Raw genomic sequence first — 54,154 nt, 5'->3', positions numbered from 1 at the left:
CCGACTTCACGGAGCGCGAACAGACCCGGTGCCCCGATCGGGTGTCGGAGCCTTCTGCCAACATGCCACTGGAGGTGCCTAAGCGTGGGGGCGGTTCAACTGATCAGGTCCGGGTTCGAGCGGTTCTTCGTCGACGGGCCCGTCGGCAAGCCGACCGGCGGCGGCGAACAGCAGGTCGTGGCCGTGCAGCAGGTGGGAGAACTGGCTCTGCCGACCGGCAGGCTCGTCGCGGCAGACCCGTTCGTGGTGTGGCCGGAGGACGCCGAGGCGTTCACCACCACCGTCGAGCCGGGTACGTACCCGGTGTCGGTCTCGCTGGTCTCGTGGGTCGACGGGGACGGCTTCCCGGACCTCCGCCAGGGCTACCGCGTCGCCGCCGCCAAGCTGACCGTGCGCGACGAACCCGCGTACTCGTGGACACCGGCCGTGCTGCCGGGCGAGCTCGTGCCGATGCACGAGGAGTTCGGCTACGACGTGAAGTCGAGCACCGGCGCGTTCTTCGACCTGTCCGCCGCTCCCGCCGTCGACCGGCTGGCGAGCGACGACGAGGTCGGCAACTGCGACCTCATCGACGCGCTCGGCAAGGTGGGCGGCGGCCGCGGCCCGGCCAACGTCACCGATCCGCAGTCGGGCCTGAACGTCGTGGCGTTCTCGACCGGCTGGGGCGACGGCGTCTACCCGACCTGGGTCGGCCGCAACACCGCGGGCGACCCGGTCGCGTTCGTCACTGATTTTTTTGTGATCAACCGCTAGAACGGCACGTTCACGCACGCGAGCCGCGGCCCGGCGGTGCCGGCCTCACCGGGCTTGGTGTGCGTGTGTTCGTTGTGCAGCACGACGGACTGCGCGTGCCGCTCGGTGAACTGCCAGTCCACAGTGGACGTGGTGTAGGCGAACCCGCGGTCGTCCGTGTGCACGTCGAGCCAGATCTCGTTGCGGGGGTTGGCGTACGCCGGGTCGACCGACGGCTGCACCGGGTCCGCCACGTTCTGGTAGTGCGGTCCCGCCTCGGCTGGCGTCGCACCGCACTTCTTCACGTGCACGTGCGCCCCGTACGCCCGGTTCGGCAGCAATCCCTTGAGCTTCAACAACACCGTCGTACCGCCACTCACCGTCGGCACGCCCAGCACCATCACCTTGGCGCCGTTCGGCACCTTGGCGTCGTAGGTGACAGCCGTGGCCGTGGCGCTGAAGCTCTCGAACCTGCCCGACGCGAAGGCCACCTTCGCGGGTGCGGCCTGCGCGGTTCCGGTCCCCGCGAACAGGAGCGTGGCGGCGACCGCGGCTGCAAACGTCCTCATGGGTCACTTGCATAGCGGTACCAGCCGTTCTCCGCCATTCTTGCGACCGGATCGGCGTTTCATCTGGCCCCGTTCGGGTAGGTTGCTGACGTGAGCGAAGCCGAGGAGTCCGACCAACGCCGACTCGCCCGCAACGTGAACGAGCTGCTCCAGGAGCTGCGCGTGGCCCAGGCGGGCGTGCAGATCCTGTTCGGTTTCCTGCTCTCCATCGCCTTCACCGACAAGTACACCTCCACCGGCACCTACATCCGGGTGACGCACCTGACCACGGTCCTCTGCGCCGCGATCGCCGTCGCGTTCCTGACGGCCCCGGCCGCCTGGCACCGCGTGCTGTTCCGCCAGGGCCGCCGCGAGGACGTGGTCGCCGCGGGCAACACGTTCGCCCTGATCGGCCTCGCCTTCCTCGCCCTCGCCATGACCGGCACCGTCCTGCTGCTGGCCGAGGTCATCCTCGGCAAGTGGCCCTCGGTGGTCGTCGGCGTGCTGGCGTTCGTCATCTTCTCGGGCCTCTGGTTCGCCCTGCCGTTCGCGTCATCCCAACGTGCTCGCGAACGCAAGCGCCCCTAGCCCGACCGCGACCGGCACCGCGATCAACACCTGCCGCCTCGTGGGCCGGGTCTGCCGCGCGAGCACTTGAACTCCCAACGGCACCAGCGCAACGCACAGCCCGACGGTCCCCACGATCGACAGCACCTCGGTGCCCTTCAGCACCCCGAGTGGCAACAGCCCCGTGGTGGCGAGTGCTGCGGAACGGACCGCGCCGAGCACGCCGCTCCGACAGGCCGCGAACGCCAGCACGAACCACCCGAACATGATCGTGAACGACAGGAAGCTGAACAGGTGCAGGTCGCCGTACCCCTTCGCCACCAGCTCCGTCGCTCCGTCGACGCCCAGCTGCCTGGTGGCGCTGAACGCCGCGTGGTCCACCCCGGCGTGAAAGGTCCGCTCGAACAGCCCGATCGTCACGAGCACCCCGCCCCACGCCGCCCACCCCGGCCGGTGCTCCGAGATCCGCTGCGCGAGAAGGGCCACCGCCGCCCACATCAGCACGTTCCCGGCCAGGAACGCCGTGTAGGCGGCGGTCATCAGCGCCGGATGCTCCGCCACGGCCCGGAGCTGGTCCGGGAAGAAGAAGTTGAACGGCGCCCGCAACAACGTCCCAGCCAGCATCAACACCGGCCCCAGCACCAGCGCCACGCCGGCGACCCACGCCCCGGGAAATCTCATACCTGAACGCTGTCACCGCCACCGCTGCGCCGGATCGGCCCGAGGTCCGGTCCGCCGACTCGGACCACGGTCCGAGTCAGCTCGTGGCCGCGGCGGCGATCCTCCGGACGATCAACGGCTGGCCGTCCGACGACTTCGTGGTCGGATTGACCGAGTACACCAGCTTCCGCTGCAGGTCACGGGTCGCGAAGACGCCACTCGAATAGCCGTGCCGGCTGCCGGTCTTGCCCCACATCTCCACGTCGTTCACCACGATCCTCATCAGACCCTGGCTGTAGAGGGCGGGTCCGCTGCCGTCGGACATCGGCACGTCCGGGACGGTGAAGAGCCTCGTCATCATCTCGTGGCCCAGCAGCCGGCCGTGGAACAAGCCGGTGACGAACCCGTCCAGGTCCTCCGCGGTGGAGATGATCCCGCCCGCCGCGCCGGGGATCGACTGGTTCATCTCGGTGGCGTCGACGAGCTCGCCGTCCACGTCCAGATATCCGCGCGCCGCCGCGTCGGGCAGGCCGGGGTCGTCCTCCGGGTAGTAGGTGTGGCACAGCCCGAGCGGTCCGGTGATCCGCTCGCGCAGGTTGCGGGTGTAGGAACGGCCGGTCACCTTCTCGACGATCAGGCCGGCCGTGACGTAGGACGTGTTCGTGTACTTCTGGGCGGTGCCGGGCGGGAAGTCGATCGGATGCCGCAGGGCGGTGTCCAGCACCTGCCGCGGGCTCCAGTGGTCGAAGCGGTGCTCGAGCACCCAGCGCGGGTCGGTCAGCCCCGGGATGTCCACCGACGGCAGCCCTGACGTGTGATCCAGCAGCGTGTGCACCGGCACCGGCGGATAGTCGGCGGGCAGAACGCCCGGCAGGTACCGCTGCACGGACTCGTTGAGGTCGATGCGCCGCTCCTGCGCCAGCTGCAGCACCAGCACCGCGGTGAAGACCTTCGTGGTGCTCCCGATCCGAAAGCGTCCATCGGCCCGCACCGGCGCGCCGGTACCGACGTCGAACACCCCGGAAACCCCTGACCAGGCACCCGCGGACCCGGTGATCCGCACCAGCGCCCCGGTCGTCTCCCGGCTGGGCAACCCGCTGATCGCGCTGCGCAGTGCGGCCTCGTCGGGCGGCGGCATCCTGGTGGCCGCACCCGCCGGCACCGTGCTGACGGCAGCCGCGAGGGCCGCGATGATCGTGACAACTGCGGTTCTCATGCCGACGAGCCTGTCGGCTTGCGACGGCTCGAACCATGGAGCTCGCCGGAGCTTCGACGGTGGGGCCTGCCGGAATTCCCGCGGGCCGGGTGTCGATTCACGCTCCTGCCGTTCGACGAAGGTGTGGACGGACGAGCGCCCGGTCCGCCGACGGCGGAATTCGGGTGAGACCGAGCCGGAGATGAGGAAGACTCGGCGAGACCGATGAGTTTCCACAGATCCGCCGGTCTCTACCGGTGTCGTGAACGTTGACGCCGGCGGCCTTGGCCGTGACGCGACTGCCAGCAACCTAGTGAGGGCCTGACATGCCTGCAGCGACCCAAGACCGCCCGACCGCGCAAGCGGCCCGAACACCCCTGGTGGTGCGCCTGCTGGTGCTGGCCACCTTCGTGGTGATCCTCAACGAGACCCTCATGATCAACGCGATCCCGCGCCTCATGGAGTCGATGCACGTCACCGAGCAGGCGGCGCAGTGGGTGTCCACCGCGTTCATGCTCACCATGGCCGCCGTGATCCCGGTCACGGGCTGGTTCCTGCAGCGCGTCACCACCCGCCAGGGCTACGCGATCGCCATGGGCGTCTTCCTCACCGGAACGGCCCTGTCCGCGGCCGCGCCGTCGTTCGCGATCCTGCTGCTGGGCCGCATCGTGCAGGCCGCGGGCACGGCCGTGATGATGCCGCTGCTGATGACCACGTTGATGACCGTCGTGCCCGAACAGGACCGCGGCCGCGTGATGGGCAACGTGACGCTGGCCATCTCCGTGGCCCCCGCGCTCGGCCCGGCCGTCTCCGGCCTGATCCTGCAACTGGGCTCCTGGCGCCTGCTGTTCGTGACCGTGCTGCCGATCGCGGGCGCGGTGACCTACTTCGGCCTCCGCCAGATGACCAACATCGGCGAGCCCCAGACCGGTTCCATCGACTGGCTGAGCGCGGCACTGGCCACCCTCGGCTTCGGCGGCCTCGTCTACGGCCTGAGCCTCTTCGGCGACGGCAACGCCCAACTGGGCCCGAGCATCGGCATCGTCCTCGCCGGCGCCGCGACCATCGCGATCTTCGTGCTCCGCCAGCTGAAGCTCCAGCGCACCGGCGCACCCCTGATGGACCTGCGCACCCTCACCCACCGCACGTTCGCGCTGTCGTTGACCCTCATGTGCATCGCGTTCCTGGCGATGATGGGTTCGATGATCCTGCTGCCCCTCTACCTGCAGAACCTGCGCGGCCTGAGCCCGCTGGAAACGGGCCTGCTGGTGATGCCCGGCGGCCTCGCCATGGGCCTGCTGGGCCCGACCGTCGGCAAGCTGTACGACCGCCTGGGCAGCCGCCCGCTGGTCCTGCCCGGCTCGATCGGCATGGTGGTCGCCCTGGCCGGCTTCACCCAGGTCTCCGCGACGATGCCGTTCTGGCAGATCCTGGGCCTGCACACGGTGCTGATGCTGAGCCTGGCCGCGATGTTCACCCCGATCTTCACCCTCGGCATGGGTGCACTCCCGCCGAACATGTACCCGCACGGCAGCTCGATCCTCGGCACGCTGCAGCAGGTCGCAGCAGCCCTCGGCACCGCCCTGGTGGTGACCGTGATGTCGGCCCGCACCGGCCACCTGGTGGCCGACGGCGCCACCGCCGCCACCGCCCAGCTGAGCGGCATGAAGCTGGCCTTCCTGGTCGCGACCGCACTGGCCGTGATCACGATCGTGGTGGCGGCCGTCCTGCCGAGCCGCACCACCGAATCCGCGCACTGATCCGCCAGGCCTGCCGTCCCCGCCCGGACGGCAGGCCTCGCGTACGTTCCGGACATGATCAAGGCCGCCCCGGACCTGCTCGCCATCGCCTCGGCCCTGCTTCCCGGCACCCGCCTGGACCACGCGTTCACCGCAACCGAGGGCAACATCCACGACGTGCTGCTGATCCCAGGCGTGGCAGCCGTCCGAGTGAGCAAACGCCCCTTGGGCGCCGCCTCGATGCCCCGCCGCATCGAGGTGCTGCGCCACCTGGCGTCCGCCGATCTGCCGTTCCAGGTGCCAACCCCGCTGACCCCGGTGACCACGTTCGACGACCGTGCCGCCGTAGCCGTGTCGTGGATCGACGGCGCCCCGCTGCCCAAGGGGGTCGGCGACCCGTCGCAGATAGCCGAAGTGCTGACCGCCGTGAGCTCCGTACCCCTGACCGCCGAACTGCTGTCCGTCCTGGACGACCGAGCCCAGGGGCCGTCATGGTCGACGATCATCGCCGAGGAGATCCTCCCGCGCCTACCCGCCCGCTGGCAGCCCGAAGCCCAACGCCGCCTGGACGCCGCCCTGGCCCTCGACCCGGTCCCCGACACCCTGGTCCACGGCGACCTGAGCGGCTCCAACGTGCACTGGTCCACCAACGGCGAACTGCTGGGCATCCTCGACTGGGACATGGCCATGCCCGCCGACCCCGCAATCGACGCCGCCCAAATGGCCTGGCACGGCTGGGACAACGTCCGCCGCGCCGTTCCCGCGGCCACCTACCGGCGCGCCCGCACCTGGGACGCCCTGTTCGGCATCGGCCACCTGGTCGCCACGATGAACGGCCGTCCCATGACCAACCCCGACGGCTTCGTCGCCGCGATCGTTCCGTGGCTGGAGGAGGCTGTTGAGCAGGCCTGAGAAGCGCAAACCCGTCGCCGATCGCGTCTGATGTGGAGATCAACAGGTTCAAGACGATTGCGTACGCCTGACGACTGCAGCGGCTATGAGCGCCACGAGGTGGTCGGTCCAGCAGTCGGACTCTTTGGTGGCGACCTCGGCACCACAACCCGCACAGACGAGGTTGGGACCGTCCTGGCCGTCAAGTCCGCAGCAACCGTTGCGCCGTCGGCGGTCGGGATGCAGAGCAGTGCCTGGAACGTCGTCAGGATGCAGGATGAACAGCGTGGCGTCGTAGTTGATCGCATAGGTGCCCTGCGCCACCAGCGGGTCCGCAATGCCACGGCCGGACAGGTGATCGTCGGCCGGGAGTGCCTCTGACTCCAGGAGATCGCCGGTGAGAGGGTGCTCGCAGCTCGCGCAGACGTAGAGGGTCACCAGGGCATTGTGGTGCGGAATCACGACCATCCCTTGGGCGAGATCGCTCACGTGGTCGAACAAGCCTGCGAAGTTGGGAAGGACTGCCGGATGCTGCTTCAGGAGTCAGGGCGCAAAGCGCGCCCAGGCCGTTGAACTGGGCTTTCAGTGGGCCTCACAGGTCGGCATAAGAACCCGTTCGGGGCGCGTAGCGCCCCCAAACGGTCGGGGGTCTGGGGGCGGCCCCCAGAAGAAATGACGGGCTCCGGCGAAGTCGACCGAAGGTCGACGAGCGCCAAAGCCCGCCTCGTGGGCCGCCAGGGACTCGAACCCTGAACCCGAAGAGTAAGAGCCTTCACTTGGCGTTGTTCGCCGATCTTCCACGACAGTGCTCACTACCTGCACGGATGCGGCCTTGATCTGAGCACTGTGGACAGTCGCTTCGCGACGTTTATCGACGTTTTACGAGACTAAAGCACATCATGATCTTGGTCCTTCTGGACCGTCCACACCCTGCCATCATCCCGACACTGAGCCTCGAACGCGGCCGGTGGTGCTGGGTCAAGGTACTCGTTCCAGCCTTGACGCGGTGCCGCCGGCCGTTGTCATGCTCGCGGCGTCGGGGTGGCTCGGCCTGGGGCTCGTCAGGGCGGTCCCGCGGCTTCGTCTGGTGCCTGATCGGTGGCAAGGCGGCGAAGCCGGCGCGGCAGTCGAGCGCCGTGCACAGCCGGCCTGCGGTGACCTGTTGGCGCTCGTCGGGAGTGGGGGACGAATCAGCCTCGGATCGATGAGCCGTCAGCTGGTGCTTGAGGTCCGGCGCGCAGCGCCGCCCGGCCGACCGGCGCAGCGAAGCGGATGCCGGGAGTGCCGGGATGGATGTTGGTGCAGCGCCAGACCGCGCGCGCCGCCAGCGGCGGCGTCTTGATCCCATAGAGCTGGATTCGGCAACGTATGGCACTCTCTTCGCGGCATCGCTAAAGCTCTTCCTCTGCGGTATCTCGTCCGCCGTCGCCATGATTTTGATATGTGTCGATCACTTGAAATAGCTCTGGAGCACTCATGAAACGGATCCTGCGTGTCTGGGCTGCCTCAGCCAATGAGGCGCTCACTGGAGAAAGTGTCACAATGATGCCGTGATTGAGTCCGAGCAGGTCCATCGAATCGGAGAGCCTTGCCACAAGCCTGCCTGGCGCGATTCCGCGCAGTGACCGCTTCACTTCTATGCCAAAAAGCGTTGTCTCACCGCGAGTATTGGTATGGCTCATTACGAAATCCAGCCCGCGATCTCTGCCCTCGGCTGGCCAGTCGCTGATTGACTCGAAACCCATACGCAAAAGTAGTTCATATACAATCTTCTGAAACTCAATGGCTGGTATCCGGTAGAGCCATCGGAAGCGGGATTCAGATTCTTCGGTCTCGGCGATAGGTTCTGCATTCCTTAGCTGGTTGACAGTATCGGTTGATACGCTTAGGTATAGGTGATCTCGAGCGTTGGCCATGAAGTTGGCAAGGGTTAGAACCAGAAGACTTGATCTTCCTTGTTCCTGCATCTCCTGTACGAGTTCAGGGCGGGGGTAGATGGGGCGTCCGTTGTCATCGATTTGCCACCAGTCGGCTTTAATGTCGTTAGTGACAAGGATGACCTTGGTGATCGTTCGTTCGTTACCTACTTTGTCAAGCAGCTGTCGCCATAGGATGAAGTCGCCTGCCCTACCTAGCATGGTCGGCTTGTCTTTATCTTTGTAGCCGGGCGGGATTTCATTGGGAAATCGAAACTCTTCGGCTTCCGTCACGACTTTCCAAAGCTCTGTAGAGCTGTAGGCGTTCCCGACTCGTCCTGTAAGGATCGGGTCGAGCTTGTCTAGTACAGGATCGTGATCTTGGATTCGCTTTATTGAGCTATCTTGTTCGCTTTTCATGGCGTCTAGCTCTGCTATCACGGGACTTAGGATTCCGTCGAATTTCTGGTCGAGGTCTTCCTTTGCGAGACCGAAGGAAGTTCTGTCCCATTCCCGCTGACTCAGGCTTCGTGTGCGTACATCGATGAGTGTCTCAATCGCTTCCTCAATGGAGGCAATCACCTTCTTTTCGGTTCTTTTTGCTAGATCCCTTGCGGACGTAATCTCCGCGTATCGACCTTTTACCGTTTTGTCACGATTTCGCGCGAACTCCAACCCGACCTGATGTGGGATCCAAAATCGATCTTTGACCGTTTTTAGTACGTCGACTACCTGATCTCGCGCGGTGGGGTCGATTTTGTAGAGTGTCAAAAGTGCATTTGTATCAAATACGACTAGTCCTGTTGCAAAGAACGATTTCTTTTCTGCCCCGCTCCAGTCTGACTCGTTCAGCCAGGATGCGAACCTTCTTCTGAAACTCTCCGCCATGCCGTCACGCCGATCTATGATTTTTTGGATAGACTGAAGAAGACGTAATCTAGGTGAAGTATGGTTCGGCTCGATTTTCTAGAGCATGGTGTATCCGAAGCATCACGGACGGATGTATGGCTATCTTGCCAAGTTCGCACGGGTCAACCCATAGGACTTCTTTTGACTCGGAGCTAGTTCGGGCCTCTCCTCCGATTGGTTGAGCGCGAAAGCAGATTGAAAACTCCTGACGGACTTCGCCGTCGTCATAGGCGATTACGTGGGAGGGGTTAGAGTACAGGCCAATCAGTCCTATTATCTCAACATCAATTCCGGTTTCTTCTTTGGTCTCCCGGATAGCTGCTTGAGTGAGGGTCTCGCCAACTTCTTGTTGTCCGCCTGGTATTGCATACTTGTCGTTGTCGGTGCGGCGTATCATGAGAATTCTTCCGTGCTCGTCCTTGACAAAGGCGCTCACGGCAGGGCGGAGGCTGTTTGCTTTGGGGGCGTTCGGGTCGTGGAAGTAGTCCACGCGGGCCATGTGGCTCCCTCAGAACGTTGCGGGCTTGGACAGGTTCCAGACGTGCTCGAAGCTTTCAGAGTAGGTCTCGAAGAGATCGCCCGCAGCGAGCCGCCGCAGGTGTAGCGCCGGAGCGTGAGCGGCCTGGAAGCCGTAGACGTGCGTGTTGACGACCATCTCGTCGTCGAACCGGAAGATCGAGTTGTAGAGCGTCGTCTTGTGGAAGCGCATCTCCACGCCGTCCACGCCTATCAGCGGCCGGTAGAACGCAAGCGCGTTGCGGATGCGGGACCCGAGCGTGCCCTTGCCCAGTTGCTCCTCGTCGCTGCGCTTGGCTACCTCGCGGCTGGCTGGATCGCCGAAGATCAGCCGGATGCGCGCGCCCTTCGCGGCCTTGTCGGCGAGATCACGCATGAACGTTGGCCGCTCCACCAAGAAGATGCCGGCGTGCACCAACACCTCCACGTGCTGAGTGGCGTTCGTGATCAGGTGGTCCCACAGGTCCGCGGGAATCGAGTTCCGGTGCGGGTAGAGCTTGACCACCTCGGACTCGGTGATCTCGGCTTTGCGCTCCGGGGCTACCGCGTCCGGCCACAGGTACGTCTCGGTCTCCTTGACCATCGACGCGATGGTGTTGCGGTGGCGCGGGTACGGCGCCCGGCCCTTCGTGATCCAGCGTTCGACGGTCTTCTGGTCGACGCCCGTGGCCTTGGCTACCTGCTCGTATGTGAGTCCGTTGCGTAGCAACGCATCTCGTAGTCGCTCGTTCGCCATGATCGCTTCCTGTTGGACGTCCTTAGGGACGCTAGGGACGTCTTACGTTAGTAGGGACGTCTATAGATGTCCCGCCATGCGGTGCTCCCGTCCCGGTTTTCAGTCGAAAGTCGTAGTCGTCGAGAACTCCAGACAACCGGTCCGGACGACACCTACGACAGGAGAGCCACGATGGCGATCACAGGTGGGAGCAGGCTCCCTGCGGGTCACGACTTCGTGTTTCCCAGGGGCGCGCTCGTGATGGGCGTTGAGCCCGTGCTCAAGTTCCAGTCTGCCGAAGAGCGGGCGAAGGGTCTGCCGCCCGAGCAGGAGAAGGACAAGGAGACCGGTCTCCTCGTGTGGTCCGTACTGGTCATCGACCAGGCGGCGGAGCGCAAGACGGACGCCGTGGTCACGGTGAAGATCTCCGCGCCTCACCAGCCGGTGCCGCCGGAGGCAATCCCCGGCACGGATGTCCGCCCGGTCGTGTTCGAGGGGCTGACGGTCACGCCGTGGATCGATGACAAGGCGTGCCGTGGCGTACACGCGGGCGAGCGTCACCGCTGCCGCGCGAAGCTCGGCTACAGCTTGCGGGCTTCCGGCATGAAGCCGGTCGTCAGCAAGCCCGCCGCTAAGGCGGCGTGATGCCGGACATGGTGCGCGTCCACGTGACGGCTGACGTCCCGATGCGCCCGCTTGCGATGCCGTTCGCCGATCGGATCGAGATCCGCCTCGGCAACGCCTTCCCCGCCGTGCTCGTCATCGATCGGGACGTTGTGCCGCAGCTGCGCGACGTGCTCGACCAGGCGTGGCGTGCTCTCCAGGCATCTGCTGCTCGCCAGCAAGGTCGGCACACGTTGGCGGAGGAGGCGGGCGATGTCCGCAGTTGAGGCCATGCACTGGGGACTGGCGGAGAAGGCAACGACGCTGAGCGAGGCACACGACGTGCTGAGCAAGCTCATGCCCAACCCCAAGGCCGCCCCGGCGGTGTTGAAGGACTACTACCTCCGCTCCGCTGCCGTGTACGCGCGGATCGCTGAGACCGACCGCAGTCACCACCACGAGGCCATGTACTGGGCCAACCGTGAACGCGAGAAGGGGGAGGCGATCACGGTAACCAAGAAGAAGTAGTTCAGTCCTTAGTGGACAGAGCGCATGACTCCGCTGGGTCATGTGGCGATGCCGCACACCTTGTTGCGGCGCAAAGAGAACGTGAGACGCAGGAGCGGAACCCGGCTACCAACCTCGCCGCTCCTGCGTTGTCCACCCAACGTGGGAGTGAACAAAGATGAGCGTAGAGCCTGGGCGCATTCCTGCGCCAGACAGGGCCACGAAACAACTGCTGTGGGATCGGATGATCGCCAGCAAGCAGACAGTCTCCAGCTACGTCGTGATGCTCGACGGTGGGTCCTTGGAGACCTTGGAACTCACGGCCGCACAAGCTGAGGGCCTTGAGTGCCTGACCTGCAAGGCGCAGTGCACCACGGGAACGGGTGCGTTCGAGCCCGTTGGGCGGATTCCGAGCGTCGGCAGCGTCTTCCAGTGCGTCAAGTGCGCAGGCGGTGTGCGATGAAGGGTAACCGCTGGATTGACCCCGCACCGTTCGAGGGTGCACGTCCGCAGTTTCCTTGGTGGGTATGGCTTCCCGGCTGGGTCAAGCTCGTCCTCGCGCCGTTCGCCCTGCTGTGGTTCACCGGCCGGCTGGCCGTGAAGCTGGTCGTGCTGGCTGTCAGGTACCCGATCGCTGTCACGGCCGGCCTCGGTGGCTACGTCGCCTATCGCCAGTTCGGGCTGTCGCCGTTGGTGCTCGCGCTTCTGTCGCTCGTGTGCGCCCTGACCGTCTGGTACGGGCTCGATCGGGACTCGTTGCTGCGGCATGGCTGGTACCGCCTCCTCACAGAGTGGCGGCGGCTCACGGTCTACGTGCCGCAGTGGCGCACGGTGATGCGTCTCGCTGAGCTGACCAGGGAAGTCCGCGGGAAGGAATACCTCCCGAAGCTGCGCCGTGTCCGTTCTGAGGGTTGGCGGGACAAGGTCCGGGTTCGGATGATCCCGGCGCAGTCTCCAGAGCAGTGGGAAGCGCGACGCGACAACCTGGCGCACTCGTTCAACGCTCGGTCCTGCCGGGTGCGGGTGCTGAAGCCTCGGTCACTTGAGCTCGACTTCATCCACGCTGACCCACTGGCCCGACCGGTTGCGGTGCCGCAGCTCGCCCACGCCGGAGAGATTGACCTCAAGCGCGTGGTCGTGGGCCGGACCGAGACCGGTAAGCCCTGGCGGCTGAAGCTGCTCGGTTCGCAGGTGCTCGTGGTCGGGGTGCCTGGTGCGGGCAAGGGTTCGGTGTTGTGGTCGATCGTGTGGCAGCTGGCTCCGGTCATCAAAGCCGGCATGGTCCGTCTCGTCGGGATCGACCCCAAGGGCGGTATGGAGCTGGGGCAGTGTCCGGACGCGTTCGAGAAGGTCATCTACGACAATGGGCCGGAAGCTGTTGCCCTGCTTGAAGAAATCGCCGCTGAGGTCAAGGAGCGTGCATCTCGGTACCGGGGCATTCGGCGGCTCTGGGCTCGCAACACTGGTGAGCCGTTCACGGTCCTGATCGTGGATGAGCTGGCAGACCTGATCGCCTACCAGTCGGACCGGAACCTTCGGGAGCGCGCCACGCGCGCCGTCCAGACGATCACCTCGCAAGGCCGTGCGCCTGGCTACGCCGTTGTTGGCCTGGTCCAGGACCCGCGTAAGGAAGTGGTCGCCTTCCGGCACCTGTTCACGACCCGTGTGGCGCTGCGTCTCGACGAACCGGTGCAGGTCGACATGGTCCTGGGCGATGGCGTTCGGCAACGCGGTGCAGCGGCTCATGAGATCAGTGAGAACACGCCTGGAGTCGCCTGGCTCAAGGAGGACGGGCAGCGCGAACCGGAAAGGGCTCGGGCCTTCCACGTCACGGACGCGGACCTGGTCGAGCTGGCTGTTTACCTCGCACCCGCGACCGTCCACGAGTTCCCGGCTGGTGCTGAGGGGCGTGAGGCGGCATGACCGAGTACCTGAACCGCTCGGAGCGGATGAAACAGCCGGCCGCGCTCGACGTCGCTCGGGCCGTCGCTGAAGAACACGGCGTGTGCGTCCGGCCGCTGGCCAAGGAACGGATCGACCTCGACACCGGACGTGTGGACATCGTGCCCGTGCCGTGTGGCTCGACGGTGGCGAGCGTGTGCCCGACCTGCGCCGAGAAGAACCGGCGTCTGCGGATGGCCCAGTGCCGCGAGGGGTGGCACCTCACCGAAGAACCTGACTTCACGCCCAATGCACAGACGAACGATCAGCAGGAACTAACCGCCTACCGAGCTGACCTGGTGAAGGCCTTCCGCCTGGCCCTCGATGAGGGTGACGAGGTCGGCGCAGAGGAGGTGAGGGAAGAGGTCGCGGAGGTCGACGCAGAACTTCGGCAACTCGGAGTCCGCGGTTCGCTCCCCTCTTTGGAAGTGCCGCTCAAGGCGGCTCGGAAGCGGTCGACCAGGCGGCGACAGGATGCGCCCAACCTGCCTCGGCGGCCCGTCAGCAAGCGCACGGTTGGCAAGGTGTTCGGAGGGAAGTACCAGCCCTCGACGTTCCTCACGCTGACGCTCGACACCTACGGCAAGGTTCGCAGTGACGGCACGCCCGTTGATCCGGCGACGTACAACTACCGGCGGGCTGCTCGGGATGCGGTGCACTTCGCGGCACTGCTCGATCGGTTCGTGCAGAACCTCCGGCGCTGTGTCGGCTGGGAGGTTCAGTACTTCTCGGCTGTCGAGCCGCAACGGCGGCTGGCTCCGCACTGGCACGCGGCGGTTCGGGGCAGCATCTCTCGCGCTGAGCTGAGGGCTGTCGCTGAGGCCACGTACCACCAGGTGTGGTGGCCCGAGCACGACGAGATCAAGTACGGCGGCGACAACCTGCCGGTCTGGGATGTCCGGGCCAAGGGTTTCGTTGATCCGCAGACCCGTAGGGCCTTGCCTACCTGGGAAGAAGCGCTTGACCAGGTCGAGCGCCCGGCGCACGTCGCGCGGTTCGGGGTGCAGGTCCACTCCAAGGGCATCCTCGGCGGCACCGAAGAAGCCGGCCGTCACATCGGTTACCTGACCAAGTACCTCACGAAGAGCATCGACGAGTGTTTCCAGGCGCAGACCGCCCGGCAGGAAGACCACGCCGAACGACTGTGCGCTGAGCTCGCGGTTACGCCCTGCTCGCCGCAGTGTCCGATCTGGCTGCTGTACGGCGTCCAGCCTCGTGGGGCTCGGCTGTCGACGGTGCCGGGGAAGTGCAAAGGCAAGGCGCACAAGCGGACCACGCTCGGTGTTGCTGGGCGGCGGGTGCTCGTGTCGCGGAAGTGGTCGGGGAAGTCGCTCGCGGACCACAAGCACGACCGGAAGGCATTCGTTCGGCAACTGCTTGCGGACGTCGGCATCAAGCCTGAGGACCAGGCGCAGCGCGTCGTCTGGAACAACATCCAGCCCGGCGACCCCAACGTGCCGCCACGGGCGCACCTGCTCTTGAGTGCTGTCGCTGAGCGGCGGAGGTGGAAGGCCGAATACACGGCGGCGCTGCTCGCATCTGTCGGACCTCCGGGGAGTTCGGCAACTCCGCACGCTGCTTGATTCAAAGGGGGAACATCATGGAGACACACCAGTTCGAGCCACTGTGGACAGTCAGTGACGTTGCGGCCTACCTGAACGTCCCGGTGCACACGCTCTACGGCTGGAGGACCAAGAACTACGGCCCACCCGCACGGCGCTTGGGGAAGCACCTGCGGTACCTGCCGTCCGAGGTGCGGAGCTGGTTCGAGCACCTGCTTGAGGAGGCGGCCTGATGGCTCGTCCGCCGCTCGACATCGGCACGTACGGCAAGATTCGTTGCAATCAAACGGAAGTAGGCTGGACGGCCGTCGCGAACTACCGCGATTTCGACGGCAAGACGCGGCCGGTGCTTCGCAGGGGGAAGACCAAGCCCGAGGCTGAGCGGAGGCTCAAGAAGGCGCTCGCTGAGCGCAAAGGCCCGTCGGGAGACTCGTTGACGCCAGACAGCCGGTTCAAGGACGCGCTTGAGGCGTGGCAGGTGAAGTTCCAGAAGCTCGTGGACATGGGCAAGCGGTCGCCCAGCAGCCTCGACACCTACCGGAGCATCCTCGGCCGGCATGTCCTTCCAGGCCTCGGTGAGCTGCGGATCCGTGAGATGACGGTCGCCCGGATCGATGCGTTCCTGGGCGCGCTGTGGAGGTCGGTTGGCGTCGACAGTGCCAAGACGGCGCGCTCGGTGATTTCGGGTGCTCTGCGGATCGCGGTGCGGGATCGGGCGCTTGACACGAACCCCGTGAGGGACACGGACCCGCTGGAGAGCGGTCGGAAGAAGAGCCCGAGGGCGCTCACGCAGGAGGAGCGCTTGTTGTGGCTGGAGATGTTGGAGTCCGACCCGGCGGCGGTTCGGAAGGACTTGCCTGACCTGTCGCGCTTCATGATGGCCACGGGCGTGCGGATCGGTGAGGCGCTGGCCGTTTACTGGGAGGACGTCGACTTCGAGGCCGGAACGGTTGACGTGAACTACACGGTCATCCGGGCTGGCGGGCTCGGGCTGATCAGGAAGTCGACCAAGACGGAGGCGGGAGAGCGGACGCTCCCGCTGCCCAGGTGGGCACTCGACATGTTGCGGCGGCGACGTGAGGCCACGCTGTACCCGAACGGGCCGGTCTTCCCGAACAGCCTCGGTGGCCTGCGGGACCCGTCGAACACTCGCAGGGACATCCGGAAGGCTCGGGGAGGAGACGAGTTCGCCTGGGTGACCTCGCACGTCTTCCGCAAGACGGCGGCCACCATCCTCGATGAGGCGGGGCTCTCCGCTCGGGTCGTCGCGGACCAGCTCGGGCACGCTCGGCCGTCCATGACTCAGGACACCTACCTGGCCCGGAAGGCAGTCGATCGGAAGGCCGCTGACGCGTTGGAAGGGGCGCTTGACCGGCCTGACCAGGACGAACCCAGAGAGGCCGCAGATTGAGAGTCAGGGAGTAAAGCGCATCAAAGGCGTATCAGTGATCTTGAAATACGAAACCCCCAGGCTTGTGACCTGGGGGTTTGGTGGGCCGCCAGGGACTCGAACCCTGAACCCGAAGATTAAAAGACCGAAGTTCACTCAGACGGAGTAGGTCTACCAGCCACTTTAGGTCGCCACATGTGTCCTGGGCAGGCACTAGGTGCACCCGCATGACCCCGGTTACAGGACAGACCGCAGGACAAGATCTACTCGGTCTGACCAGCACCTCGCCCCTTCAACGTACGGGTCCGCCGGCCGTGCTGGCGGCCGGTCTGTGTGCTTCGCCACAGCCTTAGGCGGACCACCCTGGCCAACTCGGATGCGGGGGTCGGTAGGCTGTGCCCCGAGGGCTGCTAGCTCAATTGGCAGAGCAGGTGACTTTTAATCATCGGGTTCAGGGTTCGAGTCCCTGGCGGCCCACTCATCTGAACACGGCACAGCTGGTCTGTGCCGTGTTCAGCATATAGAGTAGCGGACTTCGCAGTGACGGGCCGTGAGGTGGATGTTGGCGGACTCTGAGCAAGCTCAACCGGCAACCACGGTGCCTCTAGAAGTAGCTGCGGTCGTACAGGCAACGCCGTCGACCACGACACACGTCACGCTGATCCTTACTAACGGGATGAGCTCTGCTGCCGTGAATCAGTTTCAAGAGTGTGTACGTCGGTTTGGCAGAGCGTTGATGATTCTATGTGCTGTACCCCTTCTTTGCCACCGTGCAGGAGCATTAGACTCGGTACTGTAAGAAATTGACAGGTAATGGTGAAGGTCTCGGCGTTGCGCGCACGCCGAGACCTTCACTAGTATCCTGGTACTAAAATACGCTCACTTATCTCACGTGCGGTGACCGTAGTAGTACGCCCGATCCGACGTAGGCGGAATCTCAGCCAGAATCTCCGAAAGAGCCCTATCTAATTGATCGTTGGTGTGATAGCTGAGTTTAATGTCGTTGACGTCCGAACTGAATCGCTGGGTGACGATCATCGTGTGATCGATGTAGCCGTCCGGATGTGGCGCCTCGGCATCATCGAACCAATCGGCCTGAAGGACATCCGCAAGCAATAGCTGTTGAAAGTACTGGAGGACGGTTGTGCGCTTCGAGTCTCGCAAGGCATAGTAATACCAGTCATGAGCCACGGTCCATGAACGGCTAAAATAGAAAGTAGAGGAGCCGGTTGGCCTGAAGTGATACCAGTCAGGACTGTTCGTTTGCTGCCAGCCGCCGGCGTATAGAGCTTGAGAAACAAAATTGGTACAGTCCTGGCTGAATGGGCGATATTCAGGATTACGGTCGTGCGCCCACTTCCTGGCGTAATCGACCATCGCCTGGTAGTCGTACGCATAGGCCTTAACACCGGAATCAATACTTACCGACGCCCCGCCGATGCTCATCGTTGTCGCAGTTGCTGACGAGAGGGGCGGGTACTTGCTCCTCTCGGACGCCTCACGCACCGATGGCCCGCGACCTGCGTTGGTATACGCGGGATAGCCGGGAACACCTGCCGGGATATCGATCTGATCGTCGGCCAGTCGCCATCCGCTGTTCTTGACAAACTTGATCACGTGCGCAATGTGGTAGTTGCTCGACTGAGGCGCCTCTGCATGTACCGTTCGCTGATAGAAGAGTTTGGTCGCCTCCTCCACTTTGAGCGTGGCCTTATCGTCTTGGATGTCCAGAGCGGCCACCTTCAGCGATACTTCAGATCGCGAATATCCGCCACCAAGTCCGACATACCGGTTGCGGAATGCGTCAAGCTCTGTCGCTTCGGACGCTATCCGAGCAGCGAACTCGCGGGTGGTGGGTGCTCCGGTCAGCCGATTTCCGGCCGAGTGAGCATAGTGTTCGTTAGTAATGCGATACGTTCGGTCCTTGACGTATTCGTCCGCAATCCGCACCAGCAAGGCGTTGACTTCTTCGGTCGGTGCAGCTATTGCCCGAACCGGCGCGGTCGCGCACATTGCCGCAGCAGAAATGGCAATAATTCGCCACAGTCTGGAATTCACATACCCCCCAAATTCAATATACGACGAGGGTCTCCCCAGCCCCCAAGACGAGACTGTCCAAACCGCGCTGTCAGCGCTATCCGACAATCGAGTGAACCTCACTCGATGGCAAGGCTCGAATCGGTAGCAAGCGTGAGAACCGCCTCGGCGTCGAGCGGGGCGCGTTCGAGTGGTGCCGCTCCTCGCCAGAACACGCCCTGTGCCGCACTCGTGCGGTCGCTCGACTGCACCATGCGCTGCCGATGTCCGCTGGGCAGCAGCACCTCAGCGCTTACGGTGCGGGGAACCGAGGATGACGACTGTTCGCTTTGGTCCGTGAGAAGCACATTGCGCCCGTCGGTCACTCGATGGACCCGGCACACCTTCTTCAGCTGCGGCGCGCATTCCGCCTCGGTGATGTTCCCTTGCGGGACATCCAGCCTGACCACCACGACCCCGTACCGGCCAGGTCCATCAGTGACCAGCGCGCCGACCATGTACTGATCGGCGCTCGCCGCCGAGGCGGTGTCCTCGACGCGCAGAGACGGCTTGAGGCGGCTCAGCAGTGCGCTGAGCTTCTTCTCTAGATCCGTTGTCCGCTGGTTCGGCTGACTGTGCAGGGCGATGGTCTCGATGGTCGGCGGCGAGGCGTCGTCACTCAACTGGAGAGGTGGCTGCTGCGGCAAGGGTTCACGGGCCTGGGTGGCCGTGCAGGCGGCGACCGAACAAGCACAGACAAGAAGCATTACCAGTTGTCGCACTTTGTGATCCACCATGTGCCGATTGTGGCGGAGGGGCTCAGCGTTGTCGACGTGCCGAGGTCTCAAAGGCCTCGGTGTGCAGTTCGACAACCTCGATCCAGTTCGTCATCACCCGTGAACCCGCAAACTCAGCCGTGATGGGCGGGGTCCGGCAGGGACCGAGCCGACACGGTTCTCGCCTGCAGCAGAGCCTCGGCTACTGATGATCTCGTCGTGGCCGGCTAGGCATTCTGGACGCCAGCAGGTCCGCTGCGTGCTTATCTGCGCTTGGAACCCATGCTGCGTAGACGCGCAGGGTCGTTGCACCGCCGCCGCCGTGGCCGAGGCGTCCGGCGACGGTTCGGAGGTCCACGTCGGCCGTGAGCAACTCTGTCGCGCTGTAATGCCGCAGTTCGTGTAGATGGGTCTTCAGGTCCAGGCCTGCGGCCATCCGCGAATACCGATGTGTGACGCCGTCGGGATCAGCGTGCCGGTCGTGCCCGGCGGCGTAGGAGAAAAGAAAAGTCTCGTTCGTGACTGGGACGCCTGCTGCTTCGCAGCGAGCGTGTACCAGCTCAATCCATGTGGCGAGCAGATCGGTTGTGGTCGGATCAACGCTGATCCGTCGAATCTGGTGTGTCTTGGCTTCTTTCTCGATCAGTTTTCCGTCGCGAATCACGATGTTGGTGCGAGCTTCGACAACAGCGCGACACCCTTCAGCCTCGCAACTGTGAGGATGAACCGTCACGGATTTGAGACCGCTTCCGTTCTTGAGGAAGATGGTCGTCATCATGTCGAAGCGTTACCCGCCAGAGGTCCGTGAGAAGGCCGTGCGCCTGGCCCTTGAGCGTCTCGATGAGTTCGAGTCTCCGTATGCCGCCGCCAGGGCGATCGGCCCGATGGTCGACGTGCACTACGAGACGTTGCGGGTATGGATCAAGAAGGCCCTTGCGGAGGGCTCCCAGCCCGCCGCGCAGCCGTCGCAGGGACTGCCGCCGGCTGAGCGTGAGGAGTTGCTGCGGCTGCGGAAGGAAGTCCGGGATCTCAAGCAGGCCAACGAGATCCTGAAGCTGGCCTCGGCTTTTTTCGCGCGGGAACTCGACCCGCGGCACCACTGATCGTCGGTTTCATCGACGAGTACCGCCAGGTCTACGGCGTCGAGTCGATCTGTGATGTGCTCACCGAGCACGGAATCCAGATCGCGCCCAGGACCTACCGCAAGGCCCGCCGCCGGCCACCATCGGCCCGCGATGTCGCCGACGCCTATCTGGAGAACGCCCTGCGTGACCTGCGGGGCACGCCAGAGCAGATGTACGGGCGCCGCAAGATGACCCGCTACCTGCGTCGCCAGGGACACGACGTGGCGTTCTGCACCGTGGACCGGATCATGCGCCGCCTCGGCCTCAACGGCGTGGTCAGAGGCCGCAAGCAGCGCACCACGATCCCGGCCAAGGACGGGATACGCGCCGCGGACAGGCTCAACCGCGACTTCACCGCCACCGCGCCGAACCTGGTGTGGGTCGCTGACTTCACCTACGTCTCCACGTGGGCGGGATGGGCCTACGTGGCGTTCGTGTTCGACGCCTACTCCCGCGCGATCGTCGGCTGGACCGCGTCCAGTTCGAAGACGACCGCGCTGGTGTCCAAGGCACTCAACATGGCTGTGTGGCGCCGTGACCATTACGGGTTCCCGGTCGAGCCCGGACTGATCCACCACTCGGATGCGGGCAGTCAGTACACGTCGGTGAGGTTCACCGAATCCCTTGCTCTGCAAGGACTCTCGGCGTCTATAGGCTCGGTGGGCGATGCCTACGACAACGCTCTAGCGGAGTCGATCATCGGCTTGTTCAAGACTGAGGTCATCAACCGGCACGGCCCGTTCAAGACCCTCGCCGAGGTCGAGTTCGAGCTCATGGAATGGGCAGACTGGTACAACAACGCCCGCTTGCACTCGCGTCTGGACTACCTGACCCCGGCCGAGTATGAAGCCGCGTATTACTCTCAACACCCGCCACGCCGACCGGCGCTGGTCTAAAACCGAAGCCGGTCTCAAACTCGTGACGGTTCAGGATCAGTCTTGGCGTGGTCGAAGACGATCCGTGGCAGGCGGAGTGCCAGTAGCTCGCCGCGGCGGAGGCCGGTGACCATCGTCAGCCAAACCAGAGTTCCCCACTGCTCGTCTTCTTCCCACGCCTTGTTGACGAGCAGTGCAGCCTGCTCAGGAGTCGGGGGATCGGGATTCGGTCTGGGTGCTCTAGGCTTCTTCGCGGCATCTACGGGGTTGAAGGCGATCCAGCCCCAGCGGACGGCCGCGTTCAGCGCTCCGGACATCACAGCGTGAATCTGGCGGATAGACGATGAACCGAGCGGCTTACAGGCGTGCGGCTTGCATCGGTCGTCGCACTCGTGGTCCTTCTCGGTCCGGTGATCGATCAGCTTTATCCGCGGCTTGCAGCGACGGCGGCACCGCTTCACGTCGGTGGCAAAGTCCTCAAACGCCTTCGGTCCGAGCTGGAGCAGGCGAGTCAGGGTGACATCGCCGAATGCCGGGCGGAGGTACCTGCGGACGTACATCTTGTACCCGCTGAGGGTTGTGACCCTGCGAGTGAGTGTCTGTGCAGGTGAGAGCAATGTTGATCTAATCGACTATCCACTTTGGAGTGGCAAAAGCCTGTGGATCAAAAGTCTCCTGCTCTGCCAATTGAGCTAGCAGCCCTCGACGCGACAGCCTACCGATCGTGGTCGGCTGGTGTCGCACGGGTTGTCCATCTCACGCTGGACGAGCGCAGGCCGCTGCCCGACGCTGCTGAAGGTGGAGCCTGCCCCACCTGGTCAACGGCAGCGTGCGTGACTGTGCCGGAAGCGCGCAACCGGAAGTCTGTTCCCTGTCCGACACAAGGGGAGGCAGAGGGATGAAGACGCTGGTAGGCGCGTTGGCGGCGGTAGTGCTGTTCACCGGAACGGCCACGGCGGCGACCGACGCCACGCAGAGGCGGCTCGACGGGCTGGCCGAGATGTTCCCGGCTGCGCTCGCGACCACGACCGACGCTGGCGGCAAGACGACGTTCCTGAGCGCGGGCACGGCCGAGCTGGGCAAGCGGGTGCCGGTGCCGCGCAACGGGCAGGTTCGCGCGGGGTCCAACACCAAGGCGTTCGTGGCCGCGGTGGTCATGCAGCTCGTGGCGGAGCAGAAGGTCGAGCTCGACAAACCGATCACGTACTACCTGCCCAAGGCCGTCAACGACGACCGGATCACCGTCCGGCAGCTGCTCAACCACACCAGCGGTCTCGCGAACTACACGCTGTACATGGGGCTGGACAAGTTCGACGAGCAGCGGCACCGGTACCACGAGCCGCGCGATCTGCTCGACATCGCCAACGCGCATCCGCCGACCAACGAGCCCGGCGCGGCGTTCAAGTACAGCAACACGAACTACGTGCTGCTGGGGTTGCTGATCCAGAAGGTCACCGGTCGTCCGGTCGCGGAGAACGTGGACCAGCGGATCTTCAAGAAGCTCAACCTTCGCGACACCTACTGGCCGGCCCAGGGGGTCGAGACGATCGACAAGAAGCACCCGCACGGCTATGCGAGGACCGCCAATGGTGTCGAGGACGTCACTGAGCTCGACCCCTCGTGGGGCTGGGCGGCCGGGCAGATCATCTCCACGACGAAGGACCTCAACACGTTCTTCACGGCGCTGCTCAAGGGTGACCTGGTCCCCGCGGCTCAGCTGAAGGAGATGCAGAAGACGGTGGACACCAAGGGCGAGATGTGGCCGGGCGCCGAGTACGGGCTGGGCATCGCCAGCACGCCGCTCTCGTGCGGTGGCAGGTACTGGGGGCACGGCGGCGACATCCACGGGTACGAGACGCGTGGTGGTGTGACGGCGCAGGGCAGGGCGTTCACCGTTGCGGTCACGGCGTTGCCGGGCACGTTGCAGAACACGCCTGAGGACGCGGGCAAGGCCCACGACGCAGTTCTGGCCACTGTGGACAGTGCGCTCTGCGGGAAGTGAGTCAGTCGCGGGCGTACCGGAGCACCCAGAGCATGTCCTGCTCGGTGACCGGTCCGTCCGCGACGCACGCCATCAGCCAGTCGACCAGCGAGTCCGGTGAGATGCCCGCCCCGATCAGCACCAGCTGAGTCGGGGCGTCATCGGTTCGCGTGAACGAGATGTACCCGCCGACGGTGTGCAGCATGAACGTGCCGCCTGGGAACTGCACGAAGCCCTTGGCGCGGAACAAGCCCTCGGGCCTGGCCTGGAGGAAGTCCATGAAGAGCTTGGGGTGCAACGGATCGGGCGACTCGAACGTCACGCTGTCGTACCTGGCGTGGGCGTGCGAGGAGTGGTCGTCCAGATCGTCGAACGACAGCTGCCGCGGCCCGAGGTCCGGTGGCCGCACCTCGAACAGCAACGCCGGGTCGATCCGGCCGTACGACACCGGCACCACCGGGACGTCCACCGGGAACGAGGGCAAGGCGTCAACGCGGTCGACCTTGTTCAGCACCACCAGATCGGCCAGCGCCAGGTCGCGGTCCAGGTGTGGCACCACAGCGAACTCCACGGCGTCGACCACGTAGATCAGGCCGCCGTACGTCACGCCCGGTGCCTGCAGCACCATCCTGACCAGCGTCGACGGTTCGGCGAGACCGGACGCCTCGATCACGATGACGTCCAGGTCCGCCGCGGCCAGCTTCGTCAGCATGCCGTCCAGCTCGGTGCCGTCCACGGCGCAGCACAGGCAGCCGTTCGACAGCGACACCATCGAGTCGACCTGGGCCGACACGGCGAACGCGTCGATGTTGATCCGTCCGAAGTCGTTCACCACGACGCCGATCCGCGTGCCGCCCGACGTGCGCAGCAGGTGGTTGAGCAGGGTGGTCTTGCCGGAGCCGAGGAAGCCGGCGAGCACGACGACGGGGATCACGGCCGTCCAGGCTACTGAACCAGCTGGATGGTCTTCGCCAGCACCTCGTCGACCGGCAGGTCGGAGTCGCCGACGTACACGATCAGCTGGTCGACGCCGAGGTCCTCGTACTGGCGCACGACGGACGCGTCGAGTGCGGTCGTCGCGACGATGTTGATCTTCAACGCACCCAGTGAGTCGGGACGCTCCGTCATGGCGGACAGCCTGCGCAGGCGCTTCAGGTTCGCCGCGGTCTCCTCCGGGGTGCCGATGCCGATCCACGCGTTGCCGCGCGTCAACGCACGTCGCAACGCCCCGTCGGAGGCCCCGCCGATGGCGATTCTGGCGTTCGTGGGCCGTGGATGAGCATCAATGCCGCTGAACGACACGTACTTGCCGTCGAACGCGGGCGCGGGCGCGTCCCAGAGCGCGCGCATCGCGTCTATGTACTCGTCGGTCCGCCGGCCTCGGTCGGCGAACGGCACGCCCACGCCGGCGAACTCCTGCGGCAGGTAGCCCGTACCGACGCCGAGCGTGAACCGGCCCTCGCTCAGCACGTCCAGCGACGCCACCTGCTTCGCGAGCACCACCGGGTTGCGCTGCGGCAGGATCACGATCGCGGTGCCGAGCTCCAGCCGCGTGGTCGTCGCGGCCACGTAGCTCAGGCCGACCAGCGGGTCGAGCAGTTTCGTGTCGGGTTCGGCCGGTGACGGATCGACGCGCGGGCTGGGCAGCACGACGTGTTCCGAGGCCCACCACGTGTGATAGCCGAGTTGTTCCACCAGCTCAGCGAGCCGGCGGGTTTCGGATGGGGCGACCGAGTCGCCCACGTTGAGTCCCTGCACCCCCATGTCCATGATCACGACAACCGCGAAGTGACGCTGGTCATTCCCTCCGACTCAACAAATCCGCTCCCCCAGACATCTAGTCGGCAAGAAGGGGGGCGATGATGACCGAGTTCGTGGCCGCCGCGCTGGCGTTTCCGACCGTGCTGTTCAGCCTGCTCGTGCTCGTGGTGCTGGCGTACTGGCTCACGGTCGCGTTGGTGGGCATGGACTTCGACGCCCCGGTGCTGCCGATCTCCATCTCGATGTTCGTCGTGGTGACGTGGTTCGCCGCGCTGGTCGGCACGGTGCTCACGCCGGAGGGCAAGCTCCGGTACGCGGTCCTGGCGGGCGCGCTGCTCGTGGGCGCGCTGGTCACCAAGATCCTCCTCATCCCGGTGCGGAACTGGACCAAACCGGAGAAACCCCCGTCCCGCAACGACTTCGTCGGCCGGACGGCGATCGTGCGGACCACACGGGTCACTGAGAACTACGGACAGGCCGAGGTGACCGCGGACGACGGCGGCACGGCGGTCGTGCAGGTGCGAGCAGCGAAGAGCACCGAACTGACGGCGGGACAGACCGCACTGATCTTCGACTACGACGCCGAAGGCGAGTTCTTCTGGGTCGTGGACATCACCACAGGGGGCTGACATGGGTGCGATTTCAACGGGTTTGGTCGTGCTGGTCGCGGTGATCGTCGTCGTGCTGGTCCTGGCGACGATCACGCTGAGCAGGTTGTTCAAGAAGTGCGAGCAGGGCAAGGCGCTGATCGTCTCGAAGATGCGCAAGGTCGACGTGACCTTCACCGGCACGGTCGTGCTACCGGTGCTGCACAGATGCGAGACGATGGACATCTCGGTGAAGACCATCGAGATCCGCAGAGCGGGCAACGAGGGCCTGATCTGCCGCGACAACATCCGCGCGGACATCCGCATCACGTTCTTCGTGCGGGTCAACAAGACCGTCGAGGACGTCATCAAGGTGGCGCAGGCGATCGGCACCGAGCGGGCGAGCCACGAGGCCACGCTGCAGGAGCTGTTCAACGCCAAGTTCTCCGAGGCGCTCAAGACCGTCGGCAAGCAGCTCGACTTCGTGGACCTGTACACCCACCGCGACGAGTTCCGCGACCGGATCGTGCAGGTCATCGGCACCGACCTCAACGGCTACAGCCTGGAGGACGCGGCCATCGACTACCTGGAGCAGACGCCGCTCAAGCAGCTCGACCCGGCGAACATCCTGGATGCGCAGGGCATCCGCAAGATCACCGAGCTGACCGCGATCGAGCACGTCAAGACCAACGAGTTCACCCGCAACGAGGAGAAGGAGATCACGCGCCAGAACGTCAGCGCGCGTGAGGCGATCCTGGAACTCGAACGCCGGCAGGCGGACGCGGAGATCAGGCAGAAGCGCGAGATCGAGACCGCCCGCGCGCAGCAGGAGGCGGAGACCCAGAAGGTTCAGGCCGAGGAACGGCTCAAGGCCAACACCGCGTTCATCCGCACCGAGGAGCAACTCGGCATCCAGGCCGAGAACAAGGCGCGCGAGATCGCCGTGGCCGAGAAGAACCGCGAGCGCGTGATCGCCGTCGAGACCGAACGCATCGAGAAGGACCGCCTGCTGGAGGTCATCGCGCGCGAACGCGAGACGTCGCTGCGCATGATCGAGAAGGACAAGGAGCTGGAGCACGAACGCCGTGCCATCGCCGACCTGGTGCGCGAGCGGGTCGCGGTGGAGAAGACCGTGGCCGAGCAGGAGGAGAACATCAAGCGCCTGCGCGCGGTCGAGGAGGCCGAGCGCGAGCGGCAGCAGATCGTGATCATGGCGGAGGCCGAGGCGCAGCAGTCGCTGGTCAAGGACATCAAGGCCGCCGAGGCCGCGGAACAGGCCGCGCAGCACAAGGCCCGCGAGGTCGTCGTGCTCGCCGAGTCACGGCAGCAGGCCGCCGACCTCGACGCTCGCGCCAAGATCCGGCTCGCCGAGGGCGTCCAGGCCGAGACCGCCGCGGCCGGCCTCGCGAACGTGCAGGTCAAGGAACGCGACGCGGAGGCGATCGAGAAGATCGGCCGCGCCGAGGCCGTGGTCGACCGCGAGAAGGCCCTCGCCGATGCCTTGGGCATCAAGGAACGGCTCAAGGGCGAGGCGGAAGGCCTGTCGCACAAGGCGGAGGCGATGGCCGCGCTCGACACCGCGACCCGCGAGCACGAGGAGTACCGCCTGCGGCTGGAGGCCGAGAAGGAGATCCGGCTCAAGGGCATCGACGTGCAGCGCCAGATCGCCGAGGCGCAGGCCGTGGTGCTCGCGGCCGGGCTGGAGAAGGCCGACATCGACATCGTCGGCGGCGACACGATGTTCTTCGACCGGATCGCGAGCGCGATCACCGCGGGCAAGCAGGTCGACGGGTTCGTCGGCAGCTCGGACGTCGTGCAGGCGCTGGGCGCCAAGTGGATGGACGGCACCGCGAGCTTCCCGGAGGACCTGACCAAGATCCTCAGCTCGTTCACCACCGGTGACGCGCAGAACCTGGCCGCCGCGCTGGCGCTGACCCAGATGGCCAAGAACAACGGCCAGCACGCATGACAGCTCTCGACGCAGGCACGTACGAGGTGCTGCGGGCAAGGCTCGCCGAACAGGCCGCCGAACTCGCCCGCAGCACCGAGGCGCTGAACGACCGGCGCGTCGAGACCTTCGGCAGCACCGCGTTCGAGCTCGTCGCCACGGAACGGATTCGCACCGAGAACAACTGCGTGCCGCGCGACATCGTGCCGCTCGGCGAGAAGATGTTGTTCGGTTACAACGTGTTCCTCGGCCTCAAGCCGGAGACCACCGTCGCCGACGTCTTCGCGGTGCACGGCAAGGACTTCGGCGCGGCCGAGGCGCCGTTCCTGGAAGACCCGAAGTTCCTCGACGACTTCGCGGAGCTCTACCGGTACTACCGCGAAACGCGCCTGCTGCAGCTGCGGATCGTCGAGTCACGGCTGCTCGCGGTGTTCCAGACCGGCGCGCGGATCGAGGACATCCGCGTGCTGCGCTGGGACATCGCGGTCGACGGCACGGTCACGTACCTCGACAACCGCGGCGACCGCGACCACGTGTTCCCGCCAGCGCACGACTTCACGTGGGTCGAGACCACCCGCGAGCAGCACGTGCTCGGCCGGCACCCGCACATCGCGATCGAGAACGAGGTCTTCGTCGAGACGGTCGGCGGCACGCTCACCGTCAAGATCGAGAACAACACCGAGACCGGTGAGGGCGTCTACGAAGAGCCCGTCGACGAACCGTTGCAGAGCCTCGGGGACGCCGACGTGCACTACGCCCGCGTCGGCCCGCTGGTCCTGCTCAGGATCCGCCCGTACAACGAGACGGTGTGGCGGCACCTGGTCTTCAACACCCGCACCAAGGCCGTGACCAGGCTCGACGGCATCGGTCAGGCGTGTCAGCGGCTGCCGGAGGACCAGGGGATCATCTTCCCGGGCGGCTACTACCTCGTCACGGGTGCGGACAAGACGTTCGACGTCGACACCGACGACCTGGAGTTCGAGCGGGTCATCCGGTCGGCGAACGGCGAGGACGTGCTGTTCGTCTACCACGCCCGCCGCGAGGGCCGCAGCTTGTTGTTGCCCTACAACGTGATCCGCAAGCAGGTCGCGACACCGATCACCTGCCACGGCTACTCGCTCTTCGCCGACGGCACGCTGGTGGTCTTCCGCGAGACCGGCGCCGAACCCGTGCGCGTGCACCCGATGCAGGTCTGGCGCACCCCGTTCGTCGCGGACGAGGTGCTGCCTGAGGAGACCGGTCCGCTGGCCCGCATCGGCAACGCCGAGCTGGTCCGCGGCATCTCGGACTGCCTGAGCGTGACCCGCATGGCCGCCGAGATGACCCCGAGCGCGCCGGTGTTCGAGGGCCTGATCGCGTTGTGCACCAGGGTGATCGACGGCGTGCACTGGCTGGCCGAACTGGGGCTCAAGGACGACGTCCTGGCCGTGCGGGCCACCGCCGAGCAGGTGCTGGACGAGTTCGAGGCCGTCCGCACCCTCACCGAGCACGCCGCGCAGCAACTCCACGCCGCGTCCGAGAAGCTCGCCTCGCTGATCAGGCTCGCCAGGTCCGCGACCCCGCGCAGCGCGGACGAGTGGGTCCGGCTGCTGGCCGATCTGCGGTCCGCGCAGGGCCGTCTGATCACCCTCAAGGACCTGAAGCACGTCGACCTGGAGGAGATCGACCGGCGCGAGACCGAACTGGTCGAGGAGCTCGGTGCCTCCGCCAGGCGAGCGGTCGCGTTCCTCAGCGGCGAGGGCGCGTTCGCCCGGTACCACGAGGAGATCGAGCAGATCGCGGCCGCGGAGCTGAAGACCGCGGCCGAGGCCGAGCCGTTGCACGAACGGCTGGCGCAGCAGCAGGCCGGGCTGGAGGTGCTGACCGAGGTCGTCAGCACCCTCGACGCCGCCGACACGACCACCCGCACGGCGATCCTGGCGAGCATCGGCGAGGTGCTCGCCGCGATCAACCGCGCACGCGCCACAGTGGACGGTCGCAGGCGGACTTTGGCGAACTCCGAGGGCCGGGCCGAGTTCGCGGCGGAGTTCGCGCTGCTCGGCCAGGCCGTCACCGGCGCGCTGTCGGTCGCCGACACCCCGCAGCGCTGCGACGACCAGCTCGGCCGGCTCCTGCTGCAGCTGGAGAACCTGGAGTCGCGCTTCGGCGAGTTCGACGACTTCCTCGCCCAGGTCGGCGCCAAGCGCACGGACGTGTACGAGGCGTTCTCCGCGCGCAAGCAGACGTTGCTCGACGAACGGGCGCGCAAGGCCGACCGGCTCGTGCAGTCGGCCGAACGCGTGCTCGGTACGATCCGCCGTCGCGTCGGGAAGCTCGGCTCGATCGACGAGATCAACACGTACTTCGCGGGCGACCCGATGGTCGCCAAGGTCCGCAGCGTCGCCGAGGAGCTCAGGAACCTCGGCGACGTGCGGGCGGACGAGCTCGACGCGAGTCTGCGCGATGCCCGGCAAGAGGGAGGCCGGGCACTGCGGGACCGGGCCGATCTGCACGACGGCGCGTCGATCGTGCTCGGTCGTCACCGCTTCCCGGTGACGACCGAGCCGATGAACCTCACCCTCATCCCGCGCGACGGCAGGTTGTTCTACGCGATCACCGGCACCGACTACCGCAGCGAGGTCATCGGGTTCGAGCACACCCGCCGGTTCTGGGACCAGCTGCTCGTCTCCGAGACGCCGGAGGTCTACCGGTCCGAGCACCTCGCCGGCTGCCTGCTGGCCGAAGGCCGCGACGACGTGGCGAACGCCGCCGCGGAACGCTACGACGAGGGCTACGAGAAGGGCGTCCACGACCACGACGCCGTGAAGATCCTCGCTGTCCTGCAACGACTTCACGCCGGTGCGGGCCTCCTGAGGTACCCGCCGGCGGTCCGCGCGGCGGCCCAGCTCTTCTGGTCGCAGCAGCCGGAGGAGCAACGCGCGGTGTGGGCCCGCAAGGCCGAGTCGCTGGCCCGCGCCCGCACGATCTTCGGTGGCACGCACGGCATCCCGGAGCTCACCGCGCAGTTCGGCCTCGACGACCTGGCCGCCGAGTACCTGTTCGAGGAACTCGCCTGCGAGCCCAGGGGATTCGTCACCAGCAAGGCCGCCCGCACGGTGATCGACAGGTTCACCGCGGTCGTCACCGAGGAGCTCCACGACCGCGACCTGATCGAGGCGTGGCTGCGGGCGTTCCTGGGCGACGAGGACTGTCCGGAGTTCCCCGAGGTCGTCGCCGTCCTGCTCACCGACCTGCCGCGGTACGACTCCAGCGCCGCGCTGTCCGAATCGGTCACCGGCCTGCTCGGCACGCACCCGCGCGTGACCGGCCAGTCCCTCGACCTGCGCCTGGACGAGACCCTGACCAGGCTGCGCGAGTTCAGCACTCGGCAGGTCCCGGCCTTCCGCGCCTACCAACGGCAACGCGACGAGCTGCTGGCCGCGGAACGCCGCAGGCTCAAGCTCGACGACTACCGCCCCGCGGTGCTGAACACGTTCGTGCGCAACAGGTTGCTGAACGAGGTCTACCTGCCGCTGATCGGCGACAACCTCGCCAAGCAGCTGAACGACGGCACGGGCCTGCTGATGCTCATCTCCCCGCCCGGCTACGGCAAGACGACGCTCATGGAGTACGTCGCGAACCGGCTGGGCATGGTGTTCGTCAAGGTCAACGGCCCGGCGCTGGGCAGCGGGGTCACCTCACTCGACCCGCAGGAGGCCCCGAATGCCACCGCACGCCAGGAGGTCGAGCGGATCAACTTCGCGTTCGCCCTGGGCAGCAACGTTCTGCTGCACCTCGACGACATCCAGCACACATCACCTGAGCTGCTGCAGAAGTTCATCTCGCTGTGCGACGCACAACGACGTGTTGACGGCGTGTGGGACGGCGAGGCACGCACGTTCGACCTGCGGGGCAAGCGCTTCGCGGTGTCGATGGCCGGCAACCCGTACACCGAGACCGGTCGCGCGTTCCGCGTCCCGGACATGCTCGCCAACCGCGCGGACGTGTGGAACCTCGGCGACGTGCTGTCGGGTCGCGACGCCCTCTTTGCGTTGAGCTACCTGGAGAACGCGTCGGCGTCCAACCCGACGCTGGGCGGCGTCGACGTGGAACCGCTGGTGCGCCTGGCGAACGGCGAAACCGTCCGGCACGACCACGAAACCGTGGAGCTGGAACGGATGTTGTCGGTGGTCCGCAAGCTGCAACGGATCCAGGAGGTCGTGCTCAGGGTCAACCGGGAGTACCTCGCGTCGGCGGCGAGCGGTGGCGAGTTCCTGCTGCAGGGCAGCTACCGCAACATGAACCGGATGGCCGCCAGGATCGTCCCCGCGATGAACGACGACGAGGTCGAGGCGTTGATCGACGACCACTACCTCGGCGAGGCGCAGCTCCTCGGCACCCGCGCGGAGGCGAACCTCGCGCGGCTGCGGGAGCTCAAGGCCTAGCGGCAGTCGAGGTCGAGTCCCTCGATCGGCCGGCCGTCAGGTCCGCGCAGGTCGAACGGCTGCAGGTGGTGCTCCGCCAGGAAGTCGCAGAACTCGTCGGCGTCGGGCGGCCAGTCCAGGCATCGGTTGAAGTCGGCGTCACCGAGGTACTTCGAGTCGCAGCGCAGGATGTCGAACAGGCTGGGCGGCTTGGGCTTCGACGACTGCGGCGGCGGAGGCGGCTCCGGCCGGTGCCGGGGAGGCGGCGGCTTGGCGCCAGGCGGAGGCGGTGGTGGTGGCGGAGGGGGCGGTGGCCGCCGGGGACCGACGGCGGAGACGGTGGTGGTGGCGGTCGCGGTGATGACCTTGGGCGGAGGGGCCGGCGGCGCCACGAGCCGGATGTCCACCGGTTTGTCCTCCGGAGCCGCGAACACCGCCGCGAGCAGGGCAGCGGCCATCACCGCCACCGCCGCTGCGACATAGCCGCGGCGTTTGACACCAGTCATCGCTTTCGCTCCCCAGGTTCCGCCTGCCCGGTAGCCGCCGTCCCCGTGGAATCGTTGCGCCCGCTAACGGTGTTACGGGTTCTTGTTCATCGACTTCGTGAGACGGGACGATGTCCGCATGCCCGACCCGAACTCCGTGAGCTGGCAGATGCACGCCGACCCGACGATGTGGATCGCCGGGATCGCGAGTCTCTACCTGCAGTCGCTGCACCCCAGGGCGGTCGCGGGGGTCGTGCAGAACTCGAACTTCCAGGCGGATCCGCTGGGCAGGTTGAAGCGGACGGCCGACTTCGTCGGGCTCGGCGTCTACGGCACCGACGAGGAGATCGCCGAGGCCGCCGCCCGTGTCCGAGCCACCCACCGAAGCCTGCGCGGCGTCGTCGACGGCAGGACGTTCCGCATCGATGAACCCGAGCTGCTGCTCTGGGTGCATTGCTCGGAGGTCTACTGCTTCGAAACGGTCATGGACCGCGCCGGTTACGGGCTGACGGACCGGCAGAAGGACCGGTATTACGCCGAGCAGCGGTTCGCGGCGTCGTTGGTCGGCCTGCACGAGGACGAGGTTCCGGGGTCGCGGCGCGAGATGGCCGAGTACTTCGACCACATGCGTCCTGAGCTGCGGCGGACGGCCGACTCCGAGGTGATCTACGACTTCCTGCACGGCCCGCCTGTCAAGGGCTGGATCAGCCGCGGTCTGCCGGTCTACCGCGTGCTGGTGGGCCACCTGGCGTACTCGGTGCAGCCCGATTGGGCGGTCGAACTCCACGGCCGCGAGCCGTACGCACACGCCGACCGATGGCTGCGAATGATGCGCCGAGCTGCGCTTCTGGTGCCGGGCAAGATCAGGAGAATGGTTCCGCCGGGCCATCTGAAACGCGCGATCGAACGGCACGGCCGGCATGTGACACCGAGTCGTGCGCGGCTTCCGTAGTTGTCACACATCACAGTCGATCATCGCCGCGGATACGTAGCATTGCTCACGACTCCACCCCACCCCCGGAAGGCTTGTCGTGATCCGTCGTGCCGCGCTCCTGACCGCTGTAGCGGTGCTCGCCACCGCCTGTGGGAGCGGTGACACCAGCACAGTCATCGGACGCGCCGACACCGGGAAGCTGACCATCGGCATCCGCTACGACCAGCCGGGCCTGAGCCAGAAGCGCCTGGACGGCCGGTACGTCGGCTTCGACGTCGACGTCGCCAGGTACGTGGCGAACGAGCTGGGCGTGAAGGAAAGCGGTATCACGTTCAAGGAGGCCCGCGGCGCGGTCCGCGAGTCGATGCTGGAGAACCACGAGGCCGACCTGATCGTCGCCACCTACTCCATCACCGACGCCCGCAAGGAGAAGGTGGACTTCGCCGGACCGTACTTCGAGACCGGCCAGGGCATCCTGGTCCGCTTCACCGAGCAGTCCATCCAGGGTCCGGAGACCCTGAACGACCGCAAGCTGTGCTCGGTCAAGGGATCCACCTCCGCACAGAAGGTGAAGAGCGACCACGCCCAGGGCGTGCGGCTCGTCGAGTACGGCCAGTACTCCGACTGCGTGATCGCGCTGATGGCGGGCAACGTCGACGCCGTCACGACCGACGAGGTCATCCTGGCCGGGTTCGCCGCCGAGAACCCGGAGCTGCTCAAGCTCGTCGGCAAGCCGTTCTCCAAGGAGCGCTACGGCATCGGCCTGCCGAAGGGCGACACCAAGTCGCGCGACGCCGTCAACAAGGCCATCGAGAAGATGGTTTCGAGCGGTGAGTGGAAGCGGGCGCTGGAACGCAACGTCGGCCCGTCGGGCTACCAGATCCCAGCGCCGCCCCAGATCACCGAGAAGGGCTAGCCCGTGACGGCGGACTTCGACGTCCAGGTCGCCCAGTCGAGCGCCCAGTCGTAGTAGTCGTGGTCCGCCGGGCCGAGCCGCACCGACGAGTTCAGCACCTCGACCGGGTCACCGACCATCGCCAGGTCGAAGAAGGTCTTCGCGTTGGCGGGCGAGAGGTTCGCGCACCCGTGCGAGACGTTCTTCTTGCCCTGGTCGTCCATCGAGCCCGCGTACTCGTGGACGAACTCGCCGTTGTTCGAGATCAGCACGGCCCACGTGACGGGGACGTCGCAGTAGTTGTACGCCTTGTTGCACATTTTGCGGCTGGCTTCCTTCTGCATCACCACGTGCGTGCCGGAACGGGTGACCCGGCCCGGGTCGCTCTCCAGCCCGTAGGACGCCGGGAAGTCGTACAGCTGCACGCCGTCGCGGAAAACGACGAACCTGTGCGTCTGCGTGTCCGCCTTCACCACCAGCGCCCGGTCGGCGATCTTGAACTGCACGTGCACGTCGTCGGCCCCGTACGCGCCGCCCCCGAACGACACGCCGTAGATGCCGGCGTCGACCGAGACCTCGGTGTTGGGCTTCCAGTACTCCCGCGGCCGCCAGTGCGCCTCGGTGTCGGACAGCCACGCCCACGCACCCTCGGTCGGCACGGAAGTCTTGACGGTCATGGCCTTCTGCACCGCGGCCTTGTCCTGCACCGGCGCGCTGAAGGTCACCTTGATCGGCATCGCGACGCCGTAGGTCTCGTGGTCGCCAACGTTCATCGACGCGCTCGTGAGCCGCTGCGGCTTGACCGTGCGGAACGACCCGCTGACGGGCACCTCCGCGCCGTCCTCGCCCTTCGCGGAGCCGGACCACGTGTAGACCTTGTCGTAGCCCAGGTCCTCGGTGGCGACCCACTTGTCGGCCGCGAGCTCACCCTTGACCACCTTGCCGTCGGCGCCCGTGAGCGCGACGGCGGTCAACGCACCTCCGGCCACACCGACCTGGAACGGCCCGGACGGGCTGATCCCCTCACCCGATGCCGGCGTCACGGTGAGTGCCGCCTTCGCCTTGTTCTCCGCGACCGGCGCAGCCGGCGACGACGGTGCGTCAGGCGCGGCGCTGCAAGCGGTCAACCCCAGTAGTACAGCCAAAATCAACGGCCTGAACACGTGCTCCCCCAAGATCCCCTCGTCCAACGCAGGAGAAGACGCACAGGGTCGGAACACGTTGCTCGTGGAATCGCGATCACCCACCCGGACCAGCGGGTTTCCTCCTATTGAGGCACACAACTGGCCGGTAATGACCTGTAGTGCTATGACGCATCACACGTTAGGCTGACCCGCGCAGGCCGTGGTTTCTGTGTTCGTGCTTCACACGCTCGCGGAACGACACGCGGGCGTGCTGTGCGCTCTCACCGAGCGAGCTGAACGCCCCCGGGACGGCCGGGGTTGCACGGTGCAGCCCCAAGCTTTCCTGCGATGGAGGCAGGTACATGGCACAGGGCACTGTCAAGTGGTTCAACTCCGAGAAGGGCTTCGGCTTCATCGCCCAGGACAACGGCGGCGCAGACGTCTTCGTCCACTACTCGGAGATCCAGGGTCAGGGTTTCCGGACCCTGGAGGAGAACCAGCGCGTGGAGTTCGAGGTCGGCCAGGGCACCAAGGGCCCACAGGCTCAGAACGTCCGTGCGATCTGATTCGCCGCAAATCTAGTCGCACGTGAAGAAGGACCCTCGGCCGGGCTCGACCGAGGGTCCTTCTCTCATTTAACGGTCTACTGGCCGCGCTGGCGCGCTTCCCACTCGAGCCGCTGCATGACCCACTCCGTGGCGAGCGCCTGCGGGGAGGTCTGGCGCTCCGCGGCGAGCTCCTTGAGCTGCTCGTTGGCCATCAGCTGCAGCCGCAGCTGGTACACCTGCGCGTTGCCGAAGCCCGAGGCGGTCGTCTCGTTGTCGGAGTCGGGGGCCAGCGCTGCGAGGTAAGAGGTCAGCTCCTCGTCGGGCAACGTCTCCTGCGGTTCGTCCGCGGGGCGGTGACGGCCGGACTTGGAGCGTCCGAGGGATCCGATAGGCACCGGAACACGATAACGGCTCGGTCACGGAAGCCAAACACCTGTGACCTGAGTCACTCCAAGGTGTGGGTGCACCCACCCACAGTGTGTCCACGATTCCGCAGGCAGGCGCAGGGAATGGCCGGGGCCGCGAACCACAGGCCGAGCAGCGAAACCGGCGGCCGGACAGCGAAACCCGCAGACCGAGCTGGGGAACCTGCGGTCGGCTTGGGGAACCTGCGGGGCCAGATCGGGAACCTGCGGGGTCGAGCGAGGCGACCCGCGGACCGGACGGGTCGGGGAACCTGCAGAGCCGGGCAACCTACCGGGGGTCCGGGGGCTTGCCCCCGGCTGGGGTCTGGGGGCTCGGCCCCCAGAAGACACCCGCAGCGTCAGGCGGCGAGGCGTCAGCCGAGCAGCCTGACGCAGAGCTGCGGAGGCCCCCGCGCCAGGGGGAGGAACGCGGGGGCCGGAGGGGATCTCCACAGGCGCTGACCGGGGGTGTGTCAGCTACTTCGGATTGTTGCACGCGTACAGCCGCGTTGGGGAGGGTTCCCAGGGAGATTCTTAAGCCGCCGATGGACGGAATCCCCTTAGTCGCAAGCTGTTGGTAACAACAAAGACGCTGCTGAACGCCATCGCGGCCCCCGCGATCATCGGGTTCAGCAGCCCCAGCGCCGCGAGCGGAAGTCCAGCGACGTTGTAGGCGAACGCCCAGAACAGGTTGCCCTTGATCGTGCCCAAAGTCTTGCGGGACAACCGAATCGCGTCCGCCGCCACGCGCAGGTCGCCGCGCACGAGCGTCAGGTCGCCCGCCTCGATCGCGACGTCGGTGCCGGTTCCCATGGCCAGCCCCAGATCCGCGGCTGCGAGGGCGGGTGCGTCGTTCACGCCGTCGCCGACCATCGCCACAACTCGGCCCTGTGCCTGGAGATTCCGAACCGCTTCGACTTTGCCGGCCGGCAGGACGTCGGCGATGACCTCGTCGATGCCGACCTCGGCGGCCACCGCGGCCGCCACCTCGGCGTTGTCGCCGGTCAGCAGCACCGGACGCAGGCCCAGCGCGCGCAACGAGCGAATCGCTTGTGCCGACGTGGGTTTCACGACGTCCGACACGACGAGAAGGCCGACAACCTTGTCATCAAAGGAAACCGCGACCGCCGTGCGAGCGGGGTGTGCAACCAGGGCCTCAGTCAGCTCTTGGGGCAGCGAAACGTTGCGTACGCGTCCGACGACAACGCGTCGATCCTCGACGACACCGCTGACGCCGACACCGTCCGTGGAGACGAAGTCCGACACGGGCAACGGGTCGGGCACCTCGCGGGTGATCGCCGCGGCGATCGGGTGTTCGGACGCGTTCTCCACGGCCGCCGCGAACCGCAGCACCTCGTCGCGCGGCACGCCGGCCGCGGGGATCACGTCCACCAGCGTCAGGCGGCCGGTGGTGACCGTGCCGGTCTTGTCCAGGACGACGGTGTCCACGCGCCGCGTCGACTCCAGCACCTCGGGACCCTTCACCAGGATGCCGAGCTGGGCGCCGCGGCCGGTGCCCACGAGCAACGCCGTCGGCGTCGCCAGGCCCAGCGCGCAGGGGCACGCGATCACGAGCACGGCCACGGCCGTCGTCACCGCGAACTCCAGCGGCCGGCCGGCGAGCAGCCACGCGCCGAACGCCAGCAGGGCGATCACCACGACGACCGGGACGAACACGGACGACACGCGGTCGGCCAGCCGTTGCACCTCGGCCTTGCCCGCCTGCGCCTGCTCGACCAATCGCGCCATCCTGGCGAGCTGGGTGTCCGCGCCGACGGAGGTCGCGGAGACGACCAGGCGGCCACCCGCGTTGACCGTTCCGCCGACGACCGCGTCGCCGGCGCCGACCTCTACCGGCACCGACTCTCCGGTCACCATCGAGCGGTCCACGGCGGAGCTGCCCTCGACCACTAGGCCGTCCGTGGCGATGCGCTCACCCGGACGGACCACGAACCGTTCGCCGACCCGGAGCTGGTCCACCGGGACCCGCGTCTCGACGCCGTCCCGCAGCACCGAGACGTCCTTCGCGCCCAGGGCGAGCAGGGATCGCAGGGCGGCACCCGCGCTGCGCTTGGACCTGGCCTCCAGGAAGCGGCCGAGCAGGAGGAACACGGTCACGCCGACCGCGACCTCGAGGTAGATGTCGCCGGAGCTCGCCGGCCGCGGCAGGAGGCTGAACTCGTGCCGCATGCCGATCGTCCCGGCCGTGCCGAACACCAACGCGTACAGCGACCACAGGTACGACACCGTGACGCCCATCGACACAAGGGTGTCCATCGTGCTGGCGCCGTGCCGTGCGTTCACGAGCGCCGCACGGTGGAACGGCCAGCCGCACACCCACACGACGACGCTGGCCAACGCCAGCGACACCCACTGCCACACCGGGAACTGCAGTGCCGGGATCATCGAGAACGCGATCACCGGCAGACCGAGCACCGCCGCCAGCGCGAACCGAAGCCCCAGCTCGCCGGACTCCTCGGCGGGCTCCGGTCTGGGCTCCTCCGCGTCGTACCCCGCCGCGCGCACGGTCGACACCAGGTCGTCCACGCGCAGGTTGTCCGGGAACTGGACGCTGGCCTTCTCGGTCGCGTAGTTCACCGTGGCGGAGACGCCGTCGATCCTGTTCAGCTTGCGTTCGATGCGCCGTGCGCACGAGGCGCAGGTCATGCCGCTGATGCTGAGCTCGACGTGGCGGGGCTCGGTCGTGGTCATCAGGCGACCTGGTAACCGGCTTCGCTGACGGCCGCGACGACCTCGGCACGGTCCAGTTCGCGGTCGCTGGTCACGGTCACCGCGCCGGTCTCCAGGACGACGTCGACGCCCGTGACGCCGGCGACCTCACCCAACTCCTCCTTGACGGAGCTCACGCAGTGGCCGCAGGTCATGCCGGTGACGGTGTAGGTGGCAGAGACGGACATCGGGGTCCCTTTCTAGGTCGGGACGCCGATCATACCCCCCTGGGGTAAGGGGTCTACTGAGGACCGTCGGGTTTCGGCTGGTCCAGGTTCTTCAGGTCCAGTTCGATCTTGTTGACCAGGTCGTCGAGGCCCGCGAGCATCTGGTCGAGCTCGGCCATCCTGGCGCCGAACGCGGACTCGATGTCGGTGTCGATCGAGTCGAGGTCGATGCCGCTGATGGCCTTCAGCACCTCCTGCGGGTCGACCGCGGGCGGTATCTGTTCGGCGTTTTGGCCCTCTGCATCGGGGGAAGGCTCCGGCGTGGGATCCGTCATCGGTCCATCTTCCCCTGGCGAGATCCCCACGAAGCAGGCACCACACCAGTACGGAAAGTAACGCTGGGTGGCGGCGGAATCACTCTGCGGGGGGCTGCGGCCGTTGTCCCAGGTCGCTTAGCCTCGCGCCAACCTCAAGTCGGGGAGGGCACTCATGAGCGGGTCACTCGAAGTACGGAAGTTCCTGTTCACACAAGACGACGGCATGTCACGACAGGGCGGGCCCAGCGTGCCGGCCCAGCGCAGCGGAGAACCCTCGCGGATCTCCGACGACCAGGTCCACCGCGCCAGGCTCGCCGTCGCACGGAGCGCCCTGGGTACGGAGGACTGCCGGATGCTGCTCGACATGCTGGGCCTGTCACCGGGCGAGGACGGCGGAGCGCCTCCAGTGCAGCGGTGAGATGAGGCGAAAGCGGATGCGGCCCTGGCTCCAGACGCGCACCCCCCGGAGCGCGTCTGCAGGACAGGGCCGCATCTCGAAACATACCCACCGGTCTCTTTAGCGGCAACGGCTAACCTTTACTCATGCCCCAGCAGGATCGGGCGTATGCGACACGCGAGGCGATACTCCACGCCGCGGCGGAGGAGTTCGACCGGCTCGGCTACGAACGCACGTCGCTGACCGCCGTGCTCGCTCGCGCCGGGCTCACCAAGGGCGCCTTCTACTTCCACTTCGCCTCCAAGGAGGCCGTCGCCCGCGCGTTGATCGAACGGCAGAGCGAGCTGTGGGCTCAGGTCCGCGAGACGTGGCACGCGCGGGGCGTCGACCCGTTGAGCGCTCTGCATGGCATGTTCGCCGAATCGGCCGAACGAATGGCCGCCGACGTGGTGCTGCGCGCGGGCGTCCGGCTGAACGCCGACCGCGAGTTCGGCTATCCGGGAGTGCCCTCCACGCACCTCACGTGGGAGAAGATGATCGCCTCCTACGTGGCGGAGGCCGGCGAGCGCGGTGATCTCCGGTCCGGGGTCGACCCCGACGCCGTGGCGCGGACGTTGTGCGGTGCCGCTCTCGGCGCCCGGCTGATCTCCTCGGCGACGACGGCGTGCGCCGACTTCCCCGCCCGGATCCGTGAAGTTCTCGGGTACGTGCTGCCGTGCGTCGCGTCTGCAGGGTGGAAGTTGTCTGGATCACAAAAAGCCGTTGACGGGTCTGATGAGTCCTGAACAGGCATTTGTCGATCCGCGCGAGGTGGACTGGAAGGTGGTTTCGGCAGGTCAGGGCATAAGTGGCACCCCCGTTTTGGAGGTGCGTGGACCTATGCCATATGCTTACGATGCTTCCAGAGACCAGCTAGTCCCCATCATCTAGCGGCCTAGGATCCCGCCCTTTCAAGGCGGTCGCGCGGGTTCGAATCCCGTTGGGGGCACGCAGTACAGTACGGTAAGATCAGCAAGTGTAAGAGCAAGGCCCAGTGGCGCAGTTGGTTAGCGCGTCGCCCTGTCACGGCGAAGGTCGCGGGTTCGAGTCCCGTCTGGGTCGCTTCATCTAGATTCATGGCCAGGTAGCTCAGTTGGTACGAGCGACCGCCTGAAAAGCGGTAGGTCGGCGGTTCGACCCCGCCCCTGGCCATCCCTCTTCGAAAGAAGCCCCGCAGAACGCTGCGGGGCTTCTTTCGTTACAGGCTGATCCGTGCGATCGCTTGGTCGTCGTGGGTTTTGTAGCGCGGCCAACGCTTGTGCTCCGAATCACCGCGCTCGGCTTCGCGGATTCGGTCGAGCGCATCGCCCAACGGCATTTCCGCGAGGTCCTCCCAGGAGAAGAGCCCGTACTCGGACACTCCACATGAGACTCCGTCGGTGGCGACGATCACCTTCCCGATCTCCGCACGCGGCCAGCTCGCGGTCAGGGCCTGTTGTGCCGCAACGGGTTCGGCCTCGGCGACCCAGTACCCGCCCGGCTGGTTCCTCCACCTGAGGATGTCCGGGTCCGGCCGGAGGTCCGCGAGCCGGGTGTCTTCGAGCACGTGCGTCGTCCGTCCGAACGCGACAACCGGGGTGTCGCACAGGACGAGCGCCTCGATGTCCGTGTCCGTCCAGCGCACGATCGCCGCGGTGGCGGACGGGGAGTCGCCGGGCACGAGATCGTGCCGCCGTGCGAGGTTCGCGATGGCCTGGGCCAGCAGATCGGTGAGCGGATCGGTGTCGGTGATCAACCGGGCGAGTTCGTCGGCGAGCCGGGTGGCGTACCAGCCTCCGTTGCGGTCCGGTGGTCTGCGTGACGTGACCCCGTCGAGCACCACGACCGCGTTGGGCAGCACGCGGATCCGGTCCTCGGTGACTCGTCCCGGAGCTCCCTGCTCAGCGGTCTCGATCTTCACGGTCCCACCGTACGTGTCAACTTGGGTTGACGTCTGTCGGTTGTCAACGTACGTTGACATCATGACTGAAGCGACGGATCTCGCCACGGCGGCTGGAGATCGCGACCCGAAGGTCGGGTTGCGGGCCGTCAGCGCGCTGCGGCGACTTTTGGAACATCTGGAGGCCGTCCAGGTCCGCAGTGCGCGGGCCCAGGGCTGGTCGTGGCAGGACATCGCGGCGGAGCTCGGGGTCTCCCGCCAGGCGGTGCACAAGAAGCACGGGGGTCGATGATGATCGCGGAACGGTTCACCAAGGAAGCCCGTGAGGCCGTGCGGACCGCGGTGCGGGACGCGGAACGGATGCAGGCCGGCCAGGTCGGCGTGGAGCACCTGCTGCTGGCGTTGCTCGACGCGCCGGTGCTGGCGGGATTCGACCTGTCGCGCGAGGAGCTGGAGACGGTGTTCCGCGACTACCGGCGCAAGGGCGGCCTGACCAAGTCCGACGCGGAAGCGTTGCGGGGCTTGGGGATCGACGTCGACGCGGTGATCGACTCGGTGGAGCAGTCGCTCGGGTCGGGTGTGTTGCGGCCGGAACCGCGCCGGCGGTGGTTCGGCATGCCGCTGGAGCCCGCGTTCAAGAAGGCGCTGGAGAACGCGTTGCGCGAGGTCCGCGACCTCCGCCACAACTACCTCGGTGCCGAGCACATCCTGCTGGCGTTGTTGCAGGACAAGGGAATCGTGGCGGAGGTGCTGACGGAGCGCGGCGTCACCTACGCGGAGATCAGGAAGCGGGCTGCGAGCGCTCGCGCCACGTGAGCCCTGGCAGGAAGAGCTGCGAGAGCGGGCCGATGCCGATCGCGTACAGGATCGTGCCGACACCGACCGTGCCGCCCAGCAGCCAGCCGGTGCCGAGCACGAGCAGCTCGATCACGGTTCGGGTGAGGCGCAGCGAGATGCCCGTGCGGCGGCAGAATCCGGTGACCATGCCGTCGCGCGGGCCCGGCCCGAGCCGTGAGCCGACGTACGCGGCGAACGCGACGGCGTTCAGCACGATGCCCAGGGTGAGCAGCACGATCCTGGGCAGGAGCTCCTGCGGCGCGGGGATGATCGCGAGCGACACGTCGACGCTGACCGCGATGAGCACGACGTTGGCGATGGTGCCGATGCCGGGCTTCTGTCTCAACGGGATCCACGCCAGCAGCACGACGGCGCCGGTGATCGCGGTGATCAGGCCGAAGCTGAGCCCGGTCCGCTTCGTGAGGCCCTCGTGGAGCACGTCCCACGGGTCGAGGCCCAAAGTCGCGCGGATCTGCATCGCCATGCTCGCGCCGTAGAGCCACAGACCTGCGAAGAGCTGGGAGAGCCGGCGGGCGGGCGCGATCCGGACGGGGACCTGGTGGAGTGCGGTCAAGGTGGCCATGTGGCCATACTGAGTTGCGATTGGCCTGGTAATCCATAGCCAATTCGCGATAATTGGCCTCATGCTCCCACCAGGTGGACGTGTATCGGGTGCGCGGCTCGCGCGGCTGCTCGGGTCGTGGCGCCGCGGCGGTGCCCGGCAGGGCTCGGCCGATCTCGCCGCGGCGCTGAAGCTGCTGGTCGCCGACGGCCGGTTGCCCGTCGGCACCCGGCTGCCGTCCGAGCGCGAGCTCACCGGCGCGTTGCCGGTGAGCCGGACGACGATCACCGCCGCGCTCGACCAGCTGCGGGCCGAGGGGGTCGTGGAGTCACGCCGCGGTGCCGGCTCGTGGATCAACGGACCGGTCGGCGGCGGGGGCGGGATCACGGGCTTCGACGACACGCTGATCGATCTCTCCCGGGCCGCGCCGCCCGCGTTGCCGTCGTTGCGGGTCGCGATGGACGTGGCGATGGGCCAAATGCCGGAGCACCTCGCGTCGCACGGGTACGACGAACGGGGGCTTCTCGTGCTGAGGCAACGGATCGCGGACCGGTATGTCGCACGTGGACTGCCGACCTCTCCCGACCAGATCGTGGTGACGTCGGGTGCTCAGCACGCGTGGGCGTTGGTGCTGCGGCTGTTCGTCGGGCCGGGAGACCGCGTCCTGGTGGAGCAACCGAGCTACCCCAACGCGTTGGAGGCGGTGCGCGCTTCGTTCGGCATCCCCGTGCCGGTGCCGATGCTGGGCGACGGGTGGGATGTGGACGGGTTCGAGGCCGCGCTGCGGCAGGCAGGACCCCGGTTGGCCTATCTCATCCCGGACTTCCAGAACCCGACCGGGCTGCTGATGCCGTCCGGGCAACGGGAAGCGCTTTCCGCCGTGCTGCGCAAGGCTCGTACGCCGGTGGTCGTCGACGAGACGCTGGTGGAGCTGGCGCTCGACCCGGTGGACCAGCCGTTGCCGATGGCGGCGTTCGGCGGAGATTCGGTGGTGACGCTGGGATCGGCCAGCAAGTCGCACTGGGGTGGCCTGCGGATCGGCTGGATCAGGGCCTCACCGGACATCGTGCACCGGCTGCTGTCGACGCGGGCGGCGATCGATCTCGGCACACCGGTGTTCGAGCAGCTCGTGCTGGCGTCGTTGCTGGAAACGCCGGAAACCGTGCTGCGGCAACGACGTGCGGAGGCTCGCGAGCAACGGGACGTGACGGTCGCCGCCCTGCGCGAGCACTGTCCACAGTGGAGCTTCCGCGTGCCGGGCGGCGGCCTCGGGGTGTGGTGCGCGCTCGACGGTCCGGTGAGCACCCGGATCGCGGTCGTGGCGCAGAATCACGGCCTTCGGCTCGTGCCGGGTCCGCGGTTCGCGGTGCACGGCGGATGCGAGAGCATGCTCCGAGTGCCGTACACGCAATCACCCGAAGTGCTGCGTGAGGCCATCGGCCGTTTGGGTGTGGTGGCTGCAACCGTTGCAGGAACAGGGTTTCCGGCGGATGCGGACCTCGCGGTCCCGGTCGCGTGAGACACGTCGGCCCGGTCTCCCGCAGCGGTGGAGACCGGGCCGACGAACTTGCCACCGGGTCGACCTGCGGAGGGGAACGTCCCAGGGATTGACGTTCCCCGTCCGCAGGTTTTCCCGTGCGGTCCGAGAACTGCGGGGGCAGCGCGGCACTCGGACCAGACCCGACCTGCCAGGGCGCGGTTGGCAGGTCAGGAAGACTGGGTTCCTTGCGTACAACGGGAAATGCGGGAAGGAGTTATGCGCGCGACGGAACTAGAGGGTCACAAATCGCGCAGAGGGCAGAGCTGTCCCGTCTGACTCAGTCGGGTGACGTGCTCGGCAGGCCGGGAAGGCTGCCAGGAGAGCGACCGTCGCGGCGTTCCTCCACCGACCACCTGGCCGGCGGGAACAGCGAGTTGTGCGACGTCAGAACGGCGAGCACGCCGCGCGTGCCGCCGGAGTTGTCGGTGTGGCCGGATGACGCGGAGGCCGTCGCGACGACGGGCGCCTGCTGCGGTGCGGGCAGCGGCGCCTCGGGGCCGGGTGCGGTCCAGTTGAGGTCGCTCGCCGGCTTCGGCTCGGTCTTCGTGACGTGCACCACCGGCAGGTCGGGCAGCTGCGGCACGACCTTTTTGACCGGAACGATCTTCGGGGCGGGCGGCGGAGGCGGCGGGGCCTCGGCGGCGGCCTTCGCGGCCTTGGCGGCGGCACGGGCCTGCGCCTTCGCCCTCATCACCTCGGGCGGCGCCTGGTTCGTCACCGTGCCGGACCGGGTGTTGCTCTGCGTGCCGCCGGTGAAGTCGAGGACTGGCCCGTCGTTCTCCTCGGCGGGCTGGTCGTCGGCGGGCTGCGGCTGCGTCGTCACGGGCGGCGGCGCGAGCCTCTGCGCCTGGTGGCGTTCGAGCACGGTGTTCGTGAGCGCCTTCGCCCAGCCGGCGGGGTCCTGCAGCAGCTGGGGCGCCTCGGCGGTGATCTCGACGGCCGGCGGTTCCTCCGTGCTGGCGGACGCGTCGGTGCCGCTCAGCAGCCAGACGGCGGCGGTGAACCCGCCGAGCGCAGCGGCCCGCAGCAGCAGTGCGCGAGCTCCACCACCAGCCACAGGATCACCACCCGTCCACCGTTCAGGTCACCGCCAACGCACAGCGCCGTCGGAGGTCGACGTTGAGCTATGTCTAGCACTGGTGAGTGGGTTTGCGAACCAACTCGGCGCAAAACACTCGGAAGGGCGTCGTCGTGCGGCTGTCCGGGTTGCCCGGATCAGGCATGACCACCGTGTGTGTCGTCATCGGATCGAGTGACATTGCGCCTCGCTCCCCTGTGGACCGTGTCGTGCCGGGGGATGGTGTCCGATGTGGACGCGCCAAAGCAGGTCAACAGCCTCTCTGAGCTGGTCGATCACGCCTCGCGTGCGCTCGGCCCGGTACTCGTGCACGACCCGGCGGGGCCAAACGAGTGTTTGGTCCGTTCGGGGGAACTCGTCGTGCTTCCGCCTGACGCACCCACTGTGCGCAAGCGCTTGCGAGGTGTCTACTCGCACGAAGAGATCGCCGCGGGCGCCATCCGCATGTACACGAAAGCACCCGACCGGGCCCGCGTCGTGGACATCGCCGGAGAGGTCGGCGCGACCCCGAACCACGTGCACCTGGCCTGCCCGATCATGATCGGCACCTCCCGCCCGGTCGTCGGCGGACGCCTGCCGGAACTCCTCGGCGAGGGCACCGTCGCCCTGCTGGACACCTCGCTCGACGCCCCGCACGGCCTGCTGGTCGCCGGCGTGCTGCGCCACCACGGCGCCTCCGTCCGCCCGTTCCCGGTGCTCACCGCCGCGGGCTTCGGCGACGACCTGACGCTGGCCGCCGCCCTGCGGGCCACCCGCTCGCTCCCCGTCGTCCTGGTCGCGTCCGGCACCTACTCGTTCAACGACGAATGCCCGCCGGTCCTGGCCTCCTGCGGCCGCAACGTGGTGGCCGCCGCGGGCAACGGCGCCTCCGCCCGCCCGTGGTGGCCCGCTGCCCTGCCCTCCGTGATCGCCGTGGGTGCTTCGGCTCCGTTCTCGAGTCACGGCCCGTGGGTGGACGTCGTCGTCGACGGGGTGGACGTCCCGGCGACGGTGGGTTCCGGCCAGGCGTTGTGCACCGGCACGTCGTTCGCGGCGGCCCTGCACGCCGCGACCCTGGTGCCGGTGCCGTAGCAGCTGAACCCCAGGTGCGCGACGGCCCGTGCGGCTTCGGCCGGGTGGTCGATGAGGCGGTGCACCTCGGCCATGGCCTCGCTGACCTGCGCGTCCGGCACCGGCAGCACGCTGGCGATGACCGCCCGGCTGCCGGCGTCGAGGAACGCGCGGGCCAGCCCGGACTCGCACGCCGACAGGACGACGATCTCCGGCGGGTCCGCGATCCTGGCGATGTCGTAGCCGTACAGCGGACCGTCGTCGAGTTCGAGGTGCGAGAACAACGGGTTCTCGGGGTGAACGTGACCGTGGGCCGCGATGTGCGCGATGCCCGCGCCCTCCAGGCCGCGCAGGGTCGACTCCACTGTGGACTGAAGTACGGTTCCGCCGTGTTCTCGTTGCAGCGCGGTCACTTCCTCGTGCCGCAACCGCGGTCCGGCGACCCAGACCCGTCGGCCACCGCGACTCGTCTCCCGCCAATGGCGCAACGAGGGGATCACGTGGACGCGGTGGCCGAGCGCGGCCCACGGCATTCCGTGCAGGACGCCGTCGGGGATCACCACCAGCTCGTCGACGTCGGGAAGCAGCTCGGGCGCCGCTCGCCCGGCCTTGAGAGCCAGTCTGGCCTCCTGCACCAGCCCGGCCGGATCGGTGACGTGGTGCAGCCGGGCGCGGCCGTTCCGCACGGTGACCGCCCGCATCTGTCCTTTGTGGAACACGAAGCTGACCAGCGGAAGCTCGGGTGGTTCGGCCGGTCGATGCCGCGCACGTCGTGCGGTGGCCAGTGTCAGCCTGCGGACGTCCCGTTCCAGCGCCTCCACCGGCAGCCCGAAGGCCTGCGCCTGCCGCAGCTTCGCGAGCGCCTCCGCGAGCCCGGGTTCGCCTGGAGGCAACGGGAACGACCACCGATGCCGTTCGGACCAGTGCAGCACCTCACGTGCCGTGCGGGCGAGCCCGAGCGCGTGCCCGGTGAGCTCGCGGCGCGGCCAGTCGCCGTGGTGCTCGTCGAGCACCCTCAGCCCGGCCCGGCAGGCCGCGAGCGCACCCCGCCGATCCGACCGCCGCGCCTGCGCGAGCCACCCGAGCGCCCGCGTCTGCGCCGGCCCGCGGAACCGATGTGCCGCAACGGCGTCGAGCTTCCCGGCGGCGAGCATGAACTCGACGTCCGTGCCGCCGTGCTTCAGCGCGGGCACCGGATCTCCGTCGCGGAGGGCACAACGCGCGCTCAGCACGGCCAGCTCCGGTACGTGCCGCTTGCACCGGCGCAGCAACTCCAGGGCGGGCAGCAGAACCCGCCGCGCCTCCGCGGTGAGCCCGGCCGCGAGCAACGCCTCGGCCCTGTCGACGAGGGCCTCCGGCCGGCTCGTCGAGTCGAGACCCGCCTTCGCCGCGTCCTCGTACCGCCGCAGGGCGAGCGGCAGATCACCGGCGAGCATCGCGACGAAGCCCCTGTTGTGCAGGCACATCGCGGCTCGCACCGGTTCACCGATGGCCTGCAGCAACGCCTGCGCGGCAGCGAAGTCCGCCTCGGCCGCGGCCAGCTTCGTGGCGTTGCACCGGGCGATCCCGCGCCCGACCAGCGCGTTGGCGAGCCAGCGGTCGTCGCCGTAGCGGCGCAGGTCCCTGATGACCGCGGTCAGTTCGGCGATCGCCAACCGCGGTTCGGTGCAGAGGTGCAGCCCGCGCAGGCACCGCGCTCGCGCCAGCTCCCGTCCGCGCAGCTGCGGGGTGGCGAGGTCGAGGTGCCGAAGGCTCTGCCCGCGGCGTCCCCGGTCCAGGTCGACCCACGCCAGCGTGAGGTGGAACCGCGCCTCACCGGTGAGGCGCAGGCCGCGCCGGGCGAACCGCGCGGCGGCGTCGAGGTGCCCCAGTTCCGCATGGGCGACGCTCAGGTCGTGCAGGGCATCGGCACGCTGGGCTTTCGTGCCGCGGACCTCGGTCGCCGCGATCGTGGCCCGTGGATCGGCGCTGGCGCTCATGCGACGAACCACCCCGTCGTCAGCCCGAGCTCGGGCACGGTCACGCACAACGGGCCGGGCGTGACGTCGGCACGGAACCAGCCCTCGGCGTCGGGGCGGAGTGCCAGGCTGGAGTCGGGAGAGCGGACCTCGACGGACACGCCCTTGTCGTCCAGCAAACCGATGAGGCGCGTGCCGTCGAGCTGCAGGTACATCCGGCCGGCCCCGGCGTGGAACACGAGCTGCCGGGACGGGCCCCGGACGGGCTCTTCGACGGCCTCCATCGGCTCCAGGCCGGTCGGGCGCGGCGCGAGAACGGGCGGCGGCACGTCCGCGCGGAACAGATCGGCGATCTCGTCGAGCAACGAGTCCCTCATCGCAGGTCCTCCAGCTTCCGGCGCAGGGCCGCCAGGCACCGGCCGCGGGTCCGGCCCACGCTCGACACGTTCATCCCCAGGGCGTCGGCAACCTGTGCACAACTCAGCTCCGGGCTGTGGGCAGCGATCCACAGCAGCCGCTGGCACCGCTCGTTCAAGGTCATGAGCGCGGTCCACAGGCGCCGCTGCCGGTCGTTGGTCACGACGACCTCGTCGGGCTGGGGAACCACCGAGACCGGCTCCCACCGGTCGAGCGAGACCTCCCGGCCGCGGGTGCGCAGCACGGCGATCGACTGACGTGTGGCGGTACGGACCAGCCACCCGCCTAGTGCTTCCGGTTGGCGGATGCGTGTCAGGTGTTCGGCCAGGCAGAGCCAGGTGCACTGGTAGACGTCGGCCGCGTCGGCGTGGCTCAGGCGGAACGATCTGGGCACCGACCAGACCAGCCGGGAGTAGCGTTCGACCAGGGCGTCCCAGCCGGACAGCCCGGCGCGGGCGGCGAGCAGAACCTCAGTGTTCGAGTCCATGCCATTTGGAGTCGAACCCGCGCGCCGAGGCTCCACGCCTCACCCGAAAGTGGGTTGTCCACAGGTGTGGAGAATCTCATCCACACCTGTGGACAACTACAGCTTGTGGAGCCGCTCCACGGCCTCGTCGATCACCGCGTCCTGCTTGCAGAACGCGAAGCGGATCAGGTGCTGCCAGTCGGCGGGGTGGTCCGTGAACACCTGGACCGGCACCGCCGCGACCCCGATCTTGGCCGGCAGCTCGCGGCACAACGCCAGGCCGTCGGTGTACCCGAGAGGCCGGACGTCGGCGCAGATGAAGTACGTGCCCTCCGACGACCGCACCTCGAACCCGGCCGCGCGCAGCCCCTCGGCCAGACGCGCGCGCTTCGAGGCCAACGAGTCGCGCAACGAGGTGACCCAGTCCAGCTCGGCGGTCAGCGCGTGCGCGACGGCGGGCTGGAACGGCGCCCCGCCCACGAAGGTCATGAACTGCTTGGCCGCGCGCACGGCCGACACCAGCTCGGCGGGCCCGCACGCCCAGCCGATCTTCCAGCCGGTGCAGTTGAACGTCTTGCCCGCACCCGAGATCGACAACGTGCGTGCCGCCATCCCCGGCAGCGAGGCCAGCGGAATGTGCGTGAGCCCGTCGAACACCAGGTGCTCGTACACCTCGTCGGTGATCGCCAACAGGTCGTGCTCGACGCACAGCGCCGCGATGGCTTGGAGCTCCTCCAAGCGGAACACGGTCCCGGTCGGGTTGTGCGGCGAGTTGACCAGCACCGCACGGGTCCGCGGCGTCACCGCGGCCCGCAGCGCGTCCACGTCCAGCGCCAGCCGCCCGGACTCGTCCTCGCGCAGACCGACCGTCACCCGCGTCGCCCCGGCCATGGCCACGGAAGCGGCGTAGGAGTCGTAGTAGGGCTCGATCAGGATCACTTCGTCACCCGGCTCGACCAGCGCCAGCAGCGAGGCCGCGATCGCCTCGGTGGCGCCGACGGTCACCAGGACCTCGGAGTCCGGGTCGTACGAGAGCCCATAGCGCGAGCGGTGTGCGGCGACGGCGGCGCGCAGCACCGGCATGCCGGGACCCGGCGGGTACTGGTTCACGCCGGCGGAGATCGCCGAACGGGCCGCTTCCAACATCGACTCGGGTCCGTCGGTGTCGGGGAAGCCCTGACCGAGGTTGACGGCGTCGTGCTGCACGGCCAGCGCCGTCATCTCCGCGAAGATGGTCGACGTGAACGGCTGCAACCGGGGGACTAGCGCTGGTACCCGCACAAGGCAGGATCTTCACGGACAATGGCTGTGTGGAGCAACTGACCGCCGCTGACCAGCAGAAGCGCACAGACCTGCGCCGAATGAAGCTCGTCGCGTCCAGCTTCCTGATAGCCGCGACGGTCATCTTCTTCGGCACGCACGCGTTCGAGGGCGCGTGGGTCGGCTACGTGCGGGCCGCCGCCGAGGCCGGCATGGTCGGCGCGCTCGCGGACTGGTTCGCCGTCACCGCCCTGTTCCGGCGCCCGCTCGGCCTCCCCATCCCGCACACCGCGATCATCCCCACCCGCAAGAACATGTTCGGCAAGACGCTCGGCGACTTCGTCGGCGTCAACTTCCTGAGCCCCGAGGTGGTCCAGGACAAGCTGCGGCGGGCGGGCATCGCGGAACGCGCCGGCGCGTGGGTCAGGCAGCCGGAGAACGCCGAACGCATCACCAACGAGCTCGCGAACGTCATCAAGGGCGCGATCACCGTGCTCAGGGACGAGGAGGTCCAGGCCGTCCTGGAGCACGCGATCGTCAAGCGGGTGACGGAGAAGCCCTGGGGTCCGCCGCTGGGCAAGCTGCTCAACCAGGTGCTGACCGACGGCGCGCACCACAAGCTCGTCGACCTCATGTGCGACCGTGCCTACGAGTGGGTGCGGGACAACTACGACAAGGTCAGCCTGATCGTCACGGACCGCGCGCCCACGTGGTCGCCGAAGTTCGTCGACGCGATGCTCGGCGACAAGGTCTACACCGAGCTGGTCAACTTCGCGTGGGCGGTCAAGACCGACGTCAACCACCCGATGCGGCTCGCCGTGGACCAGTTCCTGCTGGAGTTCTCCACGGACATGCAGGACGACCCGGCCACCATGCAGCGGGCCGAGCAGGTCAAGCAGCAGGTGATCGGCCACCCGGACGTGCAGAAGCTCATCAGCAGTGCGTGGGGCACGGCGAAGAAGATGCTCATCGACGCCGCCGAGGACCCGTCCAGCGAGCTGCGCAGGCGCGTCACCCGGGGGTTGATCACGCTCGGCACGAACCTCACCGAGGACCCCGAACTGCGCGCCAAGGTCGACGGCTGGCTGGAGCAGGCCGCCGGGTACGTCGTGAGCAACTACCGCGCGGAGATCACCACGCTGATCACGGACACGGTCGAGCGCTGGGACGCGGAGGAGACCTCGCGCAAGATCGAGCTGCAGGTCGGCAGGGACCTGCAGTTCATCCGGATCAACGGCACCGTGGTCGGCGCGCTCGCCGGCCTGGTGATCTACACCGTGGCCAACGCGCTGTTCTGAGGCAGTTTCTGGGAAGTGTTCTGGGCCCGCGTTCGTTTTCGGAACGTGCGCGCCTTCTCGCGGTTGCCGCACACCTGCATCGAGCACCAGGTGCGCGAGCGGTTGCGCGAGCGGTCGAAGAACGCACGCAGGCAGTCGTCAGCGGGACAGATCTTGAAGCGCTCCCAGGACCCCAGCACCGCGAGGCGGGCGGACGCCGCGAGCACGGCACCCAAAGCATCCGAGCTGGACAACACCGGCACGCCGTCGGTCAGTTCGACGTGAACGACCCCCGCCGCGGTCTGGGGGCCTGACGACCCCTCGATCGACGACCGCAGTGCCGCTCGCGCGGCGCGCGCCTGTGCGATTTCCCCGCTCCGCCCGAGGCCGCGCTCGGTCACCCACGCGCGCCAGGAGGCTTCACTGTCCAGTACGTGTCGAGTGTTCAGGAAGTCGAGCAGCAGCTCGACGTCGTGATCCCAGCCGACAGTCAGACCAGTCACCCCACCACTGTAGGCGCCACGGCGGTTGCCCGTCAGGGCATCCGATGAATACACCGGGTGTATACATCGTGTGTATAGTGCCTCTCATGTCGATCGGACACGCACTGTTGGGCCTGCTTGAAGGCGGTCCAAGACACGGATACGACCTCAAACGCGCTTACGACGAGCGCTTCGGGCAGGAACGACCGTTGCACTACGGGCAGGTGTACTCGACGTTGTCGAGGCTGCTGAAGAACGGTCTGGTCACCGAGGCGGGGGTCGAGGCGGGCGACGGTCCCGAGCGCAAGCGGTACGCGATCACGGACGCCGGGGTGACTGATGTGGAACGCTGGCTCAGCACTCCGGAGAAGCCCGAGCCGTACCTGCAGAACACGCTCTACGCGAAGGTGGTGCTGGCCCTGCTGTCGGGCCGCAGCGCCGTGGACGTGCTCGACACCCAACGCGCGGCGCACCTCACCACGATGCGCGAGCTGACCAGGCGCAAGGCCGACGGCGACCTCGCCGACCAGCTCATCTGCGACTTCGCCCTGTTCCACCTCGAAGCCGACCTGCGGTGGCTCGAACTGACCGCCGCGCGGGTCGACCAGCTGGCCGCGGAGGTCACGCGATGAGCCTGCTCACGGCAGAGGGCCTCTACAAGTCGTTCGGCAAGACCCACGCGCTCGACGGCGCGGGCATCACGATCCGCGAGGGCGAGGTCGTCGCGGTGATGGGGCCGTCGGGGTCCGGCAAGTCGACGCTGCTGCACTGCCTCGCGGGGATCCTGCCGCCGGACAAGGGCACGGTGCACTACCGCGACCAGGATCTGACGGCCATGAGCGACGGCGCCCGCAGCGAACTGCGGCGCACCGAGTTCGGGTTCGTCTTCCAGTTCGGCCAGCTCGTGCCGGAGCTGACCTGCCTGGAGAACGTCGCCCTGCCGCTGCGGTTGAGCGGCATGAAGCGCAAGGACGCCGAACGCGCTTCGCACGACTGGCTGGCCCGGCTGGAGGTCGACGACGTCGCCGACCAGCGGCCCGGCGAGACCTCCGGCGGGCAGGGCCAGCGCGTCGCGGTCGCCCGTGCCCTGGTCACCGGACCGAAGGTGATCTTCGCGGACGAACCGACCGGCGCGCTCGACTCGCTCAACGGCGAACGCGTCATGCACCTGCTCACGACCGCCGCTCGCGAAACGGGCGCCGCGGTCGTGCTCGTCACGCACGAACCCCGTGTCGCCGCCTACTCCGACCGCGAGGTCGTGGTGCGCGACGGTCGTTCGCGTGACGTGGAGTTCGCCCGGTGAACCGGGTGTTCAGCGACCTCGCCCTGGGCGTCCGGCTGGCCGTCGGGGGCAGCCGGAAGTCCTGGGTGAGGCTCGCACTCCAAGGTCTCGGCATCGGCATGTCGGTCGCCGTGCTGATCCTCGCCGCGTCCATCCCGGCCGCG

General features: G+C 67.3%; 55 protein-coding genes, 4 tRNA genes, 1 pseudogene and 1 other annotated feature (1 of these 61 only partly in view). Of the genes and pseudogenes, 33 read left to right on the top strand and 27 right to left on the bottom strand.

Annotated elements, in window-relative coordinates:
* Positions 1 to 84: 84 nt before the first annotated feature.
* Complete coding sequence (locus ACWEIJ_RS04250) at positions 85 to 753, top strand: DUF4241 domain-containing protein (RefSeq protein ID WP_449835697.1); 669 nt, start codon at positions 85 to 87, stop codon at positions 751 to 753.
* Here ACWEIJ_RS04250 and ACWEIJ_RS04245 read toward each other — a convergent pair.
* Positions 750 to 1,301, bottom strand: a complete 552-nt coding sequence (locus ACWEIJ_RS04245) for a superoxide dismutase (protein ID WP_449835696.1) — start codon at positions 1,299 to 1,301, stop codon at positions 750 to 752. The genes ACWEIJ_RS04250 and ACWEIJ_RS04245 overlap by 4 nt on opposite strands.
* A 90-nt stretch (positions 1,302 to 1,391) precedes the next feature.
* Between ACWEIJ_RS04245 and ACWEIJ_RS04240 the strand changes: the two genes are divergently transcribed.
* Positions 1,392 to 1,868 (top strand): DUF6328 family protein, encoded by a 477-nt coding sequence (locus ACWEIJ_RS04240; RefSeq protein ID WP_449835695.1) that lies wholly within the window; start codon positions 1,392 to 1,394, stop codon positions 1,866 to 1,868.
* On the opposite strand, the gene ACWEIJ_RS04235 is transcribed toward ACWEIJ_RS04240, so the two are convergent.
* Together ACWEIJ_RS04235 and ACWEIJ_RS04230 are read right to left on the bottom strand one after the other, a co-directional pair.
* On the bottom strand, positions 1,833 to 2,528 hold the full coding sequence (locus ACWEIJ_RS04235) for a hypothetical protein (protein WP_449835694.1): 696 nt from the start codon (positions 2,526 to 2,528) through the stop codon (positions 1,833 to 1,835). The genes ACWEIJ_RS04240 and ACWEIJ_RS04235 overlap by 36 nt on opposite strands.
* 76 nt (positions 2,529 to 2,604) lie before the next feature.
* Positions 2,605 to 3,723, bottom strand: coding sequence for a serine hydrolase domain-containing protein (locus ACWEIJ_RS04230; protein ID WP_449835693.1), 1,119 nt, complete (start codon positions 3,721 to 3,723; stop codon positions 2,605 to 2,607).
* Positions 3,724 to 4,028: 305 nt separating this feature from the next.
* Here ACWEIJ_RS04230 and ACWEIJ_RS04225 point away from each other — a divergent pair, with 305 nt between their 5' ends.
* Positions 4,029 to 5,462, top strand: a complete 1,434-nt coding sequence (locus tag ACWEIJ_RS04225) for an MDR family MFS transporter (RefSeq protein WP_449835692.1) — start codon at positions 4,029 to 4,031, stop codon at positions 5,460 to 5,462.
* A gap of 54 nt (positions 5,463 to 5,516) precedes the next feature.
* Positions 5,517 to 6,353 carry an aminoglycoside phosphotransferase family protein gene (locus ACWEIJ_RS04220; RefSeq protein ID WP_449835691.1) on the top strand — a complete coding sequence of 279 codons (837 nt, stop codon included), beginning with the start codon at positions 5,517 to 5,519 and terminating at the stop codon, positions 6,351 to 6,353.
* Between the two features lie 48 nt (positions 6,354 to 6,401).
* On the opposite strand, the gene ACWEIJ_RS04215 is transcribed toward ACWEIJ_RS04220, so the two are convergent.
* From ACWEIJ_RS04215 to ACWEIJ_RS04200, 4 genes are all read right to left on the bottom strand, one after another.
* Complete coding sequence (locus ACWEIJ_RS04215) at positions 6,402 to 6,833, bottom strand: hypothetical protein (RefSeq protein ID WP_449835690.1); 432 nt, start codon at positions 6,831 to 6,833, stop codon at positions 6,402 to 6,404.
* An 890-nt stretch (positions 6,834 to 7,723) separates the two neighbouring features.
* On the bottom strand, positions 7,724 to 9,136 hold the full coding sequence (locus tag ACWEIJ_RS04210) for a PIN-like domain-containing protein (protein ID WP_449835689.1): 1,413 nt from the start codon (positions 9,134 to 9,136) through the stop codon (positions 7,724 to 7,726).
* A 49-nt stretch (positions 9,137 to 9,185) separates the two neighbouring features.
* Positions 9,186 to 9,656, bottom strand: coding sequence for an NUDIX hydrolase (locus ACWEIJ_RS04205; RefSeq protein ID WP_449835688.1), 471 nt, complete (start codon positions 9,654 to 9,656; stop codon positions 9,186 to 9,188).
* Positions 9,657 to 9,665: 9 nt separating this feature from the next.
* Positions 9,666 to 10,409 (bottom strand): DUF5919 domain-containing protein, encoded by a 744-nt coding sequence (locus ACWEIJ_RS04200; RefSeq protein ID WP_449835687.1) that lies wholly within the window; start codon positions 10,407 to 10,409, stop codon positions 9,666 to 9,668.
* A 255-nt stretch (positions 10,410 to 10,664) separates the two neighbouring features.
* On the opposite strand from ACWEIJ_RS04200, the gene ACWEIJ_RS04195 reads away from it, so the two are divergent.
* The 8 genes from ACWEIJ_RS04195 (at position 10,665) to ACWEIJ_RS04160 (ending at position 16,868) form a co-directional block, all read left to right on the top strand.
* The gene (locus ACWEIJ_RS04195) at positions 10,665 to 11,033 is read left to right on the top strand and encodes a hypothetical protein (RefSeq protein WP_449835686.1); all 369 of its coding nucleotides are present in this window, start codon (positions 10,665 to 10,667) and stop codon (positions 11,031 to 11,033) included.
* A complete protein-coding gene (locus tag ACWEIJ_RS04190) occupies positions 11,033 to 11,278 on the top strand; it encodes a hypothetical protein (RefSeq protein WP_449835685.1) in 246 nt (81 codons plus the stop codon). Before ACWEIJ_RS04195 ends, ACWEIJ_RS04190 begins: the two co-directional genes overlap by 1 nt.
* The gene (locus ACWEIJ_RS04185) at positions 11,265 to 11,519 is read left to right on the top strand and encodes an AMED_5909 family protein (RefSeq protein WP_449835684.1); all 255 of its coding nucleotides are present in this window, start codon (positions 11,265 to 11,267) and stop codon (positions 11,517 to 11,519) included. Before ACWEIJ_RS04190 ends, ACWEIJ_RS04185 begins: the two co-directional genes overlap by 14 nt.
* Positions 11,520 to 11,957: 438 nt before the next feature.
* Positions 11,958 to 13,421: an FtsK/SpoIIIE domain-containing protein gene (locus tag ACWEIJ_RS04180; RefSeq protein WP_449835683.1), complete on the top strand. Its 1,464-nt coding sequence runs from the start codon at positions 11,958 to 11,960 to the stop codon at positions 13,419 to 13,421.
* On the top strand, positions 13,418 to 15,022 hold the full coding sequence (locus ACWEIJ_RS04175; RefSeq protein WP_449835682.1) for a replication initiator: 1,605 nt from the start codon (positions 13,418 to 13,420) through the stop codon (positions 15,020 to 15,022). The genes ACWEIJ_RS04180 and ACWEIJ_RS04175 overlap by 4 nt, the downstream gene beginning before the upstream one ends.
* Before the next feature lie 17 nt (positions 15,023 to 15,039).
* Positions 15,040 to 15,234 (top strand): helix-turn-helix transcriptional regulator, encoded by a 195-nt coding sequence (locus ACWEIJ_RS04170; RefSeq protein ID WP_065915790.1) that lies wholly within the window; start codon positions 15,040 to 15,042, stop codon positions 15,232 to 15,234.
* Positions 15,234 to 16,412 carry a site-specific integrase gene (locus ACWEIJ_RS04165; RefSeq protein ID WP_449835681.1) on the top strand — a complete coding sequence of 393 codons (1,179 nt, stop codon included), beginning with the start codon at positions 15,234 to 15,236 and terminating at the stop codon, positions 16,410 to 16,412. The genes ACWEIJ_RS04170 and ACWEIJ_RS04165 overlap by 1 nt, the downstream gene beginning before the upstream one ends.
* 383 nt (positions 16,413 to 16,795) lie before the next feature.
* Positions 16,796 to 16,868, top strand: a tRNA-Lys gene (locus tag ACWEIJ_RS04160).
* A 411-nt stretch (positions 16,869 to 17,279) separates the two neighbouring features.
* Here the strand turns inward: ACWEIJ_RS04160 and ACWEIJ_RS04155 are convergent.
* The 3 genes from ACWEIJ_RS04155 to ACWEIJ_RS04145 form a co-directional block, all read right to left on the bottom strand.
* The gene (locus ACWEIJ_RS04155) at positions 17,280 to 18,449 is read right to left on the bottom strand and encodes an amidase domain-containing protein (protein ID WP_449835680.1); all 1,170 of its coding nucleotides are present in this window, start codon (positions 18,447 to 18,449) and stop codon (positions 17,280 to 17,282) included.
* Between the two features lie 98 nt (positions 18,450 to 18,547).
* Entirely contained in the window at positions 18,548 to 19,204 is a 657-nt protein-coding gene (locus ACWEIJ_RS04150; protein WP_449835679.1) for a hypothetical protein, read from the bottom strand.
* Positions 19,205 to 19,385: 181 nt separating this feature from the next.
* The gene (locus ACWEIJ_RS04145) at positions 19,386 to 19,961 is read right to left on the bottom strand and encodes a tyrosine-type recombinase/integrase (protein WP_449835678.1); all 576 of its coding nucleotides are present in this window, start codon (positions 19,959 to 19,961) and stop codon (positions 19,386 to 19,388) included.
* Here ACWEIJ_RS04145 and ACWEIJ_RS04140 point away from each other — a divergent pair.
* Positions 19,960 to 21,203, top strand: a protein-coding gene (locus ACWEIJ_RS04140; protein WP_449835747.1) for an IS3 family transposase whose coding sequence is annotated in 2 segments (ribosomal slippage) — positions 19,960 to 20,254 and positions 20,254 to 21,203 — 1,245 coding nt in all. Because the reading frame shifts where the segments join, the coding sequence is not laid out codon by codon here. The two genes, ACWEIJ_RS04145 and ACWEIJ_RS04140, sit on opposite strands and share 2 nt — an antisense overlap.
* Positions 20,247 to 20,375 (top strand) — a sequence feature (AL1L pseudoknot). (Overlaps the previous gene by 129 nt.)
* Before the next feature lie 14 nt (positions 21,204 to 21,217).
* On the opposite strand, the gene ACWEIJ_RS04135 is transcribed toward ACWEIJ_RS04140, so the two are convergent.
* Positions 21,218 to 21,742 carry a hypothetical protein gene (locus tag ACWEIJ_RS04135; protein ID WP_449835677.1) on the bottom strand — a complete coding sequence of 175 codons (525 nt, stop codon included), beginning with the start codon at positions 21,740 to 21,742 and terminating at the stop codon, positions 21,218 to 21,220.
* 338 nt (positions 21,743 to 22,080) lie between these two features.
* Between ACWEIJ_RS04135 and ACWEIJ_RS04130 the strand changes: the two genes are divergently transcribed.
* Complete coding sequence (locus ACWEIJ_RS04130; protein ID WP_449835676.1) at positions 22,081 to 23,184, top strand: serine hydrolase domain-containing protein; 1,104 nt, start codon at positions 22,081 to 22,083, stop codon at positions 23,182 to 23,184.
* Between the two features lies 1 nt (position 23,185).
* On the opposite strand, the gene ACWEIJ_RS04125 is transcribed toward ACWEIJ_RS04130, so the two are convergent.
* Both ACWEIJ_RS04125 and ACWEIJ_RS04120 read right to left on the bottom strand, forming a co-directional pair.
* Complete coding sequence (locus ACWEIJ_RS04125) at positions 23,186 to 24,097, bottom strand: CobW family GTP-binding protein (RefSeq protein WP_449835675.1); 912 nt, start codon at positions 24,095 to 24,097, stop codon at positions 23,186 to 23,188.
* Positions 24,098 to 24,108: 11 nt separating this feature from the next.
* Positions 24,109 to 24,927, bottom strand: coding sequence for an LLM class F420-dependent oxidoreductase (locus ACWEIJ_RS04120; protein ID WP_449835674.1), 819 nt, complete (start codon positions 24,925 to 24,927; stop codon positions 24,109 to 24,111).
* Positions 24,928 to 25,025: 98 nt separating this feature from the next.
* Here ACWEIJ_RS04120 and ACWEIJ_RS04115 point away from each other — a divergent pair, with 98 nt between their 5' ends.
* From ACWEIJ_RS04115 to ACWEIJ_RS04105, 3 genes are read left to right on the top strand one after another with little or no spacing between them, the layout of a single operon-like run.
* Positions 25,026 to 25,553 (top strand): hypothetical protein, encoded by a 528-nt coding sequence (locus tag ACWEIJ_RS04115; protein ID WP_449835673.1) that lies wholly within the window; start codon positions 25,026 to 25,028, stop codon positions 25,551 to 25,553.
* A gap of 1 nt (position 25,554) precedes the next feature.
* A complete protein-coding gene (locus ACWEIJ_RS04110) occupies positions 25,555 to 27,480 on the top strand; it encodes a flotillin family protein (RefSeq protein ID WP_449835672.1) in 1,926 nt (641 codons plus the stop codon).
* Entirely contained in the window at positions 27,477 to 31,883 is a 4,407-nt protein-coding gene (locus ACWEIJ_RS04105) for a DNA repair ATPase (RefSeq protein WP_449835671.1), read from the top strand. Before ACWEIJ_RS04110 ends, ACWEIJ_RS04105 begins: the two co-directional genes overlap by 4 nt.
* On the opposite strand, the gene ACWEIJ_RS04100 is transcribed toward ACWEIJ_RS04105, so the two are convergent.
* The gene (locus ACWEIJ_RS04100) at positions 31,880 to 32,368 is read right to left on the bottom strand and encodes a hypothetical protein (RefSeq protein WP_449835670.1); all 489 of its coding nucleotides are present in this window, start codon (positions 32,366 to 32,368) and stop codon (positions 31,880 to 31,882) included. The two genes, ACWEIJ_RS04105 and ACWEIJ_RS04100, sit on opposite strands and share 4 nt — an antisense overlap.
* Before the next feature lie 118 nt (positions 32,369 to 32,486).
* Between ACWEIJ_RS04100 and ACWEIJ_RS04095 the strand changes: the two genes are divergently transcribed.
* Both ACWEIJ_RS04095 and ACWEIJ_RS04090 read left to right on the top strand, forming a co-directional pair.
* The gene (locus tag ACWEIJ_RS04095) at positions 32,487 to 33,299 is read left to right on the top strand and encodes an oxygenase MpaB family protein (protein WP_449835669.1); all 813 of its coding nucleotides are present in this window, start codon (positions 32,487 to 32,489) and stop codon (positions 33,297 to 33,299) included.
* 82 nt (positions 33,300 to 33,381) lie between these two features.
* Complete coding sequence (locus tag ACWEIJ_RS04090; RefSeq protein WP_449835746.1) at positions 33,382 to 34,197, top strand: glutamate ABC transporter substrate-binding protein; 816 nt, start codon at positions 33,382 to 33,384, stop codon at positions 34,195 to 34,197.
* Here the strand turns inward: ACWEIJ_RS04090 and ACWEIJ_RS04085 are convergent.
* A complete protein-coding gene (locus ACWEIJ_RS04085) occupies positions 34,194 to 35,303 on the bottom strand; it encodes a L,D-transpeptidase (RefSeq protein WP_449835668.1) in 1,110 nt (369 codons plus the stop codon). The two genes, ACWEIJ_RS04090 and ACWEIJ_RS04085, sit on opposite strands and share 4 nt — an antisense overlap.
* Positions 35,304 to 35,662: 359 nt before the next feature.
* Between ACWEIJ_RS04085 and ACWEIJ_RS04080 the strand changes: the two genes are divergently transcribed.
* On the top strand, positions 35,663 to 35,866 hold the full coding sequence (locus ACWEIJ_RS04080; protein ID WP_030473173.1) for a cold-shock protein: 204 nt from the start codon (positions 35,663 to 35,665) through the stop codon (positions 35,864 to 35,866).
* A 77-nt stretch (positions 35,867 to 35,943) separates the two neighbouring features.
* On the opposite strand, the gene ACWEIJ_RS04075 is transcribed toward ACWEIJ_RS04080, so the two are convergent.
* The 4 genes from ACWEIJ_RS04075 to ACWEIJ_RS04060 form a co-directional block, all read right to left on the bottom strand.
* Positions 35,944 to 36,243: a hypothetical protein gene (locus tag ACWEIJ_RS04075; RefSeq protein ID WP_189253511.1), complete on the bottom strand. Its 300-nt coding sequence runs from the start codon at positions 36,241 to 36,243 to the stop codon at positions 35,944 to 35,946.
* Between the two features lie 543 nt (positions 36,244 to 36,786).
* Entirely contained in the window at positions 36,787 to 38,964 is a 2,178-nt protein-coding gene (locus ACWEIJ_RS04070; protein ID WP_449835667.1) for a heavy metal translocating P-type ATPase, read from the bottom strand.
* Positions 38,964 to 39,170 (bottom strand): heavy-metal-associated domain-containing protein, encoded by a 207-nt coding sequence (locus ACWEIJ_RS04065; RefSeq protein WP_449835666.1) that lies wholly within the window; start codon positions 39,168 to 39,170, stop codon positions 38,964 to 38,966. The genes ACWEIJ_RS04070 and ACWEIJ_RS04065 overlap by 1 nt, the downstream gene beginning before the upstream one ends.
* Positions 39,171 to 39,223: 53 nt before the next feature.
* Positions 39,224 to 39,484, bottom strand: coding sequence for a hypothetical protein (locus ACWEIJ_RS04060; RefSeq protein ID WP_355440742.1), 261 nt, complete (start codon positions 39,482 to 39,484; stop codon positions 39,224 to 39,226).
* Positions 39,485 to 39,638: 154 nt separating this feature from the next.
* On the opposite strand from ACWEIJ_RS04060, the gene ACWEIJ_RS04055 reads away from it, so the two are divergent.
* From ACWEIJ_RS04055 to ACWEIJ_RS04035, 5 genes are all read left to right on the top strand, one after another.
* Positions 39,639 to 39,884 carry a hypothetical protein gene (locus tag ACWEIJ_RS04055; RefSeq protein ID WP_030473169.1) on the top strand — a complete coding sequence of 82 codons (246 nt, stop codon included), beginning with the start codon at positions 39,639 to 39,641 and terminating at the stop codon, positions 39,882 to 39,884.
* 125 nt (positions 39,885 to 40,009) lie between these two features.
* A complete protein-coding gene (locus ACWEIJ_RS04050; protein WP_449835665.1) occupies positions 40,010 to 40,648 on the top strand; it encodes a ScbR family autoregulator-binding transcription factor in 639 nt (212 codons plus the stop codon).
* A gap of 130 nt (positions 40,649 to 40,778) precedes the next feature.
* Positions 40,779 to 40,851, top strand: a tRNA-Glu gene (locus ACWEIJ_RS04045).
* Between the two features lie 39 nt (positions 40,852 to 40,890).
* Positions 40,891 to 40,964 (top strand) — tRNA-Asp (locus ACWEIJ_RS04040).
* A 16-nt stretch (positions 40,965 to 40,980) separates the two neighbouring features.
* Positions 40,981 to 41,054: transfer RNA gene (locus tag ACWEIJ_RS04035), tRNA-Phe, on the top strand.
* Positions 41,055 to 41,100: 46 nt separating this feature from the next.
* Here ACWEIJ_RS04035 and ACWEIJ_RS04030 read toward each other — a convergent pair.
* The gene (locus ACWEIJ_RS04030) at positions 41,101 to 41,802 is read right to left on the bottom strand and encodes a protein phosphatase 2C domain-containing protein (RefSeq protein ID WP_449835664.1); all 702 of its coding nucleotides are present in this window, start codon (positions 41,800 to 41,802) and stop codon (positions 41,101 to 41,103) included.
* Positions 41,803 to 41,863: 61 nt separating this feature from the next.
* On the opposite strand from ACWEIJ_RS04030, the gene ACWEIJ_RS04025 reads away from it, so the two are divergent.
* Both ACWEIJ_RS04025 and ACWEIJ_RS04020 read left to right on the top strand, forming a co-directional pair.
* Positions 41,864 to 42,073, top strand: a complete 210-nt coding sequence (locus ACWEIJ_RS04025) for a helix-turn-helix domain-containing protein (protein WP_112227042.1) — start codon at positions 41,864 to 41,866, stop codon at positions 42,071 to 42,073.
* Complete coding sequence (locus ACWEIJ_RS04020; protein ID WP_449835663.1) at positions 42,070 to 42,597, top strand: Clp protease N-terminal domain-containing protein; 528 nt, start codon at positions 42,070 to 42,072, stop codon at positions 42,595 to 42,597. The genes ACWEIJ_RS04025 and ACWEIJ_RS04020 overlap by 4 nt, the downstream gene beginning before the upstream one ends.
* Here the strand turns inward: ACWEIJ_RS04020 and yczE are convergent.
* Positions 42,563 to 43,201: a membrane protein YczE gene (gene yczE, locus ACWEIJ_RS04015; RefSeq protein WP_355440754.1), complete on the bottom strand. Its 639-nt coding sequence runs from the start codon at positions 43,199 to 43,201 to the stop codon at positions 42,563 to 42,565. The two genes, ACWEIJ_RS04020 and yczE, sit on opposite strands and share 35 nt — an antisense overlap.
* A gap of 61 nt (positions 43,202 to 43,262) precedes the next feature.
* Here yczE and yczR point away from each other — a divergent pair, with 61 nt between their 5' ends.
* A complete protein-coding gene (yczR, locus tag ACWEIJ_RS04010; protein ID WP_449835662.1) occupies positions 43,263 to 44,699 on the top strand; it encodes a MocR-like transcription factor YczR in 1,437 nt (478 codons plus the stop codon).
* Positions 44,700 to 44,997: 298 nt separating this feature from the next.
* Here yczR and ACWEIJ_RS04005 read toward each other — a convergent pair whose 3' ends face one another.
* Positions 44,998 to 45,777 (bottom strand): hypothetical protein, encoded by a 780-nt coding sequence (locus ACWEIJ_RS04005; protein ID WP_449835661.1) that lies wholly within the window; start codon positions 45,775 to 45,777, stop codon positions 44,998 to 45,000.
* A 405-nt stretch (positions 45,778 to 46,182) separates the two neighbouring features.
* On the opposite strand from ACWEIJ_RS04005, the gene ACWEIJ_RS04000 reads away from it, so the two are divergent.
* Positions 46,183 to 46,869: a S8 family serine peptidase gene (locus ACWEIJ_RS04000; protein WP_449835660.1), complete on the top strand. Its 687-nt coding sequence runs from the start codon at positions 46,183 to 46,185 to the stop codon at positions 46,867 to 46,869.
* Between the two features lie 26 nt (positions 46,870 to 46,895).
* On the opposite strand, the pseudogene ACWEIJ_RS03995 reads toward ACWEIJ_RS04000, so the two are convergent.
* From ACWEIJ_RS03995 to ACWEIJ_RS03980, 4 genes and pseudogenes are all read right to left on the bottom strand, one after another.
* Positions 46,896 to 47,549: pseudogene (locus tag ACWEIJ_RS03995) on the bottom strand (CHAT domain-containing protein); the annotation flags it as partial.
* Between the two features lie 1,274 nt (positions 47,550 to 48,823).
* Entirely contained in the window at positions 48,824 to 49,183 is a 360-nt protein-coding gene (locus tag ACWEIJ_RS03990) for a hypothetical protein (protein ID WP_449835659.1), read from the bottom strand.
* Positions 49,180 to 49,710, bottom strand: a complete 531-nt coding sequence (locus tag ACWEIJ_RS03985; RefSeq protein ID WP_449835658.1) for an RNA polymerase sigma factor — start codon at positions 49,708 to 49,710, stop codon at positions 49,180 to 49,182. The genes ACWEIJ_RS03990 and ACWEIJ_RS03985 overlap by 4 nt, the downstream gene beginning before the upstream one ends.
* 96 nt (positions 49,711 to 49,806) lie before the next feature.
* On the bottom strand, positions 49,807 to 50,970 hold the full coding sequence (locus ACWEIJ_RS03980) for a pyridoxal phosphate-dependent aminotransferase (protein ID WP_449835657.1): 1,164 nt from the start codon (positions 50,968 to 50,970) through the stop codon (positions 49,807 to 49,809).
* A 29-nt stretch (positions 50,971 to 50,999) separates the two neighbouring features.
* Between ACWEIJ_RS03980 and ACWEIJ_RS03975 the strand changes: the two genes are divergently transcribed.
* On the top strand, positions 51,000 to 52,247 hold the full coding sequence (locus ACWEIJ_RS03975) for a DUF445 domain-containing protein (RefSeq protein ID WP_449835656.1): 1,248 nt from the start codon (positions 51,000 to 51,002) through the stop codon (positions 52,245 to 52,247).
* Here the strand turns inward: ACWEIJ_RS03975 and ACWEIJ_RS03970 are convergent.
* Positions 52,220 to 52,729, bottom strand: coding sequence for a CGNR zinc finger domain-containing protein (locus ACWEIJ_RS03970; RefSeq protein WP_449835745.1), 510 nt, complete (start codon positions 52,727 to 52,729; stop codon positions 52,220 to 52,222). The genes ACWEIJ_RS03975 and ACWEIJ_RS03970 overlap by 28 nt on opposite strands.
* Positions 52,730 to 52,815: 86 nt before the next feature.
* On the opposite strand from ACWEIJ_RS03970, the gene ACWEIJ_RS03965 reads away from it, so the two are divergent.
* The 3 genes in view from ACWEIJ_RS03965 to ACWEIJ_RS03955 are tightly spaced (each overlapping or abutting the next) and all read left to right on the top strand, a layout consistent with a single transcriptional unit that may run on beyond the window.
* Positions 52,816 to 53,340, top strand: a complete 525-nt coding sequence (locus ACWEIJ_RS03965; protein WP_449835655.1) for a PadR family transcriptional regulator — start codon at positions 52,816 to 52,818, stop codon at positions 53,338 to 53,340.
* Complete coding sequence (locus ACWEIJ_RS03960) at positions 53,337 to 54,011, top strand: ABC transporter ATP-binding protein (RefSeq protein ID WP_449835654.1); 675 nt, start codon at positions 53,337 to 53,339, stop codon at positions 54,009 to 54,011. The genes ACWEIJ_RS03965 and ACWEIJ_RS03960 overlap by 4 nt, the downstream gene beginning before the upstream one ends.
* Positions 54,008 to 54,154, top strand: partial view of an FtsX-like permease family protein gene (locus ACWEIJ_RS03955; RefSeq protein ID WP_449835653.1) — the 5' end (the start) only. It continues 2,121 nt past the right edge of the window; 147 of the gene's 2,268 nt are visible here — the first part of the coding sequence; its start codon is at positions 54,008 to 54,010; its stop codon lies off the right edge, out of view. Before ACWEIJ_RS03960 ends, ACWEIJ_RS03955 begins: the two co-directional genes overlap by 4 nt.

The sequence above is a fragment of the Lentzea sp. NPDC004789 genome, from assembly GCF_053601075.1.
The sequence above is the reverse complement of the archived record's forward strand: the minus strand, read 5'-3'. Positions and strand labels throughout refer to the sequence as shown.

Bases quoted from the DNA above. Each gene is read 5' to 3' on its own strand.
- ACWEIJ_RS04210 (WP_449835689.1), bottom strand. From the start codon at position 9,136: ATGGCGGAGAGTTTCAGAAGAAGGTTCGCATCCTGGCTGAACGAGTCA.
- ACWEIJ_RS04105 (WP_449835671.1), top strand. From the start codon at position 27,477: ATGACAGCTCTCGACGCAGGCACGTACGAGGTGCTGCGGGCAAGGCTC.
- ACWEIJ_RS03990 (WP_449835659.1), bottom strand. From the start codon at position 49,183: ATGAGGGACTCGTTGCTCGACGAGATCGCCGATCTGTTCCGCGCGGAC.
- ACWEIJ_RS04055 (WP_030473169.1), top strand. From the start codon at position 39,639: ATGAGCGGGTCACTCGAAGTACGGAAGTTCCTGTTCACACAAGACGAC.
- ACWEIJ_RS04120 (WP_449835674.1), bottom strand. From the start codon at position 24,927: ATGGGGGTGCAGGGACTCAACGTGGGCGACTCGGTCGCCCCATCCGAA.
- ACWEIJ_RS04095 (WP_449835669.1), top strand. From the start codon at position 32,487: ATGCCCGACCCGAACTCCGTGAGCTGGCAGATGCACGCCGACCCGACG.
- ACWEIJ_RS04065 (WP_449835666.1), bottom strand. From the start codon at position 39,170: ATGTCCGTCTCTGCCACCTACACCGTCACCGGCATGACCTGCGGCCAC.
- ACWEIJ_RS04070 (WP_449835667.1), bottom strand. From the start codon at position 38,964: ATGACCACGACCGAGCCCCGCCACGTCGAGCTCAGCATCAGCGGCATG.
- ACWEIJ_RS04200 (WP_449835687.1), bottom strand. From the start codon at position 10,409: ATGGCGAACGAGCGACTACGAGATGCGTTGCTACGCAACGGACTCACA.
- ACWEIJ_RS04080 (WP_030473173.1), top strand. From the start codon at position 35,663: ATGGCACAGGGCACTGTCAAGTGGTTCAACTCCGAGAAGGGCTTCGGC.
- ACWEIJ_RS04130 (WP_449835676.1), top strand. From the start codon at position 22,081: ATGAAGACGCTGGTAGGCGCGTTGGCGGCGGTAGTGCTGTTCACCGGA.
- ACWEIJ_RS04185 (WP_449835684.1), top strand. From the start codon at position 11,265: ATGTCCGCAGTTGAGGCCATGCACTGGGGACTGGCGGAGAAGGCAACG.
- ACWEIJ_RS04230 (WP_449835693.1), bottom strand. From the start codon at position 3,723: ATGAGAACCGCAGTTGTCACGATCATCGCGGCCCTCGCGGCTGCCGTC.
- ACWEIJ_RS04225 (WP_449835692.1), top strand. From the start codon at position 4,029: ATGCCTGCAGCGACCCAAGACCGCCCGACCGCGCAAGCGGCCCGAACA.
- ACWEIJ_RS04150 (WP_449835679.1), bottom strand. From the start codon at position 19,204: ATGGTGGATCACAAAGTGCGACAACTGGTAATGCTTCTTGTCTGTGCT.
- yczE (WP_355440754.1), bottom strand. From the start codon at position 43,201: ATGGCCACCTTGACCGCACTCCACCAGGTCCCCGTCCGGATCGCGCCC.
- ACWEIJ_RS04145 (WP_449835678.1), bottom strand. From the start codon at position 19,961: ATGATGACGACCATCTTCCTCAAGAACGGAAGCGGTCTCAAATCCGTG.
- ACWEIJ_RS04245 (WP_449835696.1), bottom strand. From the start codon at position 1,301: ATGAGGACGTTTGCAGCCGCGGTCGCCGCCACGCTCCTGTTCGCGGGG.
- ACWEIJ_RS04165 (WP_449835681.1), top strand. From the start codon at position 15,234: ATGGCTCGTCCGCCGCTCGACATCGGCACGTACGGCAAGATTCGTTGC.
- ACWEIJ_RS04175 (WP_449835682.1), top strand. From the start codon at position 13,418: ATGACCGAGTACCTGAACCGCTCGGAGCGGATGAAACAGCCGGCCGCG.
- ACWEIJ_RS04115 (WP_449835673.1), top strand. From the start codon at position 25,026: ATGACCGAGTTCGTGGCCGCCGCGCTGGCGTTTCCGACCGTGCTGTTC.
- ACWEIJ_RS04020 (WP_449835663.1), top strand. From the start codon at position 42,070: ATGATGATCGCGGAACGGTTCACCAAGGAAGCCCGTGAGGCCGTGCGG.
- ACWEIJ_RS04180 (WP_449835683.1), top strand. From the start codon at position 11,958: ATGAAGGGTAACCGCTGGATTGACCCCGCACCGTTCGAGGGTGCACGT.
- ACWEIJ_RS04190 (WP_449835685.1), top strand. From the start codon at position 11,033: ATGCCGGACATGGTGCGCGTCCACGTGACGGCTGACGTCCCGATGCGC.
- ACWEIJ_RS04050 (WP_449835665.1), top strand. From the start codon at position 40,010: ATGCCCCAGCAGGATCGGGCGTATGCGACACGCGAGGCGATACTCCAC.
- ACWEIJ_RS03985 (WP_449835658.1), bottom strand. From the start codon at position 49,710: ATGGACTCGAACACTGAGGTTCTGCTCGCCGCCCGCGCCGGGCTGTCC.
- ACWEIJ_RS03960 (WP_449835654.1), top strand. From the start codon at position 53,337: ATGAGCCTGCTCACGGCAGAGGGCCTCTACAAGTCGTTCGGCAAGACC.
- ACWEIJ_RS04100 (WP_449835670.1), bottom strand. From the start codon at position 32,368: ATGACTGGTGTCAAACGCCGCGGCTATGTCGCAGCGGCGGTGGCGGTG.
- ACWEIJ_RS04135 (WP_449835677.1), bottom strand. From the start codon at position 21,742: ATGTACGTCCGCAGGTACCTCCGCCCGGCATTCGGCGATGTCACCCTG.
- ACWEIJ_RS04060 (WP_355440742.1), bottom strand. From the start codon at position 39,484: ATGACGGATCCCACGCCGGAGCCTTCCCCCGATGCAGAGGGCCAAAAC.
- ACWEIJ_RS03965 (WP_449835655.1), top strand. From the start codon at position 52,816: ATGTCGATCGGACACGCACTGTTGGGCCTGCTTGAAGGCGGTCCAAGA.
- yczR (WP_449835662.1), top strand. From the start codon at position 43,263: ATGCTCCCACCAGGTGGACGTGTATCGGGTGCGCGGCTCGCGCGGCTG.
- ACWEIJ_RS04220 (WP_449835691.1), top strand. From the start codon at position 5,517: ATGATCAAGGCCGCCCCGGACCTGCTCGCCATCGCCTCGGCCCTGCTT.
- ACWEIJ_RS04025 (WP_112227042.1), top strand. From the start codon at position 41,864: ATGACTGAAGCGACGGATCTCGCCACGGCGGCTGGAGATCGCGACCCG.
- ACWEIJ_RS04205 (WP_449835688.1), bottom strand. From the start codon at position 9,656: ATGGCCCGCGTGGACTACTTCCACGACCCGAACGCCCCCAAAGCAAAC.
- ACWEIJ_RS04235 (WP_449835694.1), bottom strand. From the start codon at position 2,528: ATGAGATTTCCCGGGGCGTGGGTCGCCGGCGTGGCGCTGGTGCTGGGG.
- ACWEIJ_RS04170 (WP_065915790.1), top strand. From the start codon at position 15,040: ATGGAGACACACCAGTTCGAGCCACTGTGGACAGTCAGTGACGTTGCG.
- ACWEIJ_RS04110 (WP_449835672.1), top strand. From the start codon at position 25,555: ATGGGTGCGATTTCAACGGGTTTGGTCGTGCTGGTCGCGGTGATCGTC.